Origin of the sequence: Paenibacillus sp. y28 (assembly GCF_037137075.1) — a bacterium.
In the GTDB taxonomy this organism is placed as follows: Bacteria; Bacillota; Bacilli; order Paenibacillales; family NBRC-103111; genus JBBBNV01.
This window is the reverse complement of sequence record NZ_JBBBNV010000020.1, coordinates 1-55106: the sequence shown is the minus strand read 5'-3', so window position 1 is coordinate 55106 and position 55106 is coordinate 1. Positions and strand designations below refer to the sequence as shown.

Sequence of the window (55106 nt, the reverse complement as noted above, 5' to 3'; positions counted from 1 at the left end):
CGGGAGAACCGGAAAAAGGCGGCCCATGCTGCTAATCAGCATCGAGAGTCCGCCTGCGCCTTGAAGGACAAGCCCCCATTCTCACCTGCCTCGGCAGTTGTGATAATGGGGGCTTGTCTTCATTGCGACGCCTATCTGCAGCGGCTCTGTGTCCCGGCAGCCTATAGATTAGAATAAAAACGGGTCTTATCGACCATTTCGGAGTTATATTCCGTAGGGATTTCACTCCGCAGAGAGCGTTCGATTTTTTTGACATAAGACTGCTTTTGCAGCTGCCGGATCGCTTCATCAGCACGCTCGCTATTCATGTATACAACGACATAATGCATTTTTTTGGAGACATAATGAATATTGCCGAAGCGTTCCAGATTCCTTGCAAACTTGTTATCGCTCAGCCAGACGATGAGGCCGGTCCTTTCTTGCATCATGGATAAACCCCTCACTTTCTCTTATCATTCCGAAAAAAAATGACGGCGCTTTCCGTCATGGGAAGCTTCGTGAATTTCATTTGCAGTTGTGCTAAAATGACCCTCAGGGCAAGTCAGCGCCCTCGATAAACCGGAAGGAGTGACACGACCCGATGACAACCGGCGTGATTGCTGTGAATGTAACCCGAGGACCGCTTGTCGAAAGCATTCATTACGGCCATGCAGCCGTTGTTGATACAAGCGGGCGTTTGCTGTTTGCTGCAGGAAGTCCCGCAACGGTTATATTTGCACGCTCGGCCGCCAAGCCCCTGCAGGCGTTGCCGGTCGTTGAGGCGGGCGTCGCAGAGCGCTTCGGCCTGCACCCTGAGCATGTCGCCATGCTTTGCGCATCCCACAGCGGGGAGCCGCTTCATGTCAAGCTCGTCAGCGAGATGCTGAGTCTTATCCACGCCAGCGCGGAGCAGCTGACATGCGGGGCTCATGAGCCTTACGATGCCGATGCCGCGGCCAACCTGCGTGCAGCGGGAGACAAGCCCACCCCTGTACATAACAATTGCTCCGGCAAGCACACAGGCATGCTGGCCCTGGCCGCAGCGAAGGGCTGGGACAGGGAAGGCTACGCAAAGCCGGAGCATCCTGTACAGCAGGCTATGCTTGAAGCCGTCAGTGCCATGTGCGGGCTTCGGCCTGCCGAGGTACCGCTGGGTACAGACGGCTGCGGAGTACCCGTATTTGCGGTGCCTTTGTCCCGGCTTGCTGCGGCCTACGCCCGGCTCGGGGCTCCGGAAGCAGCCGGATTACCCCCTGCGCGCATCGCAGCCTGCCGGCAAATCACAGCCGCATGGACCGCGCATCCAGAGTGCGTAGCCGGCAGCAATCGTTTTGATACCCGGCTGGCGGAGGTCACCGGAGGCCGTCTGCTCGGCAAAATGGGAGCGGAAGGCGTCTTTGCGGTAACCTATCCTAGTCAGGGCCTGGGCGCCGCTGTCAAGATGGAAGACGGCGCGATGAGGGCCCTGTACCCGGCGGTAGCCGAATTGTTAGGCCAGCTGCAGTGGCTGAGCCCCGCAGAGCTTGAAGCCCTTGAGCCGTTCCGCCGGCCGCCGGTTACGAATTGGCGCGGGGATATCGTCGGCAGCATAGAACCGGCGGTCCGTCTGGAGGCATTCTCCCCTATGTAAATGCAACAGTTCGCTTCGGCAGCCTGACCTCCGGTTATCGGGCGAGCTTCATGCATCCGTTTGCAAGCTATAGCCAAAACAGCCGGGCGGCGCGCAGTGCAGCAGCACATGCGAGCCGCCCGGCTCTTTGTTGAGCGCTTAACCGCAGCTGCAGCTGCCGCCTGAGCCGCAGCCGCTTTTCGTAGGCAGTGGATTGTTGCTCGGCACCTTGATTGTATCGGAGACCGAATACGCGACGGTCCGGGATATTTCGAGCAGCAGCTCGTCAAGCACCGTTTCCGCCTGCTTGAAGCGGCGGACCTCCTCAAGCTCCTCTAACCGGGCTTCGGCCGCTTGAGCTTCTTCGAGCGCTTTATGATAATTGGGATGATAATGCCCGAAACGCTGGCATTCATCAAACAAATCCTTTTTGCGGTTCAGTTCTGCCGCACGGCGTAAAGCTTCTTGACTGTGCTCCACCTCATGCTTCCAAAACAAATAATCCGCCACTTCCGCTGAACAATTAATCATCTCGGCAATTTCCATGCCAAGGCTAAGCAGCTGGGTCATGTCGAGCGGCGGGGATTGCTGTTGTGCAGCGATCATAACATCAGCTCCCGATTCATAATGTTGTCACATCTTATTAATATCATTTATACCCGGTAAAATCAATCGCATTTGTTCCCAGTGTTCCGGAGAGAGGCGTTTTTGCCCCCCTTGCGGCCCTAGCTCCACCCCCTCCACAAACCATCCGTCCGCTTCTCCGGGGACAAGCTCAAGGGGAATAAAACGCTTCAGACTGGAGCCGATCTGCAGCTCCACGGGTACCTGCCACTCCAAAGCCCGGTGCAGCATTTGCCTGCGGGTCGAAGCATGATAATTGCGCGGCTCCTGCAGCCATGTGGACGGGATATCGCCAAGCTCCGGATACAGAAGCGTCCGCCAGCTGCTTCTTCTCGGCTCCAGCATAAAAAGCTCTCCCCAATCCCGCCCGGGAAGCAGGCCTTCAGCCGCCAAGCTTTGTTGTACGGGGGCTTCACGGGGCTCTTGCCGTTCACTCGTCTGACGATTCAGCAGTTTACGCCCAGACATGTGATGGTGGCGGTTCATCCCGCCCGCTCGGCCGGATGGCGTCAAGGGTGCGCCAAGGCCTGCTTGGGCCAGCCAAGCCCGGCAGCTTGCTTCAGCCTCCAGGGGTATAGCAAAAATCGTATCCCCGAGCCGCTCGCAGGCTTCCTTCTCTTCGTAGCTGCCGTCGAACCAATCTGCCGTTTCGGCATCGGCAAACCGGATGAATACGGCGCGTGTTAGCCGGACCCGGCTGAATTCAGCCGTCCAGGACCGGATTGCAGCAGCTACCGGCTCCGGCACACGCTGCTGCGAATGCCGGTCCAGCATGCCGATAATATGCTCTGTATCCCGGCCAGATTCGCAGGCCTGCTGAACAGACTCCCGACTGAGCCGGTATATGCTTACGGTATCGTGGCGGATCAGCTCGGCCGCAGAGGCAAGCTTCCAGCGGATCGCCATCGGACAATCGGGCGGAACGAGGACTGTAAAATCAGGAAGCACCAGCCAGCCGGCTCCCGCTTCGGTGCTGCTGTCTGCAGCTTCCGCTTCAAGCAAAGGCAGAAGCCTCCTTAGTCTAATCGGCCCCTTACCGCCGTCGCTAAGCTCAAACCAGCCACAGGCGGCGCACGGCCTCAGCCAGCCATCGATCAGCTGTTCCACCCATCGCTGCGCCCGAATATCCTCTGCGGCAAAGCAGCCCGTCTGCTCGATGCTGTGAACGATGTCGTCCAATACCGTCCATTCCCCCAGAGCCAGGCACTCCATCCGCAGAGCAGCCTGCTGGGCGAAAGGCAATACCGGCCAATAAACCCGGCACCACAGCTCATACAGCCGCCGCTGCCGCGATAGTTCGTCTGCCGATAGCCAGACCTCCAGCAAGGCCTCCTTCACCTGATAGGCTTCCTTGCTTGAAGCCATAATGCCGAGTCTCAAGCCCATATCCAGCAGGACAGCCAGAGAAAGAGACATCTGCTGGGGTCGGAGTCCCGCCGGAACAAGCCCTTCCCATGTCGAATCCGTCCCAGGCAGCAGATGCTCCAGACGCCGGAGATGCTTTTGAACAATCGCACCGTCCTTTTTTCGTTCCAGCGGCTGAGCTGAGGCATAAAAAAACAAATCAAACAGCGCCAGACCGAGAGAAATGCCGCCGCTTACAGCAGCTTCACTTACACCAGCTTCTCTTAGACTAGCTTGGCCCTCTTCTTCGGGACTCGACCGACCGCCACGCAGTGCCGCAACGCGCGCTTGGGATTCGCAAGCTTCTCCGTTCTTCTCGCGATGCCCCCCGCCTCGTCCCGCATCCAGAGCAAGCTCCGCTCCATACTGAGCCAGCATCCGCAGCACCGGCAGCGGCAGCACACATAAACGCTCGCCCCACAGCTTGTGCCGCAGCTCGATGAGCTCCGCCCGGTATAATCCCAACAGAGCAAGCCGTACCTCTGTCCCCGTAATCTCTGTTTGGAGCCGCCCAATCAGCTCTTTCTCCGTGACGGGCGTTGCCCCAAAAAGCAGGGCAAGCCGCTGCAATACCAGCTTTTCCAGCCCGGACAGTTTCCGAAAGCTGTGCTCGAAGGAGACTGCCGCCCCCGCTTCTCCTGCCATCCCGCCCGTTTCCTGCATCATTTCAATCCGCCCCTGTCTCTTGCTTCGTTTTATTTAGTATGAGTGGACCGATCCCCTTTTAAACCATTGATCCACAATCTTCCTTTACAACTTCGGCAAGGTCTCGTATGATGAGGGGCGAGGTGGGAGAACGAAATGAAAAAACTGGTAACCTGGCTGCTTCTGATTACAATCGTGATGTTCGCCGCAGGCTGTTCCGGCAGCAGCAGCAAAGAGGAGGATTCCAACCGCGATTCCGTCGTTATCGAACGGGTTATAGACGGGGACACGGTCGAAATCAAATGGCAGGGGAAAAAGAAATCCGTGCGCCTCATCGGCATTGATACCCCGGAGACGAAAAAAGCGAATACCCCGGTCATGTTCTACGGGCCCGAGGCTTCGGAATTTACCAAGCAGCAGTTGGAGAAAAAAAAGGTGGAGCTGGAGTGGGATGTGGAGCAGTACGACAAATACGACCGTCTGCTCGCTTACGTCTGGCTCGACGGGGAGCTGTTCAACAGCACGCTGGTGAAGGAGGGCTATGCCCGGATTTCAACCTTTCCGCCCAATGTCAAATATGCCGATCGGTTCAAAAAAGACCAGGAAGAAGCCCGCAAGCAGGAGAAGGGCATCTGGAAGGATTACGCCGCCGCTTTCGGCAAAAGCAAATAAAAAGCAAAGACACCCCCAGCCGTGGCCCGAGCCGCGCTCGAAGGGTGTCTTTGCTTGCGATCTTATTTTTTGGTGCCAGCCAACTGATTTTGCTCGGAAATTTTACTGAGCGCCTCTCCGGCTTCATCCTCAAACTTTTGACGCACGGCCAAATCGCCGATGGAAACAACACCGACCAGTTCCCCGTTTTCTACAACAGGCAGTCGGCGAACCTGCTCGCCGGCCATTTTCCGGGCCGCTTCGTCCACCGTATCCTCCGGGCTAATCGTATCGATGCTTTTGGACATGACTTCCTCCACCGATGTGGAGCCGGAATGCTTCTCGGCATAGCCGCGAACAACCAAATCACGGTCGGTCACGACCCCAATCAGCTTCTTGCCTTCCACCACCGGAATGAAGCCCGTATCAAGCTGCTTCATCTTCACCGCGATTTCATAAATGTTATCCTTGCGAGTAACGGTTGTAACCTCATCCGTCATAATTTCTCTGATTTTTCTGCTGTCCATGAAATATCCCTCCTTCAGACATTAGATTGTCCTGAATCGGGAAAACCAATGCGCAGCTTCTGTATGACTTTAAAAATCATAACGAACCCACCGTGACCGCCGTAAATTGGACTACTGCCTGGATTAGCCGCTCATCCGATCGAGCGCCATGGACAGCAGCAGCTTCGCGGCCTGGAGCATCGACGCTTCGTCAATATCAAAGCGGGGATGATGATGAGGATGCACAATACCACCCTCCGCCTTACCCGCGCCCACAAACATGAAGCATCCCGGAACACGCTGCAAGTAATAGGAGAAATCCTCACCGGCCATAAGCCTCGGGGCAAGCTTGACCTGCTCCGGCTCAAACAGCTTCGCTCCTACCCGGAAAAACCGCTCCGCCTCTCCTGCATCGTTGACTACAGGCGGGTAGCCTTCCTTAAAGTCGTAATGATAGGAAGCCCCGTGCATGATACAGGCAGCCGATACGGTATCCTCAATACGCTGTTTAATGCTGTTCCGGACCATTTCGCTAAACGTACGCACCGTTCCGGTCAGATTGCACGTTTCCGCAATCACGTTAAAGCTCGTCCCGGCGTGGAAGGAACCGATTGAAAGCACACTCGGCTCAAGGGGATCAATATTCCGGCTGACAATCGTTTGAAGCTGGGTTACGACCGAAGCCCCAATCATAATACTGTCTACCGCCTGATGCGGCAGTCCGCCGTGGCCGCCCCGTCCCGTTATCTCCACAAAAAACTCATCCGCCGAGGCCATAATCGGACCGGGAGCACAGTAGACCGACCCGCTAGGAAACGGAGTCCACAAATGAACGCCATAAATGGCATCCACCCCGTCCAGCACACCCCCGGCAATCATGGCCGCGGCACCGCCCGGGCTCATCTCTTCGGCCGGCTGAAACAAGAACACAAGCGTCCCCGGCAGCGACTGCTTCTGCTCACTCATTACCCGGGCGATGCCCAGCAGCGCTGCCGTATGGGCGTCATGCCCGCAGGCGTGCATGACGCCGGGGACCGTTGAGGCGTATTCACAGGCTTTTTCATCCTGAATGGGAAGCGCGTCAATATCCGCCCGGAGTGCAACCGTTACACCGTCGCCTTCGGCCCGGCCTGCTCCGCGCAGTACGCCGACTACGCCGTGTCCGCCGACCTTCCGGCGCACCTCAAGTCCCCAGCCTTCCAGCAGGTCCGCAATAAATGCAGAGGTGTTCTCTTCCTGGAACGATAATTCCGGATGCCTGTGAAGATGTCTGCGCCATTCCACCATTTGACCGAACGCTTCCGATAATTTGGTTTGGAGCTGTTCCATTGTAGAGACCCCCTTGACATGTTGTAATTTTCGCAAGGCCGTCTTATTCATTCACGCCGCGCGCTTGCACAAGTTCAGGAAACATACTATCATAATTAAAGGCATCAATAAAGACAAAAGCATTCACTTTGGGAGGAATTCACGAATTATGATCATCGAACAATCCGAAGTAAAAGGTCTTACCACGGATTTGTACCATTTGGACAAAGCGGCGGACAGCATCGGCTTCGTACGCTGGCAATGGGAGTACAACCGTGCCACTTACGATTACAAAATCGTACATAACAGCCAGGAATTTTATCTGCGCGTCAATACCCGTGTAACAGAGGGCAAAATGGAATCGCCGGATACCCTTCTCGTGCTGGAAGATGCATATATCGGTGTAACAACCTTCCCGCATGGCCTGGATTACAATTCCCCGATCCCGGACCCTGTGCTGCAGGCATCCAAACAAAAGCTCACTGAGCTTAAAAAGAAGCTGAGCGCATAAGCGGGATATGAGCCGAGGCAGAGGAACGCCGGATTTCCTGTTGTTGTTTCTCACCTTTTTGTTGGTCGGCTTTGGCATCATTATGGTGTTCAGCGCCAGCTCCATGATGGCCGTATCCAACCCGAAATTTCTGAACGATGCGCTGTACTTTACGAAAAAGCAAGTGCTGTTTGCCGGTCTCGGCACCGTTGGGATGCTGGCGCTGATGAACATCCCTTTTCAGAGGCTGAAGCGCTTCTTTATTCCGTACTTTGCTGTGGTCGTCGTTCTGTTGTTCACTGTACTGTTCATCGCTGAAGAGACCAAAGGGGCCAAGAGCTGGCTTCCCATCTTCGGCTCGTTCCAAATCCAACCGACAGAATTCGCCAAGCTGGCGGTTATTTTATATTTGTCTTCCTTGATTCAGAAAAAGGGCGAGCGGTTTCGGGATTTTCAAAAAGGCCTGCTTCCGGTGCTTATTATTCTCGGCTTCGTATGCGGCCTCATTATGCTTCAGCCCGATTTCGGCTCCTGCATGATTCTGCTCAGCTGCGCGCTGATTGTCATTATTGCCGGCGGCGCCGATTTGAAGCAGCTGTTTGTAACCGGCGGCATTCTAGGCGGAATTTCCGGTTTATTCTCGACCCTATACCTGCTCACGAGCGAAGACGGCCCCGGCTATCGGGTAGCCCGGCTCACCTCGTACCTGAACCCGTGGGAAGATCGGTTGGGCGATGGCTATCAGCTTATCCAGTCGCTGTATGCCCTTGGACATGGCGGCTTCACAGGGACGGGCATCGGCCAAAGCATCCAGAAGCTGCACTACTTGCCCGAGCCGCACAACGATTTTATATTTGCGATTATCGGGGAAGAGCTTGGGTTTCTCGGCAGCTTTTTATTTTTAACCGTGTACCTGTTGTTTATATGGCGGGGCTTCATCGTTGCCCTGCGTAGTCCGGACATTCAGGGAACCCTGATTGGCATCGGAATTATGGGACTTGTAGCCGTGCAGGCATTGATAAACATCGGAGGCGTAACCGGAACGATTCCGATTACCGGTGTTACACTGCCGTTCATCAGTTACGGGGGCTCGTCCCTGCTGGTGATGATGGCTTCCATGGGGATTCTGCTTTCCATTTCCCGCGAAGCAACGCGAGAATCGGCAAGCGAAAAAAAGAAGAGAGCGTAATCAAGACGGTTTTCACTCCCGGGATTACGTTCTCTTTTTTCATGCGCTACCAGCACTACACCTTAGTCCAACTAAAAAAAGCATCTAATCCCCTCGGGACGGCTGTGCAGCCGTCCTTCGCGAAGGGACATCAGATGCTCCGCCAGTGACGATTCTTTGCTGGACGCTTAGAGCCATGGAATTGATTAAGCCCGCTCAAACTGCGCCCGGAGCTTATTTAATGCGCGGATACTCTTTTTCTTCGACCACTTCTTCTTCCTTAAAAGCGACGCCCTCGACCTTGACATTGACTTCAACAACTGAAAGACCGGTCATATTCTCGACGGCTTCCCGTACATTTTCCTGCAAATCGCGACAAACATCCTGAATTTGGGAGCCATAGTTGACGATGACCCGCAAATCAATCGCCGCCTCCACCTGGCCTACTTCGACGGAAACTCCCTTTTGGACATTCTTACCGCTAAGCCGTTTCGCCAATCCTTCGGAAATGCCTCCCGACATACCGGAAATGCCTGGTGTTTCAAGGGCTGCCAAGCCGGCAATGGTTGCCACTACATCATCAGAAATACGAATGTTGCCTGTTTGTTCTTGTTCCGTCATTGTACTCACCCTTTCGTCGGTTATCACTTCTATTTTAAATCAGATTGGTCCCGCAGGCAACATTTGGTGAATTTCATTTTGTTTTTCGACTATTTTCGGGTATAGTAAGGAGGTGATTTTGGAAGGCAATGATTGTCATATTTCACGGGGTGATCGTCGCAATGAAACGAAAATTGTTCTATGGGCTGCTTCTTGGTTTTTTTGTCATTAGCGGCATAGCCCATTATTCACATTGGGATGGAACAGTACAGCTGATTTTAGCGTCCCTGGCCGTCGTGTTTGCGGCGGCTTTTATGGGCAAAGCGACGGAGAGTGTCGCGCACTATGCGGGTGAACGGCTTGGCGGCTTCCTGAATGCCACCTTCGGTAACGCCGTCGAGCTCATCATCGCCATTTTCCTCATTCGGGAAGGCCCGTCAATGCACGAGCTGGTCAAAGCCAGCATCACCGGCTCGATTATCGGGAACCTGCTGCTGGTCCTCGGGCTCAGCGTCCTTCTAGGCGGCCTGAAGTACAAGGTCCAGAGCTACAATGCGATGCTAGCCGGCTCCAGCGCCTCCTTGATGCTGCTGGCCGTTATTGCTCTTTTTATTCCGGCGGTGTTCAAAAGCAGCCTTGTCCGTTGGGAAAATGAGCTTTTCAGCCTGCTGGTGGCGGGCATCCTCATTTTGGCCTATATTTTGTGGCTCATCTTCTCCATGGTAACCCATAAGGATGAGCTTGCTGATGAAGCCGTCGAGCACGCTGAACCGATGTGGTCCAAGGGCAAGTCCGTCCTGTTCCTCATCCTGGCCACTGTCATGGTCGCCTTTATCAGCGAATGGCTGGTCGGCTCCGTAGAGCCGTTTAGTCAGCGCTTCGGACTATCCGAGCTGTTCGTCGGAGCATTCCTGATTGCCATTATCGGCAACGCCGCCGAGCACAGCGCGGCCATCTTCATGGCGATGAAAAACAAAATCGGCGCCGCCGTTGAAATTGCTGTCGGCAGCAGCCTGCAGGTGGCCTTGTTTGTGGCGCCGGTGCTTATTTTTGTAAGCTGGCTGTACGGCAGCCCGATGGATATGGTGTTCTCGACCTATGAGCTTGTGGCCATCGGCACCAGCGTGTTTATCGCCGCTTCCATCTCACGTGACGGCCGGACCAACTGGTATGAAGGCGTCCTGCTGCTGGTCGTCTATGTCATTCTTGGAATCGCGTTTTTCCTCGTCTAACTTCATCGTGTGCGCATACAAAAAAGCAGCTCCGGGCGGGCTGCTTTTTGTTAGGATTGTTGTTCTTTTTTATAGTTAAGCGCTTCGTACAATTTGGCCAAATTGCGTTCCAATGCAGCCAAAATCGCTTTGCCGTCCGACTCCACGATAAGCCCGGCCCGCACCGCAAAATCAATTTCCCGTGACAAACCGTACATTTGTGTATCCAATACTTCTTCGTACAACGGACAGCGGCGATTGGTCAGTGTGTCCATTTGTACTTCAATCAGTTTGGCAATTTTATTCGCATCTTCCTGCAGAAGATTATACGCTTTGGCGGCAAGATCCACCGACAATTCCGATGATGACATCCCATTTCCCCCTGTCCTACTTGCTCTTCCGTGCTCTTATCCTAAGTTTAGACGAAAACGGGACAATACACAAGAGAATGCTGCAGTTCAAAATAAAAAGAACATTTTCCATCTATACAACGGAAAATGCTCCTGTCGCTTACATGTATGGCAATCGGATTAGTCTTCAATGACGTTAATCGCCAGGTTGTGCTTTGCAAAAACTTCGCTCATCGCGGCTTTTGCCTCATTCGCATCCGGACCATGCACGTGCAAATCGTATTTGCCCGTATCCAGCAGCGTCGTGAACAAGCCCAGGATGCTTTTGACATCAATAAATTTGTTATCGTACTGAAGCACGATCGATGAACGGAACTTATTGGCCGTTTTGGAAATTTCCACAACAGCTGCATTACTTGTATTCGTCATAAGGAAATCCTCCTGTCAATTATCAGTGTCAATTATAAAAGCCAAGCTTCTTGTTTCCTATGATACATTGGAACCGCTCACAGCGCAAGCAAATGTTTCCTTGCACCCACCTCCGCCGTCCGCCGTTTTGAGGATGCCATTTTCAGGAATAAGGGAATACAGATTCCAGGTTCAGGCATGTTCGCTTCCGCTCTTAGCGTCCCCCGTCCGGGGCGGAAAATTTCATGCTGCGTGAAGCAAAAACGATTAGGATTTGTGCGGGGAATTGTCTATAATAACCATAGCACAGGTGAATAACTAATCATAACAAAGGTGGGATTAGCGATGTTAGATCCAAGATTAGAACGCCTCGCGGATGTTCTGGTCAATTATTCAACCACAGTCCAGCCCGGGGAGAATGTGCTTGTCGAGGCTTTCGGGATTGACAACGCCCTGGTCCGGGCTCTCGTTCAAAAAATACATGCCGCCGGAGGCCATCCGTTCGTCAATGTTCGGGATCATCAAATTATCCGGGAGCTGCTGCTGGATGCGACAGAGGCGCAGATAAGAACCTGGGCTGAATTCGACGCCCGGCAGATGAGCATGATGCAGGCGTACATCGGTGTGCGCGGCGGGAATAACATCTATGAGCTATCCGATGTGCCTGATGCCAAGATGAAGCTTTACAATACCTTGTACAACCATCATGTCCACTCCAGCATCCGTGTAAAAAATACGAAATGGGTTGTCTTGCGCTACCCCTCGCCGTCCATGTCTCAGCTGGCCTCCATGAGCACCGATGCGTTCGAGAAGCTGTATTTCGATGTGTGCACCATGGATTATTCCAGAATGAACGCGAGCATGGACGCTCTCGTTCAGCTGATGAACAAGACGGATAGCGTGCGTTTGACCGGAAACGGCACCGACCTGACCTTCTCCATCAAGGACATTCCCGCCATCAAGTGCGCAGGGGAAATGAACATTCCGGACGGAGAAGTATTCTGCTCTCCCGTCAAACTATCGGTAAACGGGGTCATTGCCTATAACACTCCGAGCCCGTACAACGGCTTCGTGTTCGAAAACGTGAAGCTCCGGTTTGAAAACGGTAAAATTGTAGAGGCATCCGCCAACGATACCGAGCGGCTGAACCGCATTCTGGACACGGATGAAGGCGCACGCTATATCGGTGAATTCGCCGTCGGCGTCAATCCGTATATTCTGCATCCGATGAAGGATATCTTGTTTGATGAGAAAATTGCCGGCAGCATTCATTTCACTCCCGGCCAGGCTTACGAGCAGGCGGATAACGGCAACCGCTCCTCCATTCACTGGGATCTGGTGCTCATTCAACGGCCGGAGTACGGCGGCGGCGAGCTGTACTTTGACAACCGGCTGATCCGGAAGGACGGGCTGTTCGTCATCCCGGAGCTTGAGCCGTTAAATCCCGATCATTTAAAATCCTCCTAAGCAAAGCACCGCGCGCAGCTCTCGGCGCGCGGTGCTTTGCTGCACGACGGCGGTCAGTTGAACCACATGCGGCAATAACCTAAAAGAACCTTGTAAATTCCCTGTTGATTAGAACTGTAACAAGAACAAGGCGCGCTTCAACCGCTCCTCTTGCCGGTCACAGTCCGTACAGGGAACCTCAAGGTTCTTCGGCTTTAACGGAATTATTTCTTTACCGCCTGGCTGGACGGCAGCAAGCCGCCTGAAGCTTCCCGGAATTCATAGCTGTCTGTCGTTGTTTCTTCCCGGGGCGTGCCCGCTGTCTCATAACGGAGCGTGGATCGGGTCTCCAGCTTTTTGGGCAGGGATGTCGCGTTGTCTATCCAAATTCGGTGGAGCGTCTGTACGGATAAGGTACGCAGCATGTCCTGCAGCTCGGTCTGATAGTCCTGAGTGGCTGCCTGCAGTTCTTGCTTCATTGCATCCGCCTCCTTGTCGCTGAGACGGTGCATTTTGCGGAATGAGGCTACCCGCTCCTCCGGGGTTTGCTGCAGCGCGGCTGTCCGGCTGCTCCACTCGTTCTTGGATTCCTCCGGGGTTAGCTCCAGGTCCAGCACGGTAACACCTCCGCGGGACAGCTCTTTATTTTCGCGGACTCTGCCGGCGGATTGCTCAAACTGCTCCAGCTTTTGCATCGGGCTCCACGCTGCTCCCGGTTCAGAGGAACCGGCGGCGGCCGTCTGGGGAAGCCCGCTCGTTTGAATGAGCCGGTTATTTTGAACATAACCTTCGAATCCGACCTGATTCACATAGGTTGTGCCTTCAATTTTCAGCTCGGACTTTCCCTGAAACGCATACGCGCTCTTCCCTTTTATGCCTGAAATCGCCTGGCTCAGCGCCTGCTCGGGATTTGCTGTTCCCGTACCCGCTGTGCAAGCCGAACAAGCCGCCGCAACGCCAAGCACGGCCGACATGATTTTTACGGTTCGCCTGCCTGTTTTTTGATTGCCCATCGAAAAACAACCTCCTTCACGTTTAGCGTTTCCATGAAGAAGGTTGTTATTCTTGTTCCTCGTTTGATTATCCGAGCTGCACTTGATTGCGTCCGCCGTTTTTTGCTTCATACAGCGCCATGTCCGCTTTGTAAAACAGCGATTCCACCGTAACCCGTTCTTCTTCCCAGTTCCATTCCGAAACGCCGCAGGATACAGTTACCCTCGGACTCGTTTCTTCTTCCACCCGCGCCCGAATCCGTTCCGCAATCCGTAATGCCTGATTTTTGCTGATTTGCGGCAGGTATATCGCCAGTTCTTCTCCGCCCCACCGGGCCGCAATGTCCTGGCTTCGGATCGAGGAACGAATAATACCGCTCACTTGAATCAAGATTTTATCGCCGATTTGATGGCCATACGTATCATTCACCGTCTTGAACAGGTCAATATCGACCACGATGAGCGATCCGCAAAAATCCTTTTTCTGTAGAAGATTGATTTGCTCGTCCAAATAATGGCGGGCATGCAGCCCGGTCAAATGATCGGTAATGACCATTCTTTTCACTTCAGCGTGGAGAGAAGCATTGGAAATCGCGAGGCTGATGTGGACGCACAGCATTTGAAGCAGCTTGTAATTCTCGTAGGAAAAATAGTTCGCTGTCCGGTGGGTCACCATAATAATGCCGGCAACCTCCCCACCGACCAATATCGGAGAAGCGATAAGGGAATGTGAGCCTGTCAGCTCCATCAGCTTGGATTCTACTTTGGCGCTGGCTTTGTAGTCGGAAATAATGAGCGGCTCTTTGGTCGAGAATAAAATGCCCGAGAATCCGGAGGTAGAGGAGAATTGCTCTTCATATAATCCCGGCAGATTGCTGGCTTTCACCACAAGCTCTTCTGGACGGTTCGGATCCTGCTCCAGAATACAGCAGTATTCGGCCTCGAATATTTTGAGAAGCTCGCTGCAGGCATAGTTGAAAATTTCATTCAGCTTGAGACTCTGATTCAGGCACTTGGTAATCTCATTAATTAATCGCAATTCGTGGATGAGCAGATTCGACTGCTCGTACAGCTTGGCGTTCTCAAAGGCGCTTCCGGCGGTATCGGCCAGCATCGAAATGAATTGAATGTCCGATTGGCCCAGCTTACCGTCATGAATGTGGATATGCAGAACTCCATATACCCCTTGTTTGCCGCATAGAGGAACTGCGACGGCCCGGTACTTCCCGAGAGAGCCCTGCTCAATAATAAGCTGTCCCTCCATAAAGGCACGGGTGCAAATATCATCCTCGCTGTTATGAAAATGAAGCGGCTTGACCGGAATCGAGGTGCTCTGGTTGTCCTGAGACAAATACAGATCAACCGTTACTTGAGGAAACAGGTTCTTGATGCTGGCAACCATATCCGCCAAAACCGAATCAACATCGATATTGGAATGAAGCTTCTTCGTAATTTGATACATATAGTCACGAAACATCGCTTCTTTCTCCAACTGCTGCCTTACCAGGGTGAGACTGGTATTCGTTTCTTGTTCCTCATATAGCATGAACGATGCGGTGTAGGACAGCTCCAGGCTCCGGATAGCGTTCCTGAAGTCGATTCCCGGCTCCCAGGTATACAGCATCCCCAGCACACAGCCGCAATTTTCAACCAGGATTGGCGTTACCGCCAGCTCCAGTTCCGGCATATCCGCCAGTTGTATCGGAAAGCTTTGAATTTCAGGCTGCTTGGAGGCCAAACAGGCCATCACAGCATTATCTCCGCTATTCAGGTCAGACCAGTCCGCCCCCCTCTTCAGGCCCATTTGCGCCAGCTGCTGCGGGCTGCATTCATAAGAAGTACGAAACTCAATCAGAACTCCGTGTTCATCACACAAAAACACAGCCCCTCTTATATGGAAAAAACGGCGCTCCAGCTGCCCGAGCCACACGGGGAAGCTTTCTTTCAAGCGCAAACGGATATTCTCCCGGCTCGTTTCCTGCTTTCGAATCGGTTCCATACGCACTCCTTCTCTCTATCTCAATCAGAAAGCCTTACGTGTTTCGTGTTGTTTATAGTTTTTGTATTTTTCCACAATATAATACTTCATTTTGCACAAACTTGCACGATCTTTTCATGTTCGTGAAAATGGGGTTGGAGCGCTTGAAGCCGCGCGCTTGTTCCGTGCTGCAAAACGTCGTCAGATCCGGGCAATCTGCTGCAATTCGTTAGCTTCCTGAAAGCCCCGGCGCAGGCTGGTCCAGGTTCAAATCCGTGTGATCCGCCCTTACGACCGGCCGCATGATTTAAGATGCCCCGGCTAGTACAACAAGATAGATTGAACTCCGAATTAACTCCCCGCCTGTCTTGACAACCGCCCTCTTTATCCCATAAAATAAGAAGTCGAGTGGATAACTGTTTTGGAAGCCGTATCCTTAGATTCACGTTTGATTTCACCCTCACTGATTTTGCTGTTGACAGGACAGCGGCTGAAATCTTTCTTGTCAAGATGAAGCAAAGTCAAATCATTCGTTTAAGGGTAACGATGGATTCCCGCACTCACTAAAATTGAACTTGAAGGAGTTTGAATACATTGGCACGTTACACAGGTCCTGCATTTAAATTAAGCCGCCGTCTGGGCATCTCCCTGAGCGGTACCGGTAAAGAATTGAAACGCGCATTTCCTCCAGGACAACACGGCCCGGGACAACGCAAAAAATTGAGCGGCTACGGCGTTCAATTGCAAGAAAAACAAAAGCTTCGTCACATGTACGGTTTGGGCGAGAAGCAATTCCGCAACCTGTTTGACAAAGCAGCTAAAATGAAAGGTATCTCCGGTGAGAACTTCATGATCCTGCTGGAAAGCCGTTTGGACAACCTGGTATACCGTCTTGGCTGGGCTAACTCCCGTCCAGGCGCACGCCAACTCGTTGCTCACGGTCACGTGACCGTAAACGGTAAAAAAGTCGATATCGCTTCCTACACAGTAAGCGTAGGCGACGTAATCGGCCTTCGTGAAAGAAGCCGCGGTTTGTCTTCCATCAAAGAAGCTATCACCGGCCGTCATCACATTGCTGCTTACCTGGAATTCAACGAGTCCGCTATGGAAGGTAAATACATCCGTCTGCCAGAGCGTTCCGAGCTGTCCCAAGATATCGATGAGAAACAAATCGTCGAGTTCTACAGCCGTTAATGGAATTGTAGCGCAAGCTACTACGACAAAAAGCCCAAAAACCCTTATTTATCAAGGGTTCTGGGCTTTTTTTTAATTAATCAATACTGCAAGTTAATGCACAATAATGCACCCATATGGGGCTAAATGGGACTTGGTTTGGGGCTAAAATAAATGTGGGTAGACGCTCTTATATCCCAAGCACCTGGTAAAATGAACCCGCCATTTCGACTACACGAGTGGTATCATTAAAAACAAGACTAAGGAACAAAACAGCTCAGAGGATTAGCCCTCTGAGCTGTTTGACCGGTGCTTCCGGATTTGCTTCTAATATACCATATATTAGGATATTGTCAATAATCCGCCCATCGAGGGTCCCAACGGAGACCTTCTTTTTTTGATACCGGTCAATGGATAGAGGTAATGGATTTTACTGACGGACAAATTCCCCGATGTCGGAGAAAACTGTTCATATGTTCGCGCTCCAGTTCCATGTGAGCATCAATCGTCTTCTACTTCAAATAACTCCTCCACTCCCAAGCCAAGCGCCCGAGCGATTAAAAATAGGTGCTCATCCTTGTGCTGTCCACTCTTATCAAAACGGGATATCGCTGCCTGCGGGATGCCCGCCTTCTCTGCTAACGCCGTTTGCGTCATATCTCGCTCCTTCAATATCTCACCTAGCCGCGGCTTAACAATCATCCCTACCGCCTCCTTTTCTCTAATTATACAAAAGTGAATAATTTTAGTCAATCACTATTGACTATACACTAGTGTATAATGTATAATTAGAGTATAGAAAGGAGGTGAACAAGACCATATGAAAGATTGGGTGCTACTCTTTACGGCCATCGTTCAGCTGATTACAGCCATCATCACATTAAATGGCCGTGGCCGCAAGAAAAACAAAAAAGGAACCAAAAAACGTCGCCGCCCCGGCAAACGCAAATAGGTTCCTCGGAGGGAGTTAGCGGCTCCCTCCTCCCAATCTTAACATAATTGATTCGGAATATACAATCTGCCGACGGGCTTACGTGGGAGGTATCAGGGTGAGAATTGAAGCAGGAATGACAGTCTGGTCAAATGCGCTTAATTGTAATGTCATCGTAATGCGCGTATACAAGCGCACGGCAACAGTATGTGCTTGGAGTGACAGTTTTTTCGGTTACAAGCAGATTGTATATAGGGGAGAAAGGTTGGACTCTCTGGAACCGCGTCGGCGGCAATGCTCGGCCTAACGACTCATAATAACACAGGCCCTTCGGGGCCTATAAAGGAGAGATGTATCATGGAAACAGTCTTCTGGGTCGTGGCTGGCGCGGCTCTTATCCTTAGCGTCCTGGCTCTCATCCGGACGCTAAGGAAATGACCGCCTGATGAGTCCGCAGCGGAAGCGGACGAAACCTACCGGCGCTGTGCCGGGATGGTCGCGGATATCCGCCACGAGCTGGCCTTGCAAAGCCAGCCTTTACATATAAATTGTTCTTTTGAAAACTACACTCCAACGCCCGCCTGACGTGCCTGTACAATCATATTAAGCCAAGCCAACTCCGAGACGGTCAGCTTCCGGTTATAAGCTTTCTCCGCCCAAGTATAATCTGAAATCAGCCCCAGGCGATACAGCCCGTCCAGTGCATCCCCGAGCTGCTTCCATTGCCAATCATGTTCAACCTTCAACACGTCTGTTTCCCCCTCTTGTACCGCCGCCTGGCGGTCATAATCGCTCAAGCCATACGTCTCGATAATCCCTATCAGTTTGCTTGCATAGCTTGGGTCCGTTGCATATCCGGCCGTCTGCAGCGCCTTGGCAGCTCCGGCATAGTCCAGCTCCGCGCATCTTGAAAAAAAGCCGGCTTTAGCATACCGGGGATTGACCGCCAGAAAATCACTGTGGTCGATGCAGCTGCCCTCCCAGCTATCATAGACCCGGAATCCGTCCTTGACCGTGACAAAACTGCCGTTTATGTACTCCTGGGTGGTCAGTTCCTGACCGGTCCCCTTGATGCCGAACAAGTTGTTTCCCGGCGCACTCTGCCCCCAGCCACTTTCAAGCGCCCCCTGTGCAATTGTGATGCTTGCCAATACGCCAGTCCGCCGCTGCTCGGTGACGGCATACGGCGCAATACGTGCGATAAAATCAGTTTGTGTGCTCATTACTTATCCCCCGATTGCTTGGTTTTGGCATACTGATACGCCCCTGTAGCCGTTAACCCTACTGTGCTGATTGTAATAATCTCGGCTTGCACATCATTGGGTACAAGTACCAACACAGCAGCGAGTGCAAGGGCTAAAATGGATGAATACTTAACTGGCATACCCAGCAGCTTCGCAACACCAACAAAAGCCGCCACAAGGGCGGCAAGCGTCAGGATATCGTTGTCCATCTTATTCACGCTCCCCATCTAACCGATTAAGCCGGTGGTGTGCTTGCTTGGCCGATTCTTCGACCCTTGTCACACGTTCGGCCAGTGTGTCAAACCTTTGGCCTTGGGCCCTCTGCTCCAGCCTCACATCATCTACACCGCGCTTGATATAGTCCATGTCTGCACGTAGATAAGCCCCCTGCCCCGCCTCTGCTGCTGTATCCTGTTGGACTGTGCGCGACCTAGCGGACCACCCCAATACAATGCCGCTGATTGCCGCCACGACTGAAATAATTGCTCCAATTACTGTTACGTCCACTTCTTTTCCCCCTCGTCGTATAGGCATAAAATAAGCCCCGCAGTATGCGGAGCCCTTAGCCTTGCTCTGTATTCAACTCGCCCAGTTCCGGGCGTTTGGCGTAAATCTGCGCCAGTACCAACTCCTGATCAACAGATGCCATATTGTAACTCCCAACAATGTCCTCAATGCTCCGCTCCCCGGAGTCGTAACGAGTAATGCAGGCATTCGCAATAATCCGCACCTTTGGCATACTCATAGCCATGATTATTCACCTCCCCCCGTAAGGATTTCAGCCATGATGAGTTCTACGTCGCCAAGCCGTAACAACAGGTCGCTGTTTGCTGCCTGTAAATCGGCGTTGGCCACTTTAAACTGCTCCAGCTCGGTCCTTAAATCAGGCTCCGGTCCGGGTTCCGGCGTTGGCTCCGGCCGGTTCCATTCTCCATCCACGTAAATGTCCCCCAGTTGCACGTCCTCATCCGGATCCAGCGGAATCATGTGTTTCGCCTCAATCTCGCCCGATAAGTTCGATATGGAAAAACAAACGCCGGTTGCCATGTCAATTTGTGCGTATTTGTAACGCATAGAAACCCTCCTCAATCAATTACTTGCCAAGCAATCGCCGTGACACTGCTACTGGTAGACGCGTCCCGAGTAAATGTAACTGTCGTGGGGGATGATATAACGCCCCGCGGGATGTACTGGAAATTCTCCAAATTCGTGTTATAACTCATTTCGAGGAAAGCCTTGTCCACATCTACAGTTGCAATGCTTACCGTTACACTGGTGCTATTTGCCGGAATGGTTGTCAGGTTCCGCTGTACTCGCATCCTCACTCACCCCTCCTAGTAAAACTCCACGACTTCCCACGCCACCGAAGTCAAAACGCTCGTGTTGAGATTACGAGCCAGCTCAAGTGTCGTGCTGCTGGTCAACCGCCCATATGCCAAGGCAGTAACCAAATTGGCCGCCGTGTTGCAGCTTATGGTGACAAAGGATTTCTCCATGTCCACTGCGGTAATTGATACCGATACCGCTGCAGGCGTTGAGATGTTTGTCACCCCACGCTGCACTTTTTTGATACCTCCAACGCCTTTCCACGTGCCGCCTGTGTAGAATTCTAAAACGCCGCTATTGTCTCGGAGCACAGGCATCACATTGCCTCGATACCTAATGACTGCATCGGCAATATCAAGCGTATTGCTAGACCATTGGTAAGCCCATATGCTCCTGCCTATACCACCTCGGTCTCCGTAAACGCCAATGTACTCTAGGTCGCTATTTGAGTACATGTAAAGAGTATCACTGCCATTTCGGAAACCGAAACGCTTTTCTCCTCCTTCCAAGTTTATGGTTAGGCTTCCGGTTAACAAATCCCCGGCTTTATTAACCGGGACATATCCCCTGACCGTATATGAGTCATCTGCACTTAGTCCGCTGCCGGGGCCGTCATTGCCGGAGTGCCATATTTTTTGACCATTCGCTTTTACTGTGCCACCCAGATATGGCACTATATCTACATCCCCTGTGCCACCTTCCATTACTAGCCTTTGCTGCTCGGTAGCGTCTACAATTTTAACCAGTTCGATGGCTGCAGACTCCCATGTTGTACCATTGGTAATTCGGCGCAAGCGAGTAACCAACCGGGTCCCGTTGGAGGTTTGACCACTGAGATCTTCAAGCATTAATGTATTGCCTGCTGTAGTACCAAGTTGGCCTAGGGCAACCCCAAGTTTTCCCGACATCACCTCGCTGCCATCCTTCGGCAAGCCTGCATTCGCTCTCGTCTGGGCGTTATTAGCAGTTGTCTGCGCTGCACCGGCTGCTGCAGAGGCCGCATCCGTCTCGGCTTTACGCGCCACATCATCACTTGCCGACGGTGCTGCAGCTTTGAGCCGCCCGGACGCATCCCGCTGCGCCAGTGTGTTTGCTGTGGCTGCGGATGTTGCTGCGGATAGCTTGGTCTCCGCAGCAGATACTCGGGTTTCGTGGTCGCTGATGTTCCCCCGAAAGGCATCGTGGTCGTAAGCCGTGAAAAATCGGCCGACCTTTACGCCGCTGCCCCAAGCCTTGGCAACGCCTTGGAACCCCCGGGTGACGCCGGATAAGCTGTTGCCGGTCTTACCTGTGTAAAGAACCGTCTCTGCGTCCTCGCCGCCTCCGATGACCAGCAGATTAGGTGCGGCCGGCAGCACTGAGCCATCCAGGACGGTTATAGTGGTCTGGGTGGCGTCAATTGCTGCAGCCAGCTCCGTCTGAAGACTGTTGGCCTGAGCTGAATACATGGTCTGTTGTGCCATGGTGTGCCCTCCTTAAATAGAGATAGACCCTGAAACCTATCAGGGTCGAAACATGTAATATATGGTATAATAGACTGCAAAAAGGAGTTGTTGCGACAATGAAAAAAGTGATTGCAGCTCTCGCTCTCGGGATGCTTATCGGGTCCGCTGGCTCGGTCATAGCCGCAAATAGCGAGACAGTGCAAGCGACGTTTGCGCAATTCGTGATCAAAGTCAACGGAGCAGAGCAGACGCTTAAAACGGACCCGCTCGTTGTTGATGGCACGTCCTATCTGCCTGTGCGTGAGGTTGCCGGTCTACTGGGCTTTGAGCTGGACTACGATGCAGATACCCGGACGATTGATTTGACTAATAATGAAAAGGATGTGACCCCTGTGAACCAATCTACTGCTGCTGCTAAGGTTGAGGAGTGGGTTTCCCTTCGGGATTTAATGGCTAAACCTGGTTTATCAATCACGCTAGGACCTTCAGACCAAGGAGAAAATACCCTATCTATTGGAAAAGAGGGATCAGAGCCAACACGCATTTATGATGTAGTTGTGCCTCAACAAGATGGAACCGCCGAAAAAAGCACTTCAGATAATAAATCCGTTAAGTTAAAGTTCGAAGGCGGCTCTATATTACTTCCGCAAGACTTCCTAGACAGGATAGGCATCCAAAATCAGTAATCACCGCCACCCCGAGATTGCACAAATAATTGTGTGTTCACATTAGCCACAATGCGCCCGAGATTATCGGGCGTTATTTTTATTTCATGCCATCCCCGATTGATTTTACCGCTACTGTCCTTCGCCAGAAACGGAATAATATCCACATCGTTCTCGTTTACTCCAAGCCCGGTAACAACTGTACCATCTACCGTGACGGTTACAGCTGTGGGTGTAGGGCCCTCAAAAATTCCATACTCCATCTCATGATTATGTGCCGGAATCTCATGTGTGTGGTCCATACCGTGAGTGTGGGCAGCAATCTCATGGGTATGGTCCATGTCGTGCCTATGCGAAGCAATTTGATGAGTGTGATCCATATTGTGCGAATGTGCTGAAATTGAGAATATATGATGATGTGGAACTATACCGTGCGCATGGCTACCAGACGATGTGGTCGTGTATGTCGATCCGTCAATTTCAACGGTATGGGTATGGGTTTTTGAAAGGGACATTATCTCATTCGGACTGTAACTTCCAGTAAAATCCCAAATGTTATTGCCCGTTTGGGTATTAATCACTTGTCCTCCCGCTGCCGTCGTGCTCGTGCTGCTCGGCCCCGAAGTAGTCTGGCCCCCTGCCGCTGTTGTGCTCGTGCTACTTGGTCCGGATGTGGTTTGCCCGCCTGCTGCCGTAGTGCTGGTGCTGCTCGGCCCGGACGTGACCGCCGGAGCCGCCTGTATAGGCCGGTTGTATCCCCGAAATGCCTCGGACTTATACGACAGCCGCACCTTATTGATGCGTGCTGTTTCCTCGGGAAAGTAAATCCGCAGTATGGCCGGATGCGTTGGATCGCAGTTATCTGCAAAATCCCGGCTATCCAGATTCGTCGCCCCCTGCGCGTACACCTCATTGACTCGCTGCCGATTGGCAAGGTCCGCGATTGTCCCCGCGATGTCCTGCGGTCGGTTGGCAATTTCCAGCTCCACAGCTCCCGGCAATCCGCGCATGTCCCGCTTACGGACATTAACGATACGGGCCACAAAGTCGATGCCGAGCTGCTTGTCCTGCACCCGCACAATCCCACCACTGCGGAACCGGTAAATGTCCTGCCCCGTCTGCCGGTGGATTTCCGATGCCTGCACAGTGTACGTTACCCGTGGCTGCTTGACCTCAGCCAGCTGCGCCTGCGCGCGGGCCAGTAGCGTGTCGGCATACTCTACCCGCCTGTCCACCCATACCCGGCTAATGACACCATACTGGGCCTGTGATGCCGTGTCCTCGATGTATGGCTTGCCCCCATTTAAATCCGCAAACGTAAGCTGGTTGATTCCCTCGCCGTACCCCAAGGCATAGAGCCGATTGCAGACATTGGTCGGGTCAATGGTACGCTCGATGCCTTGCATGTTGATGCCGTATCGGATATAAGCGTTGACGGCATTGGACGGCTTAACCAGGTTGAGCCTCCATGGATAAACCGTTGTATCCCATGTCCACTGGTATTCCTCGTCAAATAGCTTCGGTACGCTTACCACACCCGCAAGCAGCGTCTCATTTTCCCAATTGTACTCGAACTGTCTGCTGAACTCGACCGTCCCGAGCTGCCAGCGCTGTACGGATTGCCTGGACAAAATGTACTGCAGCACGTCCGCCGTGTAGACGCCCAAATTGCCGACGGTATGATATTGAAACATCACATCGTCAATCAGCGTCGCCAGCACATGCTCGCATTTATATGTGACCGTCTGGCCGTCTACGCTGCGTCTTGCTGTAGTCGGCAAGATGCGGAATAACTCTACCCGCTCTCGGCCGTCATAAATCTCAACAACCCGAAGTGGCTGACATTCGGCATTCTTTGGGTCGTCAGCCGGCAGTGAAAACTGTGCTGACCAAAGCCCGTTCATCGGCGTCTCGTAACTGATAGAAAAAGCATTTTGAAGTAAAGCCACACGACGCATCTCGGAATTGTAAACCGTTATTGGTGCTGCTGGCATGGATAAAATCCCCCTTAAACAAATTTGTCTCGGTATGTAACCCGCATCAGTACAGTACGGCTGCTCGCTGTGTCTGTGTACGTGAGAGTGTTCGTGCCTAGCGCCAAATCAAAGAAGTCACCGGCCGTGCTCTGCAGCGCGTTGACGCCGTTGATGGTCACAGCTAGATTGGCCGAGTCAATCACGATACGGTCGCCCGGCCTAAACTCCCCGGTGAACTCAATGTAATCGATGTGAAACCGGGACAGGTTGGCCGCTATGGATCCGGCTGCTGACATCTTAACGTCAAAACCGCGCTCCCGCACATAAACGGCCGCCACAGAGCCAGCACCAGACATGCCGGAGTCGAAAGATATCTCCCGTGTGTATACGGCCGACATCGAGCTGGCACCGGACATGGACGAGCTCATGGTCATATCCGCGCTGGCCTGGGCTGTCATGGAGCCGGCGCCTGACATGTTGGCTGCAAATAACAGGATTGTTGCAACCCCCGGGCGGTTGAAGGGTGTCCAGTTAAAGCCGCTGCGGTTGAACATTAGCCTTCATCTACCTTAATGCTGCCAGCTAAAAAACGCGCCCGGTCATTGGCAAGAATGGTTCTCGGGGATGTGACAGCGCCATGATACAACAGATTTCCGCCTGTCGCCGCACTCCGCAGCCCGATATGGGTAATGGTGCCCCAATCGGCTGTAGCTACGGCAAAATTGACGTCTGCCGTATTGCTTGTCGAGGCCAAGTCATTAGCCGCAGTCGGCGCCGAGAATGTGACCGGCTGCCTGGCGTATGCCCCGCCGCTTACCTCTTGGCCCGTATCCGCTGCCGTCGGATTGGATGTATACAGGGCGATATAGACGGTCGATGGTGCCGTAAAGCTCTGCCCGCGCAAGGCGGCATTGAGCGTGGCCGTCTTAAAATAATTCGATTTTGAAAGCAGGACCTCTGCCATCCTCTTCCCTCCTCCTATTCAATTTGGTATTCGTTCTCGATGCGAAAATGCTGGATGGTAGTTGTGCCCTGATTAACGAGCACAACCACCGGCGACGTCCGGATATTTCCTGTCGTAAATATTTGCCGAACATGCGGGGACGTGTTTATCGTCTCCTCCAGCAGGCTTTCTGCGTCAGCGCTGGCAAAAGGGTCGAATGCCGTGAAAGGCAGCGTAAACACGCCCAGGCCGATGATACGTTCAAGGTCAAATGAGCCAGACAGCCGGACGTTGAAATGCTGCCCCTGTCGCTCTCTAAAACGCAGGACCAAGTCACGCGGCTTGCCGTAGCTGTCCACCAGGTATGCGGCCAGCCCCATCGCCTTTTGCTGCAGCTCGAAGGCATCGCGGGTGATAAAGGCGCAATGTAGCACAAACTGCCTTGCACCCATATCGGCACCGTTATCCCACAAACCGTTACGCCCCGGGATGGACAGCGTCCGATCCACAGTGCCAGGCAGTGCCGGCCGCTTGGAGGCTCCTTGCACAATAAACCCCAAATCGACATTTGACTTGTCATTAAGCCACACAAAAGCCGTCATGCTGAACCTCCTATGCCGCGCTGTAATCCCTGCGCCTGGTCAAAGATGAGCTGCGTTATCTTATATAAGTCCTCGTCACTGCGGACGTTAATGGAGGCGCCGTCAAATAGCCCCGCCATATTGATGGTGTTTCCGGCTAGGGCTGTGTTGCCAGTGCTTGATGCTGCTGAAGCTGCTGAAGCTGTAACACCTGACAGCGCACTAGTGGTAGCTGCGGCCATGTCTGAGGCCCGCTGCTGCACATTACTGATACTGTCACTCAACCCAAGTGCAAAGCCCTCGCCGGTATACTCCCCCAGTCCACGCATAACCCGGGATGGGGAATGGATATCCAGCGCTTTGCGAATACCTCCGGTGATCGCATCTGCAACACTACTCGCCGTGCTGCCTACGGCACCAATCATACTTTTAATCCCGTCTATTAGCCCTCGCATGATGTCTTTACCGATTTCCAACATGGACGCCGGCAAGTTCTTCAACCAATCAATGGATTTCTCGATACTAGATACAATAGCGTCCCAGATCGTGGTCGATACTGTCTTGATGGCGTTCCATGTTGTTGATACCTGCCCTTCGATTACGCTGAGTGCGCCCGCGAACACCTTTTTGATGCCATCCCATATTTGCCCGAATGCATCCTTCAAGTTGTTCCAAATCGCTTCGGAGTCAGACTTCAGCTTTTCGAAATCACCGGTAACGAGGTCCACAATCAGCAGTATCGAGCCGCCGAATATGTTTTTTATCAGCTCCCACACGCCGCTGAAATATGTCTTAATACCATCCCAAATTTGAACAAAGCCGTCTTTAGTGCTGTTGAACAACTCAATCGCCGTATTCTTAATCCACGTCCAGAGCACCGTCAGCCCGGTCTTAATGTCCTCCCAATGCTTGACTATCAAAAGTGGGATCGCTAAGAATGGGCCGAGCAGCGGAATCAACACCGCGCCCCATTTGGCAAAGAAATCTTTGACCCAGTCCCAGAGGGCTGATAGACCTACCTTTATTTCATCCCAATGCTTCACGATGACGAGCGGTATGCCCAAAAAAGGGAACAGAGCTGCTGTGACTTCTGCGCCCCATCCGTTGAAAAAGTCATCGATCCAGCCCCACAGGTCGGTGAAAAATGTTTTGATCTCGTCCCAATATTTGATGGTAAGATATGCTGCTGTGCCCAAAGCCGCAATAGCAGCAATGATTAAACCGATAGGGCCCGTTAGCGCGGCCAATGCGGTGCCAGCCGCCGCTGAGGCGCCGCCAGCTGCAGTTAATGCGCCCGAAACTGATGTAAATAGTGGAATTATGGTACTCACCGCAGAAATCACCTGTCCGACAATCACGAGTACCGGACCAAGGGCCGCCACAATGCCAGCAAATGCAACGATAACCGTCTGTATTTCGGGGCCCATCGATGCAAAAATCGCTGACATTTGCCCCACAACGGACATGATTGGAGGCAAAATAGTCTCAGCCAATCCGACCAGAGCCTCCCCAAGCGGGATAAGGCTGGATTGCATCGTCCGCCAAAGGCTGGATAGCCTGTCCCCTAGATTGTCCTTCAGGGCCGCGCCTGCTCTGTCAGTCGCCCCAGAAAAATCATTGAGCGACCCTATGCCGGCATCCAGCGCCAGCACGACATCTTTTTCAAGGTCCTCCCACTGTGTGCCGAACAAGGCTACACCTAGAGTATTTTGTAAAAGCGGATCCTCCAACTCACGCAGTTTTTGGATAACAGAAACAAGGGCGTCCTTACCGGATAGCGCCCCCGACGATAAGCCCTGAAATATCTCATTGCTACCGCCCAGAATGGAACTAAGCGCCGTCATCGCATCAGCAGCGTCTTTACCGCCTTTTTGCAAGTAGCCTACGAGTGTGTCGGCTGTGTCCTTGGAGACGTGTTTCAGCAGCTCCAGGTATTCCGCCGACTGTTTCGAGCCAGTCATCAGGGCCTGGGCAAACTCCTCAATGTTGTCCGGCGCAAATAGCTGCGCCATCGCTTCATATGTCGAGTCGCTACCGTCCTTAACGCGGATGTTAAATTCTTTGATGGCGTCGCCGACCTTGTCCAGATTAAAGGCCCCGTTCTCGGCCCCTTTGATCAGGATGCCAAGCGCATCCTCAGCAGATATACCCATGGCCTTAAACTGCGGCGCATACTCCCGCAAGGTGTCGAGCAGCTCGTCCGAAAAGTTTCCGCCTTTTTGAAATCCGGCAACCATCAAATCCATTGCCTCTTGCCCATCAAGACCGAAGTTCTTCATAAGAACAGATGCAGTGCGGGTTGTCTCATTGACATCAGCGTCGAATGTCTCCTGCAGGATAAGGGCGCTCTGTGTGATTTGGGACAGGGATTCGTCATCTAAATCTTGGATGTTGGATCGGGTCGTGATGAGTGCACGGTTTACCTCGTCCAGGCTCTCCCCGAAGCCCTTTTCCCAAATCGCACGGGAAGCAGCTGCCAACTCCTCGGCTTGTTCTGCCGTGACACCAAGCGCGGCTTCCATCTTGCCTGCGGCTTTATCAACATCTAAAGCCGCCTTGCCAGCCACAACACCAATCCCCACAATAGGTGCTGTCAGGCCTACAGTGAGACTCGTGCCGATGCCCTTCATCTTATCGCCGGTTTCCTTAAGGCCTTTGCCCATTCGGTCCAAATTTTCCTGTGCCGAATCCGCCGCCGGGCCGATATCCCGCAGGCCCTGTTCAAGCTTGTTCAGCTCCTGCTCAGTCTTAGCAAGCTCCCTTTGAAAGGCCCGGTATTGTCCCTCGGATATCTCCCCGCGGGCAAACTGGTCCGCCACCTGTTGCTGCGCCGTTTTGAGCCGGTCAAGCTTCTCAGTCGTATTGGCGACAGCATCGCTCAACAGTTTCTGCTTCTGCGCGATTAATTCAGTATTGGTCGGGTCAAGCTTCAGCAGTTGTTCAACTTGTTTGAGCTCGCTTTGAATATCCCGGCTCTTTTTATTTACGTCAGATAGGGCGGCGGACAGGCCCGTTGTCTCCGCCCCGATGACGACGTTAATCCCTTTGATTGTCTCTGCCATTTACCTATCCCACCTCCCTATCTGCCATAAAAGGCGTCAATATCGGCCTGCGTGGCTTCACGTGGACCCTCATCTTCTGCGCCCGTATAGCTCCTCCTGACTAAATCCAACAAGTCAATGACCCGGAGCTCGTTCATTTCCATAAAACTAAGACCTACCCGCTTACCTATAGCGAGTAGGTCAATTTCAATTTTTGTACTGGTTTTGGTATCAGTTTTCTTACCGTTTTTCCGCTCCTCGGGAACGAAAAAATCCGTTCACGGCCTCCTCCATGGCGGCGGCCATAAAACCCGGGTCGGATAGATCAAGGCCCTCAATCGTTCCCAGCCAACTCACAAACGACGGGAACGGGTTACCGCCGTACGCGTCGGCTTTCGCCATTGCCCAAATGATTTGGAGTATTGACAACGCATCGAATTTACTCGGGTCATTTTGGATATGCTCCATTTTCATCAGGTCCCCAAGCAGATCGCTTTTAAACTCCTGCTTGTAAAATAAAAGAGCCAGGGGCGTGGCCCTGACTCGTACCGTTTGTTCACCAAGTTTTAGCTCTCGCATTATGCGCCACCTCCTGCAAACACGGGAGTGTATACGGCCGCAAAGAAGCCGTTATACGCCGTAGCGTTTGTGGCGCCCAGCTCAAGGTCACCCTTAACGACCGTTTTGCCGCCAATCTCGATTGGGCTAACGGTCAGGCTGAATACATCGGTAGCAACTTCAATGGATTCCGTTTTTGTCTTACGTTCCTTCGCCGGGCGGCTGGCTTGACTGTCGTAATAGACAAAGCGGCGATTCTTTTGATCGCCTTGGACTTGCCCAAGCAGGGCAAATTTGGCCGGGATGCCATCCGACACCTCGACAAGCATGCCGTTATTGTCAATTTCCCAGCCCAGCATGCGGGCCTGGATGGCATCCGGCAGCAGCGCCATTTCCAGCTCTCCAGTGTAACCGTTATTTGCGGTCACCACGAAATAGGCCGAATTGTCAGCGTAAAAAGTTGTAGTGTCTCCCACTGTAGTAGGTGTCCACCTCACCGCACCGGGAATAGGGATCGGCGTTTCCCAGGCAGGCTGTGTTGTAGCATCTGTATCCACAAACGCAATATGGACCTTCTCAAGGCCAAATGTCACTTTGTTGTCAGCCATGATTACCCTCCTATTAATTGGATTTCAAAAATAATCTGCCAGAGCTTTTCGCTCTCCAGATATGTCCCTGTTTTGCTATATGGCAGCCGCAGCTCTTTCAGCTTGTCCTGCAGCAGCTTCTCGGCCGCCGGGTCCTTCTTTGTCGTGTAGAGTTCGACCTGGTAGTTACTAATGTCCAGGTAATTGTGGTTATCCGCCATCAAATCGCCCGAATAAGCAAACTGGTACGTAATGAACGGCGGTGCCGGAGCTGGGGAATTAAACTCCCCATATGCGACCGGCAGCCCAATTGTTTTGAGAGCGGCGTACAGATCTACCTGAGTCATGTGCCGCCCCCATTCTGGATGATCCTCTTAAGGTCAGCCGGCAGCTTGGCCCCAAATTTGTCGTAGGCTGGCCGCAAATGGGGATAAGCCCGGACACGGCCGCCGCCTCGTTTGGCGTGGCCGTACTCAAGCAGATGCACACGACGAGAGTCCTTCTTGTTCCAGATGACCCGGCGTGTGCCGTTCTTCGTCACCTTAAAGCCTTTGGCGTATTTGCCTGTGTGCTTCGGAGCCAAACGGTTTGCTTCGTCTTGGATTTCCTTAGCTGTAGCATCAACTTTTCGCTCAATCGCTTCGGATACGTCCTCGGTGTAATCCCGGACCGCGCCAGCAATCGCTGCGGCCAACTGGTCAATCCGTATGTCAGCCATCGGCAGCCACCCTTTCACAGACCAGCTCCAGCTCCTCAATGCCTGTGGCATAGGTCCGGATTACCCGATAGCGCTGGCCCTCAAAGAGCAGTACCTGCTCCCCGCTGTACTCATAGCTGTGGATGATGAATGTTAGCTCCGGACGTAGGCCCGCAACGGCTGCATTGTAAAACTCATTGCGGCCGATGGAGCGCAAGCTACAGAGGAGTGCCGTTTGGGTTTCGGTCGGAATCTGATTTCCAATCTCATCCTCCTCGTAGGCGCCCTGGCCGATTAACGTCAGCTCATGGTCATAGGTCATGTTGCAGCACCGCCCGCCGATATGATGAGGTTGTGTAGCCGGTACTGCAGATGTCTCGGCATGGCTCCGATGCTGTCTCGGGACTGGTAACGCCACGTCGCCAAGTCTACGCAAAATATCAGATGGCTTGCGTCGTCGGGGTCAAGCTTGATGCCTTTCTCGACCGTCAGCTCCTGTACCACACCCGCGACGATGGCCGCCAGGTATGTATCCCTGATGGCCGTGCGGATACCGAGCCGGTCCTTGGTCAGCGACAAAATCAAATCTACGTCCATCCCATCGCCCCCTTGATGGCCGCAATAATATCAGCTTTCAGCATGGTAGACATCAGCCCGTTGACCCCATGATCCGCAGCATATTGCAGAAGCTCAGCCTTGGTCATGGCGTCGGGGTCAGGCACCTCGGGGCTGCTGAAAGCTGTTATTCCCCCGCTGCCGGGGTATAGGTCAGGTAGTAACCGGCGTTGGTGTCCCCAGCCTTTACGTCGAAACGGACAAACGCCGCAAGCAATTGACCATAAACGTTGTTATCGACCCACTTGACAGACACTTGCTTGCGGTTGAAGAATTTGCAGAATGCCTTGGCATCACCAATGAAGCCGACGAGATTACCTGCCGCCGTGCCGATCATATCATCGTCCAACACAACAATTTCCTTCCCCTTCAACCGCTTGCCAGACGCGACCGTGACGTCATCCTGCAGCAGATAGCGACCGTTCTCATCCTTGAGCAAGTCCAACTCGTTGAACAGCGATTGGGAGACGTACAGTTTGACTTGATAAGCAGTTTTGAAGCCGGTGTTGAGCAATGTGATGATATCGTCCAGTTTGGTTGCCGCTTTTGCTGGTGCCGTTTTGAGCACAGTAGCAATCGCATAGTTGCACGTGTTCAACTCCTGGTCTTGGATCTCCTCGTCGATAAGACCAACAATGTCATAGTCCGCATCATCGATCACCTCTTGGGAGATCGGGATGTAGCCACGGTACGTTTCGATGCTGTAGATTACCTCGGTGATTGTCGGTTTCGCCAGTTCCGGGTTTGCCTCCAATTCAGCAACGGTGTTCATTTTAGTACCAGACTTTTTGATTACCGGGTATTTGCCGGAAGACCGGCGAGCTGGAACGTTTTTCACATATTGCCGCAGATCGACACTATCTTCCACAGCCTTTTCCGGCGTAAGCAGTTCTTCCGGCACAAGTGCACCGCCATCGACGAGTTTGAAACCGTCAACCGCGCGAACCTCTGCGCCCTTCGAACGGATGTATGCATTTACCGCCGAGCGTAGTTCCTTGATTTGTTCTTTATCCATCTTCTTCTCATCTCCCGTTTTTCCGCGATTCAACGGCTTTTTGTTGTTGGAGCGCTCAAGCTCCGTTTCCAGATCCTTGATTTCCTGCTCCAGCGTCGCCTTTTCTTGCTCAGCATCTGTGATGGCCGTTTGGTTCTCTTGGATGTTTTGCTCCAACGCAGCAAGTTCTTCCTCGGTCTTGGCCTCGTCGACGGTCTTTTCCAAGTCGCTGCGCTTGTTGAGCAGTTCATGAAGCTTGTCGGTTATCGGTTTCAGCGCCGACCGCTTGAGGTTCAGTTTTGCGCCAATCAAAATCGGGTTACCCATTCTTCAACATCTCCTTCAATCTCTGTTTGGTTTTAGCGACCTTCTCGCTCTTAATCGACTCCGCATCTCGCTGTCGGGCAGAAATATCCGTTTGCATATACGCTGGAAAGGCGGTGGTAGACACCTCAAGTAATTCAGCTTCAAGGACTCTCCATTTCACAGCCCCGTCACCCCGGTCAATGCGTTCCTCGTGTGTTGGGTAAAAACCAAATGAGCAGCCTCTGACCTTGCCTGTCTGTACCTTGCGGTAGGCTGACTTGGCGTTAGGGTCTTCGAGATCAATGGTTACCTTCCCCCAAAGGCCTTTGTCGTCGGAACGCAGTTCTAGCGTATTGCTACCTGTAGATCCAAGCACGATGCGAGTATCGTGATTGTCCAATGCAACGATGTCCTTATTTCTCAGACTCTCCGCAAAAGCCCCCGGCGCAATTTCTTCAAACCAGCCTGGCCATAGTTCCGTCTCAGAGTTGTAGACAACAAAGTATCCTTCGAGGATCGCTTCGTTTTCGTTTTCCGACGCCCGAAGCTGTAGGTCAGAAATTACAGGCATGTACCGTTTATTCATTTGTCTCACCACCTTTCAGCTTCGACTGCTGTCCGAGCATGCTGGACGGGATATAGTTTTCCAGGATGATCAATTCCACCATCTCCTGATCAGGGTCCATGCCGATCCAGTCGCGCAACTCATTACGCCGCATGGCGTTCCGGTCCACCATCGCCGTGCCAGCCATGACCATCTCGCTTAGGTCATAAGCATATAAGCTGCGAGGATTGAGTCGGAAATACCATTCAGGATTAATCAGAAGGTCCCGGGTGAGTGGCTGCGCTATGCGCTGCCCGATGGACATGATGCGAGAGTTAACGAAGTTGTTGTATTCCTCTTTTTTGAACTCTCCAACACCCAAGAAAAAAGCCGGTACTCCAATGAGCCCAGCGATTGTTTTCTTATCGATTTCCATGCCCTCAATGATTGCTATATCCTTCAACGATAGCGGCTTTACCTGATGGACGTTCAGCAAATCAGCAGGGATGACCCAAGGTTTCCCTCCCTCCGTCTCATCAACATACTTCTGCAGTATCTTGTCCCGGCCTTCCTTCGTCCCCATTTCTTCCGTTATGGCATCAACAGCCAGAATCAATGTCGGCATATATTTGCCTGACATAAAATTCTGTTTGGTCTTCTGCGCCTGCGACAGCCCTTTGACAATATCCCGAAGCGCCACTCTATAACCGGTCCCGCGATAGGGATAATACGGATGCGGATTCAACACGAAATGTACAACCTCGTCCGGATGGTAAGTCACTCCGTTGTAGCTGATCGTATAATCCATGCCTTTATCGCCATCATTATAAATAACAGAAGGCATCTGGAACGGTGTCAGACTGTCAATAAGCCCCGTCTCGCGGTTGACTTCAATGTGCAGCAGTGAATTGCCATCTCCATCAAGCAGCAGGTCTCTAACGATCTTATAGAGCCATGTCTTACGGGTCATGAACTTGCAGGGCTCGATATCGATCTTTCGAGATAATTCGTTGCGAATTCTCCTGTCGCCCGTATCACTGTTCTCGACCAAGTGAATTGTCATGCTCGATACTAAGTCGGCAATTTTGTCCACCGCAATATGCACGTCCGGGTGATCAGATAGCCTCGTATACCCCGGAGTACCTGCATCCCCTAAGGCAATTTGTATTGACGTGGCAGATCTCGTTTTTGGTTTGCGTCTCCAAAACGGCATTTTGCACCTCCTCCCTTAGTTGTTAAGCCAACTGTTCGCCTCCGATGCCTTCGTCATGTTTTCCAGCATTTGCACTGCTGCGAAAACGGAAGCATCGAAAATATCAATCCGCATCTCAGGCATGATTTTTTCGAACTGCACCATGTCGTCCGTTTTTTCAATTGCATGCACATTTTGCAGGCAATATTCAAACGCCTGTGAATGCATGTAGTACAAATTACCATCCTTCGCAGATTTCTCAATACGCCGAAAGCCTTCTGACTTTTTATAAAAATACTGTGGCTGATCCACAACACTGAATCCTTTGCGCTTCATGCCTAAATAAAACTCTCGTCCGAATTTACGGTCGAAACCAATCTGTTTGATTTTAAATCCCATCGTTTTGAGTTCCACAAACCATTTGATTACATCGTCATAGTTGACCGTAGGTGTGTTACACATAGACAGCAGCCCATCATCTCGCCAGCCAAACAGCGGTATGTTATCTTCGTCCGCTTTTTGAGCAGCCGCCACAATTGGGAACCATGCGTGAGATATGATGATGTCCACACCGTTGTAGTGACCATACAGCGCCGCAGCCGTTAAGTCGTGCATGCGGGATAGGTCGGCCCCACCAAACCAATCGATGGGCAGCTTGAGCAGATCCTTGAGCGTCCATGTATACTTACTGTCACTTGTCCGGAACTCGTCGATGCTGAAATATGCTTTCATCGCTGACGTGTAGATATTCAGCGACTTGGCAAGGAACGATTTGCGTTGCTGGGGGTCATTTTGCGCCTGCATTGCATCGTTGAGCAGTTCTTGGCCGGACACTGATACGTTATAATTCGGGTTGGCCTTTTCATGTTCAATCGGGTTCGTGTAATCCACGTCCCCCGTTTCCGGGTTAACATCGGCTTTAGCGATAAACACGAACAGTTGATCATCCGTGACAGTACCATCCAGTACTTTGCGAGCGTAGACCTTGCGGTTATAGCAAAAGCTCGCCATGTTATCGCCAGCGGTTGTGATGCCTATGCAAAGGCTGTTGCGGTATGCTTTGCCGGATTCTTTGATCGTATTGTATTGGCTTGCACTCCGATAAAGGTGTAGCTCGTCCAGTATCTGAATGAGCGTATTTAGCGAGTCCATCCTGTCGCTGTTGCCAGCAATCGTCTCGATGCGCATATACCCACCTGGCAGCTCCCCGCTGATGCTGTGCTCCTGATTGTTATCCAAGATGCGAAAGCTTTTTTCCTCACCCATGTTACGGATGTTGTAAAGCAAAAAGTTAAAGCTTTGTAGCGCTTGTTTGAGCTGCGCACCAACAATGACAATTTCCGCGCCTGAGCGTCGCTCCAGTAAACCAAGCCCCCATGACAAGGCAGACATAAACGGCGTCTTGCCTTGCTTTCGTGGCAGCATAATAAACGCTTCCTTGAAGCGGCGCAGCTTGGTGCCTTTCTGGAAAAAGCCGAGCAGATTGTAAACCACAAATTTTTGCCACGGCTGCAACAAAAAAGGCCGTCCTCGTAACGGATGGCCCTCCATGTCCTCGCCCTTTTGGTGGACGAATGTCTTCTCAATGATTCCTATGACAAATTCAGCGTCTTTCGGATTGAAGTCCCACTTTTCGTTCTCTATGTCCCGCAAAAATCTGCGACACATCTGGATCGTCTCACGGTTGGCGACTTTTCTACCCTCCACGACGCTGTTGGCATACTCCATTACGGTGTCATAGTGTTTTGGCTTAGTCGCCATCCATCGCACTCAGCGCCGCAGCCAATGTGGATTGTTGCTGCTTTTCCACAGTCACGGTTTCAAGCGCCTTGGGGTTGAGGCACAGCCGATCGGAGTATGCCAATATATCCTTGCGCAACGACTCCAGAGTTGCAACAATCGGCGCTTTTTTTGCACCGCCAGCGGCGGTATAGGTTTCGTACTCGTAGCCCTCGTCCTCGAACTTTTTGTTGAGCACTAAATACTGATACACCAGCTCAGAATACATGTCGATTATGCGATTGTACTGGGTTTTATGGACTCCTAGCTTTTTCATATCCTCGATTGTCCGGCGTTTAATTGTTTCCTTTGTCGGTACGCTTGCCATGCCTCTCACCTCCCAAAAAAAATTTCCTGTGGCCGCACTATTGGAAAAGGCTCCCCAGCCCGGTCCCTTAAACGTTGTATCCCTTAGCTTGGAGGAGGGGGGATACCCTTGCCTTCCATCGCTCCCCTGCTTCCGTCAATTCGTCCGTTGTTCGGTTATGCATCGTATCGTGACACGCGCCACAAAAGCTGACCAGATTTTCACTGACCAGCTTAAACTCCGGATACTGCTCCAGCGGGTGCGCGTGGTGTACAGTCGTCGCCGATGTGCTGCGTCCATATCGCTTGCACTCCTGACACAAATATTCGTCACGCCGAAGCACCGTTTCACGCTTGCGAAGCCATTTGGTCGATTTATAAAACATGGTCTCCCTCCTCCTCCGAGAATGACAAAGGACGCCTTAAAATGGGCACCCTCATGTCGTTTTGCCTACTTTACAATTATTCCATACTAGCATTATAGCACGGAATTTCGAACAAATGTTCCTGAATTTTTACTGATTTTTTACTGGATTTTTACTGAATTATTTCTGATTTTGCGTCAGCTCCGCGAATTCCTGTAGCGCTCTCTTGCGAAGTGAATAATAAACTGTCTGTGATAAGCCCATCGTTCGGATAATCTCTTGAGAGGACAGGCCGTCCACATACTGTAGCCGAAGCGCCTGGGCGTACTGCTGATTGTACTCGCCCAGCACCTCGAAGACTTGCTCGTAGTATGCTGCCTGCACCTTCAGGTCCTGCAGCTCGGACATCCGTTCAATCACAGCTTCGAATCCCTCAGCTGTCCCGGTGCGGGCTTCCAGCACTCGCTGGATTTTCTGCTGCAGCTCCCTCAGCGTCTTCTCGTCCTCATCATCAAGCCCTTTCAGCCCGGTAACCTCGTGCAGCTGACTCCTCGTACCCAATGGATACCGCTCCAGGTAAGCATGCGCCGTGGTCTCAAGCTGCTGCTCACGCTTAGACAAGTACATGTATGACGGCATATCGCGCAGTTGGCGATGCAGCGCCTGCAGCTTATCATCCCCGTATACCGCGGACAGGTACATGCCGTTGCCGATTGGCTGCCGCTCCAATATCCGGATCCGGCCAAGGATGCGTTTGTACTCTTTCAGGTGTTCAATCACGCTGTGCTCTTGTGACTTTTGTGCTCCCATTCGGCTCACCGTCCTTTGATTTTATCAATTCGGGCCTTCACGGCCTGCATCAGTTCTTCCTGTCCCGCAGCTTTTTGCTCCAATGCAGCTACCGCCTCCTCGTCCATGGTGCCCTCAGCAACTAATCGCATGATAACGATGCTTCTGGTCTGGCCCTGCCGATGTACCCGGGCATTCGCCTGCTGGTCCTCCTCCAGACTCCAAATCTGGTCGAACCATACAACCGTCTGGCAGCTTGATTCCTGCAGATTAAGTCCGTGGCCGGCCGACTTCGGATGAAGCAACAGAAGCGGGATCTCGTCATTGTTCCAAGCTCTTATATCCTCGTTCCCGTCCTTACCTTTCCGCAAGATGCGGGCTTGCGGGAATCGTTGTTGGATCCGGCTCAAGCTGTGCTGGAAATTGTAAAACACCATGACCGGCTTACCCTGTGCTGCCTCAACGATGTCCTCCAGCGCATCCAGTTTGGCCTCGTGTATCAGTTTAACGCCGCGTTCTTCGTCATAGACGGCGCCAGAGGCCATTTGCAGCAGTTTATTGCTCAAGACAGCTGCCGTGTTTGCTACGACATCTGCATCTGCAAACGGCAGAAGCAAATCCTCTTCCAGTTTTTCGTACAGGTCCCGGGCTTTCCCTGTCATTCTGACCGGGACGATGCGGTCAATCCGTTCAGGCAAATCCAGCCAATCCTCAGCCTTCATGCTGACTGCGATATCACCTATCGCCTCGTAAATCCGCTCTTCGGACTCTTTTTTCTGTTTCCAGTCATACACGACATGTCCGCTGCGGGCACCGGGAGTGAAATATCGATCGCGGAAGCCTGTTATCGTCTTGCCCAGCCGCTCCCCTTGGTCCAGCAAGTAAATTTGCGGCCATAGGTCCATCAAGCTATTGGGTGCCGGTGTACCGGTTAATCCGATAACTCGTTTCATCATCGGCCGGACCCGGCGCAACGCTTTGAAGCGCTTGGATTGCTGATTCTTAAAGCTGCTCAACTCATCGATAACGACAGTGTCAAACGGCCATTTGCTACCGTACTCACCTACCAGCCATTCAACATTCTCCCGGTTAATCACCCAAATGTCTGCATCAGCTTTCAGTGCCCGGCGGCGCTGCTCTGCGCTGCCCAGTACTTTGCTGATTTTCAAGTGCTTCAGATGGTCCCACTTCTCAACCTCGCGGGCCCAGGTATCATCAGCAACCCGCAACGGGGCGATGACAAGCACGCGGCCGGCATCATAGTAGTCATTCAACAACATGTCTATGGCGGTCAGCGTAGATACAGTCTTGCTAACCCAAGCCCATCTCCAGCAACAATGCAATAAATCGCGTGTCCAAAATACGCTGTGTTGCGTATTCCTGATACTCATGTGGGATGAACTTCATTTTGGCATCACCTCCGCTATGAACCGGTCAATATCTTCGTTCGAATCGATTTTGTAGTGTTGATGTCCAAGCCCCAATAACTTTTTTGCCCACCGTACCTGCAGCGGGTCAAGTTGCTTTCCTGGTGCCTTCATCTCGACATATACAGTCCGGCCATTTGGCAAAATGACCAAACGGTCCGGTACTCCTCGGTTTCCTGGCGACACCCACTTAGGCGCCAACCCTCCCACTCGTTTCACTTCTCGGACCAGTCTTCGTTCCAAGATTGATTCACGCACCGATATCATCCTCCGGATCTGGTACCTCCCAAAGCCATGTGCTCCCAGTATTGATTGTCTTCACGTTCAAGACCTTCCGTGCTGCCTTAAGCTCTGTTCGAGTAATGCCTAATTTTGAACAATGGGCCTTGACCACATCGTATGGTTTCGGACCATCGGCCAAAAATAAGGCCACGATATCTGCAACAGAATCTATGTCATTTCTAGGCATCTATTAACCCTCCTATCGTTTGCCGTTTTGCCTTCTACACACACGTACTGTTAGAATCCCTATTTAACCATAGTCGCTATATAGTTAATTACTACATCTACTATTACTATTAAATTTACGGCAACTTCGGCAACCGTAACCGCCAATCCTTGGTGCGTATGGGGTTTCGCGATTGCCGTAAAATCATTTTTCGGGCAACCTTACGGCAACTATGGCAACCGCTTAACCCTACTTACGGCAACCTTGGCAACCTCTCGGCAACCATTTACGGCAACCGCTCAAAAACTCTTTGAACGCCATATCCAGATACTTTTGCTTTCCCGGTCCGCTCCGCCCAACCTGGTATGCGGCGTAAAATATCCATGATATCTTTTCCATCCCAAGGCTTCATGTCCCCACGCTTTTTCCCAAGACATTCGGCCCATATTTGGGCTGCACACACGCGCCGACGTGTCTGGCCTGTCGGGCGGTCCAGCTCATCCAGCTCCTCGGACTCCAGCCATTCCTGAATAAGCCCCTCCCGCGGGTCACTCTCCATATGTGCTGCCTGCTGCCGCTCCGCCTCCATACGGGCCTCGCTGTCAAGCTCCAAGGATTCCCCCGCCTTGAACCAGCTCAATACCTCCGCCCAGATTTGGCAGACCTCATCGTCGCTTAAATGGTCCCAATGACTGAGCTCCGCGCGCTCCGGCAGAACCTCAACCGGCCAAAAACGGCGGTTTCCGGTTGCATCTCTTAGAAACTCCCGTGTGTTCGTGGTCCCGAAGAAGACGCACTTCCGCGGAAACTCACTCACCTGACGGTCATAGGCCACCCGATAACGGTCCTCGGTCTTGGACAAGAATGCCTTCACCTCTTCGACTTCTGTCCTCTTCATGGCCGATAACTCGCCTATTTCAAATATCCAACCGCTCTGCAGATGCTCCCCCGCCTCTTTGTTCTCGAACGTCCGCAGGCTATCCGAGAACCATTCCCTGCCCAGCTTTGCCAGCAATGAGCTTTTCCCGGCCCCCTGTGGACCCACAAGGACAAGCATCTGATCAAACTTACATCCAGGACGATAGAGCCGTGACACAGCCGCAAGCAGCATTTTCCGCGTTATTTGCCGGACATAATGCGTGTCAGCCGCACCCAGGTAGACAGTGAATAGCCGCTCTGCCCGTTCCACACCGTCCCATTCTGCACTCTCGATATACGCTTTAATTGGATGAAACGTGTTCCGGTGGACAATCTCCGTAAAGGCGTTCTGGATGGTCTTCCCGCTGTTGATTCCGTGTATTTTGGAAAACCAGTGCTGTAGACGCTTATCATCGGCCCCCAGCCAAGGTTCATAAGAACGACCAACGCGTTCCAGATCACGCCACGGTAGCGGGCGCCGAACAACCTCCGTATTGCCGAAAGCGTCATAGGCCAGGACACCACGCCAAGGCCCATGTTCCAGCAACAGTTCCACATTGCCGGCCGTCGGCAAAGGCAGACTGGTCTTGTTGTGGATCTCCAGCTCTGTCTCCCAGTCGTCGTCCTCTAGGTCATCGTCTTCTAAGCTGCCTGCCATAGCATCAGCCTCTACCATATCTCCAAAGTCCGCGAAATCCGCCTGTCGTTCAGCAAGAGCAAGCTTTTTCACTTCTGGCAGCTTGATTATCCAATGCTCCATAGCCATGTGACTCGGCTTTTTAGCATCTGGCGTATGCTCCTTGACCCGTTCGTCCAGATGCCCAAACTTATGCACCCGAACAAGGTCGAATAGGTTATAGGTCCGGCCGTCAGCAACCGGATCGCTGTCCTGATGCGAATAGGCCAAGTCCTGTTCCGGATATATCTCCAGCCCGTTGGCGGATGTGCCGTGAGCGTAGGTGTAACGGTTTGGCATCGTCCCCGTGTGGTATACATCGGAGAGGAAAGTGTCAATGCCCTCCTCAATGGTGAACGCTCGGCAGAATAACCCTATCGTGCCAAATTTCTCACGTGGATCCTGTGCACGGGTAGCTGATACCCGAAGCGCCTTGACCTCATCCGGATGACGCGGCCACGCCGCTACGTCTGACCAGTCATCGTACTCTGCTAGCACGCTGTCAACGCTGACCGGATCTCCTTCATAGACCTCCAGCACCGGCTCCGCGTCCTTGCTGCAGCTCGGAAGGTACATCAGCCGGTGAATGTGGAACGTCGTCTTGTCAAAATACCGCATGCCGATTTGCTCGGCCAGCTTCCGGCTGACGGCCGTGTATTCGTCCGGCGTCATGGCGCGGTCAACCGGAATGATGAGCCGGTACTTCGGTTTCGCTGGACGGTGGCTATGTGTGGAATAGATAACATAAGCTGTACCACCCAGAACGAGCTCGCAGGTGAACAGGAAACTGTCGTCAGCAAAATCCGCGTCGAGTGTAATCAGGCTGCGGGTATCTACATTCTCTTTTTTGCGCCGACCGCCTCGGACAAGCCCGCCAACGAAAGCGGACCCGTCCTTCACTTTGCCTTTGTCTGCGACGTTCATCGTGTCATACTGCGCCATCGTCTCTGCTGTCCGCCGCACCTTCCGGAGACGATCGACAAACTCTTCCCATGTCAGATACTCCGGCTTCCAATTTGTGTCGGCGTGGTGCTTTCCGAAACTAATATCCAGTTCCATGCTCGTCACTTCCTTAAGTAAATCTCTTACGGGGTTACTTAATATTCAACTTGTTCGTCGTATTCTGGATGTTTGACTACTCTCATGGCCGTACATTCTTCATCGTCCATCATGTTAAGAATGAACGACGGGCATCCGTTTTCCCTTAGAATCTCCCTATCCGTTTTGCGCTGTTGCTCTTCCATTGTCCCATGTCCTTCCGTATTCATGATGTTGCATCGTCATCCGAAACAAGGAACAACCATTTTTCAAAACTTAACGGACTCATTCTGTTCTGACAGCAAGCAATGCAGTACATTTCGTAAGCCTTCCAGTTCACTTCATCGTTCATGCTCAATTCCTCCTAGTACGCTAGATATTCATTTTGTTACGAGTCGATTTTTAACATAATCGCCATCTGACAAATGTCCGTCCGGCTGCAGCCAAGTATCCGGGCGGCCTCTGACCGATTGCGGCGATAGCGCTTGTAATTGTCCAGCATCCAATCTCGCTGGAAGTCGGATATGATAAATTCCGGTTCTTTTGGCTTACACTCCGGCGCCATCATTTCATACACTCTTTGCTTTGCTACCTGCCGGACCACTCTCCGCCGTACCATGGCTGTCAAAGACTGCCGTACCGACCGGGGCGGTACCCCCAATACTTCCGCCGTCTTGACCGAGCTTCTATCGCAGTTGAAATAGGCGGTTAGCAGTTTCGCCTGATTCGCGGAAAGGCTCCCGTTTTCAAGATGACTGGCAATCATCTCAGCTTCGTTCATGCGAGCATCTCCTCCCAAGAGAATCGATCGGTATATTTAGGGATGCAGTGTTCTGGGAGATTCGCTCTGACAAGGGCTGCCGGAATGACCGGAGCTACTGAATTACCGCATTTTGCGACTTGCTCAGCCTGCGTAAAAGGCTTTCCGTTAAATACGAGATTAATAATGTACGATTCTGGAAATCCCTGCGCTCTGTAAAGCTCCCTCGGCGTCAACATACGCATACCAATATCGACTATTACGTAATCTACGCCCCGGATACGGACGAGCACCAAACCGAACCGGTCATGAGTCGTTACTGTGCCGAGTGGTTCTTGCAACTCCTGCCCGATACTGCTGCCATAGTAAGCGACCATGAAGGCGTAGACAGCACCGATGTGCATACCTCCGGCCGTGATAGTTGGGACTGGGTCAGTCATGGCGCTACCGATATTTTCACCACGGAATTTGATTAGATGACTCAACACAAGACCATAACGGTTTGATGTATCTAGTGTCATAATTGGCTGGTCAAGTGTCTGGCCTCGAACCTCATGTCGCTGCGTCTCGCTATGGTATTGGATCAGGTTTGCACATGCGAGCATATGCTCCCCCTTTGTCGTGATAGTTGTAAGGGGCTGGTTAAGCCCATACTGAAGCCGGTCACTTCCGTAGTTGGTCTGTCCGATTCGAACAATATATGGAGTAGCCAGCCCTATCCCATTCTTCCCGGTAATTGTTTGAAGTGGCTTGTCGAGTCCTTGCCCGCGAAAGTCCTCTCCACCATGATTCACGTTAACCAGGTACGGGGCCATGAAAGGCGCCCCACCAGCTGCAGCCACCTGCAAGATGAACTTGTCGATTCCGCGGGCAATCCGGCGCTTTGTGTTATCAGCCAGTTCACGCTTCCGCCCGAATATGGAGGGAACCGGAATCGACCAATCGATGATATCAGCTGCTCGTCTGTACGGTAGCAGGCCACCGGTCGTGATTTTGAAGGGCTTCGTGACAGGCACATGTGTAGGCTCCGGCCAGACAATCGGGCGCCCGTCTCTCCGAGCTATCATGAACAATCGTTTGCGAATCGTCGGCGCACCATAATCGCAAGCTTTCAAGATGCGCCATTCTACTTCATAGCCTTGCCGCTTCAGAGCGTTAACGAATGAGCGGAATGTCCGACCTTTCTGCGACTTGATCGGCTTACCGTATTCATCTAGAGGCCCCCAATCCTGAAATTCTTCAACATTTTCGAGCATAATCACCCGAGGACGTGCTGTTGCTGCCCAGCGAACCGCTACCCAGGCAAGCCCCCTGATGCCTTTCTTTCGCGGCTTTCCACCTCGGGCTTTACTGTGATGGGTGCAATCCGGTGAGAGCCAGCAAAGCGCCACCGGCCGTCCTCTGGTGACCTCCAAGGGATGGACGTCCCAGACCGACTCGCAATAATGCTTTGTGTCAGGGTGATTCGCTTCGTGCATAGCGATTGCCGCTGGGTCATGATTTATCGCAGCATCCACGCTACGGCCAATCGCCAGTTCAATCCCGGTTGATGCCCCGCCCCCACCGGCGAAGTTATCTATGAAAATTTCTGAAAAACACGAGTTCAATTAGAACGTCTCCCTTCTGTAAAGTATTTACAATGGACTTCTTGTCCTTTAAAATTGATCTATTCTAAGAAAAGGGAGAAGTCTCCATGAATGGATCATCTGAGAAACAGACGATACAGGTTGGTTTGGTAATGCCTATTGCACTGATTGATAATTGCGGGCCCGATCATTGGATTGAAGTAAAATCCATTATTATCGAGGCTCTTACAAACCACGAAAAATACCATTTTGAAACTCGCATCGTTAGCGAATCTGATAGTAGCGGACTTATTCACAAAAGAATAGTTCAGGGGCTCTACACTTCTGATATTGTGATATGTGATGTAAGCTGCAAGAACCCAAATGTGATGTTTGAATTAGGTATGCGACTGGCGTTCGATAAACCCACTATCATAATTAAGGATGACAAGACCAATTACTCATTTGATACAGGCGGTATTGAGCACATTGAATATCCAAGGGATTTAAGATTTGCAAAAATTAAAGATTTTAAGATCACTCTTCTTAAGAAAGTAGTAGCAACATATGAAGACTCAATAACGGATACGACACATTCCCCGTTTCTTAAAAATTTTGGTCAGTTCAAAGTGGCAAAGCTGGAAGAAACAGAAGTTACTCCTACCGACCTTATTTTTGAAAGACTTACGGAAATTCAAACTGATATTGCAACTTTAAAGCGGCAAATTGAACCAAAATCTTATGGTGGCAAGGTATCCGACAGTTCAAGATATCGACTAAAGCCCGCGATTGAACTTGCCATTAAAGATTCCGTAAATCAGTATATAAATAATTCGGATTCTGCAACTGTAAATGAGCTAGATGCTATAAGACACGTTACGAATAGTGGAATAATACCAGAAATTCCAGGTGCCTTACTTAAAGGTTATATAAGAGATTATCTTGATGAAATTGGATATTAGCTATTTAATCCTTCATATAAAAATCACATTCGAACCCGGCTGCTGCCAGCGGCAGCCCGGGTGCCCAATCAATCGGCTTACTCATCACGGCAACTACATGCTCTACAGAACCGGTCCCCAACGGCACCTCCAGCACTACCTCGTCATGTACATGCATCGCAGTCGCATATCCTTCAGCATCCAGGCGCATCAAGCTCTCGGCCAGACAATCCCGGGCAATGGCCTGCACCAAATTCTCCACCAACCGGCCGCCGTACGTCCGGTGCGACATCCATTTCTTTTTCACCTGATCCATTCCATCAAAGACAAGGCCCTCTTTATCGAAATTCGGGTCCGGCTTAATCCGCGGATTGACGTATGCAAGACTCCGTCCACTCGGCAAATCGGCGAATAACATCCCCGCTTCATACCGATAACGGACACCATGTGCCAGCTTGACAGTCGTTCTTTCCCGCACAGCTGTAACAGCAGCATCCTCAGCGGCATACCACAGCTTGACGATGTTCGGGTTGGCTGCACGCCACTGTTTAACTAGCGCCGGCAGCTCGTCCTCAGCTATACCGCCCTTAAGCGCCCCCATAGCAATCAGCGCATTCGGCCCACCTTGATAACCACACGCTAAAGTTGCTACCTTCCCCTTTGCCCGCAGCTCGTAATTGGCATTACCTTTCACAATCGTCTCAAAAGGCACTTTAAACATGTTGGCAGCTGTGGCTTCATAAATCTTGCCGTGTCCGCGAAATACGTCAAGCACCCAATGCTCGTCCGCCAGCCACGCAATAACGCGCGCTTCGATGGCGGAGAAGTCGGAAACGATAAACCGGCTATTATCTGAAGGAATGAACGCTGTCCGGATTAATTGGCTGAGAACAAACGGCGGCGCGCCGAATAACATTTCCAGCAGCTCGAAGTCTCCGCTGCGCAGAATTTCCCTCGCCAGTGCCAAATCCTCAATTTTGTTCTGCGGCAGATTCTGCACTTGAATCAGCCGACCTGCCCACCGCCACGTTCGGCCTGCGCCGCAAAACTGTAGCAAGCCCCGGGCCCGGTCATCTGCACAACTGGACCGTTGCATGGCATTGAATTTGTCCACACTGGTCTTGCCCATCTCCTGACGGATTTCCAGTACCCGTCGTGTTTCCTCATCCGGCGCCGCCTCAAGCAGAGCTGACATAAACTCCTTGCTAAGGCCGTCCGGTGTCTCCAGCCCGCGTTCAGCAAGCCAAGCTTTGAGTTGCTGCAGGCTATTTGGGTTATCAAGCCCTGTTATCTCTTTAGCCTCCTGCAGAAGCCGGACCTCATACTGCTCGTCGCATGCGATTGCAGCATTGTATAATGCCGGATCCAGACGAACGCCGCGGTCGTTAATGGTCTGGTCAAGCGCCCACAAACGCCATTCGTGTGCCGGTAGCGGGAAGCGTTCCAGATGACGCCGCACCTCGCGCTCCACGACAACATCCTGCCGGTTGTATTCGATATACTGCTGCCACTTCTCGGGGTCATGGTGCGGATAATTTCGTGTCCGGCCGCCGTTGACCTTCGTCGGCTTGCATGGCACGCTGAAATATTTGATAAGAGCCTTACCTTTGTTATCCTTCTGGGCGTCCAGCTTCAGCACTTCCGCAACACCCTCCAAGTAACCAGGCAAACCGAGTGCCAAAGCATGCACAGCAGTACAACACCACTCCAAAGGGTTACAATAGATGCCGAAATGCTTGGCAATAGCCGTCCTCTCAAAATTTGCGTTGAAAGCTGTCTTAAGAACGTGCGGATCCGTCAGGTCATTCCGTACTCTCTCCGGCAAATCTTCAAAAGCGGTCAAATCGACAACCTGAACTGGTTCATCCCCGTATGCGTATGCGAATAGAAGGATTTCAAAGTCTGGGGATTCGACGTAGCGATACACACCGCACTTCGTCAGGTCAACAGATGAGTAGGTTTCAAGGTCAATTTGCAAGACGGTCATAATACTTTCCCACCATGGCGAACAGGCCGCGTCGCGTTGAATACCATCTTCTGGCGAATAGCTTGTTCCAAATCGATTCCAAGGTAACCGCACATGTCGAAGATGCGGATAACAACGTCGGCCAACTCTGTTGGGATGCCGCAAGGCTTGTCTCCCTCGTAATAAACCTCCGTGAAGCCCCTACCGTTTCGGTAGTCTTCCAATGCCTCAGACAGCTCCGAGTGCATAAGGGCAATCATCTCACCAAATGTACGCGGCTCCTCGTACCATCCCTTATCAATAGCGTTTTGATGTGCTTCATGGGCAAGGCTGTTAATGCTGCTTACCTCATCCAAGCCGCGGACATATTTTTTTGTTGTGGAATATGCTTGGATCTCTTTGCCATGCTGCGAGCTGAGAATTTGAGTGTCGAGCCAGTTCAACAAATCTTTTTTCATACTGCCAACCTCCTGAAATTGGATAGGAAAGGGGACCCGTTGCCGAATCCCCTATGAAGGTATTAGTTCAGAAAATCTTCGTCGTCGCCGTCATTGTCAAACTCTTCGTCGGCAAATTCATCGCTTACGCTGCTTCGGCCGCCCAAGAAGTCTCCATCCTGTATTTTAACGATGTTATTCAAGCCGGCTGCAATGCCACGGTTCCCTTTCGCATCGAACGGGAAGAAGTTCAGGCTTACCTTGGCATAACATCCAGAATAGACCTCAGTGGTGTCGGTGATTTCCTGAAATTTAGTCTTACCGTTAGCATCTTTGCCAATGGGCTTTGCAATACCAGGCTTGTTTTTGCTGGAAGCATTCAGGAAGTAGTGGCCGGCATATGCTTCGTCGTCCGGACGCTCTTCGTCGCCGTCCCGCAGCGGCGTTTTGCAGTTTGCTGGAATTTTCCCGCCCCACTTGCTCTTGCCGAGCTCCTTCGCCGCATCAACAGCAGCTTTGATTTTGCGCAGTGTTTCCTTGTCCGATTTCGGAATGAGAATCGCAGTACTGTATTTTGCATCGCCCCCGTCGATTGACTGAGGTTCGAAAACGTGAGTATAAGAGAGACGTACCTTTCCTGTGATTACCTTAGTTGTTTGGTTGTCGATTGCCATTTGAACATGTCTCCTTTTGGTTGGTTTATTCGGTATCTTCTTGTATTCAAAACGCCATTTACGAGCATCATTGCCGATTTTCTCGAAAAGCTGCTTGCGAGCAACGCTTTTACTTGGGGCAACGATTCCGAAACACCATTTCTTTGACCAGTTACTCCAGACGCCCCATTGCTCGGTCATCCGAAATCCTCTCCCGCGAAATCAGCACTCACGCTGTTCAGCTCCGGCCGCCTGTCCGTCTCCGGCACAAGCACCGGTTTCCCTAGCGGTTTCACAATCAGACCATCCAGCAGTGCAGCAAGCTCCTTCTTGCCTATCCGCTTCTCCAGCTCACCAATGCCGAGCAACTCACGGGGCTTCAGATATTTATTTGCTTCCAGCTTGGCCTCTTCCAACACTTTCCAAGCAGTATCCTTGTCCGTAATGGCCCGGTTGCTCCGGCCTTCGACCAGCTTCCAGGACGGGATACGTTGTCCGGCTTTGGCCTGTTCAAAGGCGTAATCTTCGACATCAGCTGCCCAAGCTTTGAGCTGCTGCGCTATGTGCAAAATGGAGCCAATCTCATCAAGGCTCAGCAATGCAGGATCCTGAAACTCATAAGCAAGGGCCTTCAAGTTTTCATCAGCGCGGGTCCTGCAGGTTGCCTTGACCTTGCACCAGCGACAATGCTCTCCGGCTTTGTGTTCTCCTTCACCTGCGTCAGCCAAAGCTGCAGCAGGCCTGACCACTGTCTCCGCCCATTCCAGTAGCTCATCAATTTGCATGGTGTCCGTGCTGACACTGTCCAATCGGGGCTGTACGATGGTCATGGCAACCTCACGAATGTCGTAAAGGTAGCTGTAGGCCGACCACGCGCCGAGAGCATAAAGCCGCATCTGTGGGTTACCTGTCGCGCTGACTGGGACACCCTTCCCGTATTTCAGGTCAATCACTTCAAGAACCCCATCAGCAATCAGGACAACATCCCCGGTCCCTTTCCCATCCGGCACCCATTCCGAATAATCCAGACGCTCCTCCAGTAGCAGCACGGCATCAGAACTCCGAGCTTTCGCTGCCATGAAACGTTCCTCTACCAGCTCTACGTAATCCTGTACAGCGTTCTCCATTTCGGGTCCATAGTACGGACTGACCTCTTTGAAGTGAGCCATCTTGTCATCCAATTCTTTACGCTGACTTGAATTGCAGATGGTCAGGCGCCGACGCAGCCGGAGCTCGGCCAGTTCGTGCGCAGCTTCTCCTTCATTGGCGTACTCGCTCCTCGTATCTGGAATGGATTCCTGCATCCGGGCACTGGGCGGGCAGTTAATCCACTGCGCCGCCTTGGATGCGCCGAGTAAAGCATGTGTTCGTTGGGCATGCGCCACCATTACAGCAACGCCTCCAACTCCTCCATAAATGCGACCCGCTGCCCATCGGGAATATCCGAAATGGACTTGCTGCTAAATTGCTCAAGTAGCGCTTTAACCGCTGCGCGGCCGCCATCTTTCGCACCTACCTCCTGCGCTTTTGCCCGGAGATCCACAACAGTCGGCACAGGACCGCCAGCGGCGTTTTCATCTTGGGACTCCTCCTGCACCGCCTGCTTGACAGTCGGCTCTTCTTTTACCGTTTCCGACTTGGAACGCTCCTGACGGGGTTTGCTTGCCTTGGATACTTCTTGTGCGGCTGGAGCTGCTACGTTGGCTGAGCCAGTAAACAGTGCATGCAGACCAACAAATTCCTGATGAGCTTGAGCGGCATTATCGCCTTTGATGATAATTTCGATTGACATATGAGTCCTCCTATATTGAATGAATTGAAAAATATGATATACTGGCCTTAATTGATTTGTTTTTTCTGATTAGCTGCCCTGGTCGGCAGCTTTTCGCATTTCATAGCCATACAGAGCATCTTCGATGGTAAATAGCTTGCGGGCATAGCTGTGCATCCCGCCTGTGCTGCAGGCGTCAGCGTCACACACTTGCTGAATCCAAAAAAATGTACCGTCCAACCTTGTAGCCCCTCCTCTCATGCCGCCAGATAAGCCTCCCATGTACCGAGCTGCACCCGGGCAACGAACTCTTCAAATGTCAGGCCATACCGTGCATTTACACTGTGATAGACAAAATAATCACCGAGCTTGTCCAGCCTCTCGTCCGACATCGCACTTCTTCTCTCCTTTCTTTGGCACGTAAGGAATGAAATCCACGCCTTCCGGCAGGTTCTCTCTGACTTCAACCAGGACACCGTGGGCGTTAATTTTTGCGTATACGATAATTTGCTGCCATTTCATTTGGGTGTTCACTTCCTTTCATGCTGCTTAATCCCACTCTCCTCCTTGAAGGCGGAGAGTCGTTCTCCCGTAAGAACCGCGTTGCTACGCCAATGAATTAGCCGTGTTCCTGTCAAAGCGTCTACCCACGCGTTGATTTTTTTATTACCAGCTATTCACGATTTCTTCGATTGCCTTCAAAGTGGGCTGAGCCAACCACCAACGCTTGCGATTCTTCTTGCGCTCATGCATCCTGACTCTTGGGTCAGGCAAAATATCGTCTTCCAAATACCTCACTGACATCGACGTCAGCTCGCTGAGTTTGTTGATGTCGACCAGCAGTAACTGCTGGTTGATTTGTCTCTGCAATTCACGCTCAATGAAACTTGCTACTGCCTTTTCATCGATTTCAATGTTGATTTTTGCTGTTTGTAGCAATCTTCTTCACCGCCTTCCGCCCGATAATCAGGCTACCGGTTTAAGCTTCATCCTTTATTTCAATTCTGTGCAAAATTGCGTTGCCAATTTGTCCTCGTTTTCAGCATCCATATAAGTAACAACTTCAAAATTGAGGGCGTTAAAATCGGAACTACTATCTAATCCTTCAATATCACGAAGCACATTGTACTGTTAAGTTTTGCTCACAAGGCTGCTATCTCTTTAACACACGACTTGTATCTATTAATGAAGTATATTTGCCCTTTACCAGTGACTTTCGGTGTTTTGCTGATGGTGACGTGACCATCAGAATGCGTAATACTGGTTGCTTTTATTTCGAACAATCCCATCTCCATTGAGCGCTGTGTGGGCATATTGTAATCAGAGCCTTTCCGGCGAATCAGATACCCTTCCTCCCTAAGTTTTTCAAACAAACGCTTCTCGCCGGTATCCACTCCGTTTTGCTTTAGGATTTTCGCCAAATCCCTAACAAGTATGCTTGTCTTACTCACCGCGACAGAATCAGCAAATATCACCTTCGGCTTGTCCGTTTCAACCTTTGCAGCTAATTTCGCCTTCTCCTCGTTCGCCTGCTTCAGACGTTTCGCCAAATCTATGATCGTATCGGGGTTGAGCAGCACCTCCTCGATTTTGGCCGGAGTAAGGTATCCGCCGTGTTGACGGATAGCTGGAAGGATTTCGTCAGCCACCTTAGCCTGAAATACTTCAGCCACTTCGTTTTTGGCTTTCATGGCAAGGCGGTAAAAGATATTTTCTGGGATGAATCCGTCTTTCCCAACTTGTTGGGAAAATCCGATTTCTGACAAGTAGCCATACACTGTTTCCCAACGAACATACTCATTGCCGTTTTTGGACTGAATAAAACCAAGTCCTCGTGCGACATCTTCAAGATTCAACTGTGCAGTTCCGACAACGTCCACGTATCCGCGAACGCCTTGAATAATTAATGGAGCAGCCATTCCGCTTACCTCGCTTCCATTTCGAGTATTTGAGCAATGACCGGCTTTTGCTTTACTCCTTCACGTGTGCCTTTAAAAATCTCAGATACATAAGTTACTGACACGCCAAGCTCAGCAGCCAATTCCTTCATCTTAATGTTCTTTTGAAGCATGATCGTCCTTGCTTTCAATCCAAATTCAGTGTAGTGAGTCACTTACATCCCCCTCCTTCCTCCCAATCTTTGTAAAAACACAGCTTAATTGTTGACATTCGACCGAAAATATTCTATTATCGGAAAGAAGGCATAACCAAATAAAATTCGTTGGGGAACGATTTTTAAACGTGGGTCATTTGACCTCTGGTTTTTTATTGCCTTTTTTGCTGCCAATTAAGCTGTTGACCTCATAATAACCGAAAATATAGATTCGGTCAACACCTATAATCGAAAATTTAGATTTTTTTCTTTTGGAAGGATGCGTGTTGATTATGAGTATAGTAGAAAATATAAAGCGCTTGTCCAAAGAGAAAGGCACAACTATCCCTAAATTAGGGATGGAGCTTGGTTTTGGGAATGGGGCAATCTATAACTGGGATAAAAGTTCACCATCGATAGATAAAATACAAAAAGTAGCTGAGTACTTCAAAGAATCCGTAGACGTAGTATTATATGGTTTTGAGCTCACTAGATTTGAGGAGCTATTTAGGATCATCATGAATAAAAGAACCTGCGAACAATTCGCCAATGATTCAAGCATAGATTTAGATATAGTAGAAAATTACGCTTTTGGCATTACTACTGAAAAGCCGCCTTTAGATTTAGTTAAGAAACTAGCAAGTAGCAATCCATATAAGTTAATTGTTGATGACGAGAGTCTATTTGCAGCAGCTGGATACAAATTGGAGGAAATCGGCAGCAATCCGCTAGATGACATCCCCCTGGAACTGCTACACCACTACCAAGAACAAGGGATGAGTGAATCTGAAATGGCCGTAGCTTATGCAAAATTTAGGGAAGCCGAACTTCAAGATGTCATGAATGAACCTGACACTATAGCGGCACACCATGACGGTGAAATTCAGATAAATACAATCCCTGATTGGGCAACATCTAAAGACAAACTAGATTTCAAAAAATTCCTTGAACAGGATGCCGAGCTTATGTTCGATGGAAAACCTATGAGCGAAGAGTCCAGACAGCGTATCCTGGGTTATGTTGAAGGTCTATTCTGGGAAGCTAAAGAATTGAATAAAAAAGCTCGCAGCAAAAAGCAGTCAGATAATACCTAAGCCATATAAACAATTTAAGGGTCCTATACCTTGGGGTCTCCCGCCGTAAGGCGGTTTCCTACACACTCAAAACCAAACATATGTTCCGATTTCAGAGAATCTGAAAGGAGGTGATGCCCTAACTATTCCGTCCCCAAGAGCGTCTACCCACGCAAAAGGATGGATACGTATGGAACTCCACAAAACGAAACATGATGAAGTGTACTATTATTTTCTGAAAAATGGCGATAAGCGTTATTTGTACCGACACAAGTATTACGATAATCTTGGGAAGCGGAAAGAGAAGAAGGAGAGCGGGCTTGTAACGGAGAAGGAAGCGTTGCAGGCGCTGATTGAAGTAAAGGCCGCGCTGCTGAACGGGCAAGTAAAGCAAGTCGAGCACAATCAGATGACCGTAGCCCAATGGCTGGACATCTGGTATGAGACGTACAACAGCAGCTGGGAAGTCACGTCGAGAAAACAGCGGGAAAACGCGATCAAGTACCAAATGAAGCCGCTTCTCGGCAAGTACAAGCTCAACTCTCTGGACAAGACAACGTATGTCCGGGCGTACATCAATGTCCTTAAACAGAAATATAGCGACCGGACGGTGGCGCTATTCCATCGCTTGTTTAAAATCGCCATTAACGCAGCCGTAGAGGATGAGATCATCCCACGGAATCGATTCCAAAAAGTAACCGTCGAGGTCAACGACGGGCTGGAGAACGTCCTAACGGCGGCGGAACTGGATTTATTTCTGCAAACAGCCAAGCAATACGAGAACATCACGAACTACACACTCATTCTATTACTCGCCTTTACTGGACTCCGCAAAGGCGAAGCGCTTGGTTTGCGATGGAAGCATATCGACTTTAACGAGAATACACTGACGGTTGAATGTACCCGCGACCGATATGGATGTAGAACGCCTAAAACGAAAAACAGCTATCGCACGATCCCAATTGATCAGGTGCTGGTTAATCAACTTCTTACTTATCAACGGTGGTGTGTAGAGACAAAGTTCTCATACGGCATGAAGCTGGATAAGGAGGACGACTTCATCTTCATCTCATTCCAGGACGGAATGCCGATCGCGGAGAACATGGCCTTCTACTCGTTCAAGCGTATAATTAAGAAACTTCAAAAAGAAAAAACACCGATTAGAGAAATCAGCCCGCATGGCCTCCGCCATACGCACGCAACCATTCTGATCAATCAGGGGATACCGGTCAAAACAATCGCTGATCGGTTAGGCAATACGCCGGACATGATCCACAATGTGTACGCCCACTCGTTCAAGGAATATGAACTGAAGGCGGTATCTGCTTTCAGCGGCAGTCTGACTTTTGGGGCGAGTGGGGCTAAAAGTGGGGCTACTTGAACGGACAACGCCCGCAAGCCCTTATATATCAAGGCTTTTTGTCATCGTCGAGTTCTACAGCCGTTAATTGTAGTCAACAGAGCACTATCCTCCGGGATAGTGCTTTTTTTTCATTTCGATTCTTTGTGCTCTATCAGCATTCAAGCCCCGGAATGGCAGAGCCGGGACCATTTGTACATTGTCCCTTGTACATTGTCCCTGGCTCCGGGCTGTTGCTCCATGGCGCAGCCAACCGCCTACCATACAGCGAAACCGGCGTGCTGGATCGGCTGGCGATAGCGGCGCGAGACGCTCTATTTTTTCCCAGCTCAGTCGTTGCCCCTTGTGGATAGCCCGACAGAGAACAGCCCCTCGGTTACTGCGGGATATGCCTGCGCATAACTCACATTCCGCACCCCTACGACTCTGAAAATGGCCAATTTTGGTGTATGCTAGAGTTATAGAATCGAGAGTCGGGTCAGGAGTGGATACAACGATGCAAATGGAAAATTTCTATGAAGTCGGTTATCTGCCGTTACTCAGCGGCATCATGAA

At 51.5% G+C, this 55106-nt stretch carries 65 protein-coding genes and 1 pseudogene; 12 read left to right on the top strand and 54 right to left on the bottom strand.

The features are described 5' to 3' along the window. Window positions 1-161 precede the first annotated feature (161 nt). On the bottom strand, window positions 162-428 hold the full coding sequence (locus tag WBG83_RS15825) for a YlbG family protein (RefSeq protein ID WP_336746150.1): 267 nt from the start codon (window positions 426-428) through the stop codon (window positions 162-164). A 152-nt stretch (window positions 429-580) separates the two neighbouring features. Between WBG83_RS15825 and WBG83_RS15820 the strand changes: the two genes are divergently transcribed. Then, window positions 581-1609 carry an asparaginase gene (locus WBG83_RS15820; RefSeq protein ID WP_336746149.1) on the top strand — a complete coding sequence of 343 codons (1029 nt, stop codon included), beginning with the start codon at window positions 581-583 and terminating at the stop codon, window positions 1607-1609. Between the two features lie 138 nt (window positions 1610-1747). Here the strand turns inward: WBG83_RS15820 and WBG83_RS15815 are convergent, their stop codons facing one another. Together WBG83_RS15815 and WBG83_RS15810 are read right to left on the bottom strand one after the other, a co-directional pair. Then, window positions 1748-2194, bottom strand: a complete 447-nt coding sequence (locus tag WBG83_RS15815) for a YlbF family regulator (protein WP_336746148.1) — start codon at window positions 2192-2194, stop codon at window positions 1748-1750. Between the two features lie 27 nt (window positions 2195-2221). Continuing rightward, a complete protein-coding gene (locus WBG83_RS15810; protein WP_336746147.1) occupies window positions 2222-4282 on the bottom strand; it encodes a helicase-associated domain-containing protein in 2061 nt (686 codons plus the stop codon). A 135-nt stretch (window positions 4283-4417) separates the two neighbouring features. Between WBG83_RS15810 and WBG83_RS15805 the strand changes: the two genes are divergently transcribed. After that, window positions 4418-4933 (top strand): thermonuclease family protein, encoded by a 516-nt coding sequence (locus WBG83_RS15805; protein WP_336746145.1) that lies wholly within the window; start codon window positions 4418-4420, stop codon window positions 4931-4933. 62 nt (window positions 4934-4995) lie between these two features. On the opposite strand, the gene WBG83_RS15800 is transcribed toward WBG83_RS15805, so the two are convergent. Both WBG83_RS15800 and WBG83_RS15795 read right to left on the bottom strand, forming a co-directional pair. After that, window positions 4996-5439: a CBS domain-containing protein gene (locus WBG83_RS15800; RefSeq protein ID WP_336746144.1), complete on the bottom strand. Its 444-nt coding sequence runs from the start codon at window positions 5437-5439 to the stop codon at window positions 4996-4998. Between the two features lie 123 nt (window positions 5440-5562). Beyond that, entirely contained in the window at window positions 5563-6747 is a 1185-nt protein-coding gene (locus tag WBG83_RS15795; protein WP_336746142.1) for an amidohydrolase, read from the bottom strand. A gap of 148 nt (window positions 6748-6895) precedes the next feature. Between WBG83_RS15795 and WBG83_RS15790 the strand changes: the two genes are divergently transcribed. Next, entirely contained in the window at window positions 6896-7237 is a 342-nt protein-coding gene (locus WBG83_RS15790; protein ID WP_336746141.1) for a YugN family protein, read from the top strand. Between the two features lie 7 nt (window positions 7238-7244). Then, on the top strand, window positions 7245-8405 hold the full coding sequence (gene ftsW, locus WBG83_RS15785) for a putative lipid II flippase FtsW (protein ID WP_336746140.1): 1161 nt from the start codon (window positions 7245-7247) through the stop codon (window positions 8403-8405). 213 nt (window positions 8406-8618) lie between these two features. On the opposite strand, the gene WBG83_RS15780 is transcribed toward ftsW, so the two are convergent. Continuing rightward, a complete protein-coding gene (locus WBG83_RS15780; protein WP_336746139.1) occupies window positions 8619-9005 on the bottom strand; it encodes an Asp23/Gls24 family envelope stress response protein in 387 nt (128 codons plus the stop codon). Window positions 9006-9166: 161 nt separating this feature from the next. On the opposite strand from WBG83_RS15780, the gene cax reads away from it, so the two are divergent. Then, the gene (gene cax, locus WBG83_RS15775; protein WP_336746138.1) at window positions 9167-10216 is read left to right on the top strand and encodes a calcium/proton exchanger; all 1050 of its coding nucleotides are present in this window, start codon (window positions 9167-9169) and stop codon (window positions 10214-10216) included. 50 nt (window positions 10217-10266) lie between these two features. On the opposite strand, the gene WBG83_RS15770 is transcribed toward cax, so the two are convergent. After that, on the bottom strand, window positions 10267-10566 hold the full coding sequence (locus WBG83_RS15770; protein ID WP_336746137.1) for a YlaN family protein: 300 nt from the start codon (window positions 10564-10566) through the stop codon (window positions 10267-10269). A 159-nt stretch (window positions 10567-10725) separates the two neighbouring features. After that, entirely contained in the window at window positions 10726-10974 is a 249-nt protein-coding gene (locus WBG83_RS15765) for an HPr family phosphocarrier protein (RefSeq protein WP_336746136.1), read from the bottom strand. A gap of 324 nt (window positions 10975-11298) precedes the next feature. Here WBG83_RS15765 and WBG83_RS15760 point away from each other — a divergent pair, with 324 nt between their 5' ends. Continuing rightward, window positions 11299-12420 carry an aminopeptidase gene (locus WBG83_RS15760; RefSeq protein WP_336746135.1) on the top strand — a complete coding sequence of 374 codons (1122 nt, stop codon included), beginning with the start codon at window positions 11299-11301 and terminating at the stop codon, window positions 12418-12420. Between the two features lie 203 nt (window positions 12421-12623). On the opposite strand, the gene WBG83_RS15755 is transcribed toward WBG83_RS15760, so the two are convergent. Then, a complete protein-coding gene (locus WBG83_RS15755) occupies window positions 12624-13412 on the bottom strand; it encodes a hypothetical protein (RefSeq protein WP_336746134.1) in 789 nt (262 codons plus the stop codon). A gap of 67 nt (window positions 13413-13479) precedes the next feature. Further along, window positions 13480-15390 carry a diguanylate cyclase gene (locus WBG83_RS15750; RefSeq protein ID WP_336746132.1) on the bottom strand — a complete coding sequence of 637 codons (1911 nt, stop codon included), beginning with the start codon at window positions 15388-15390 and terminating at the stop codon, window positions 13480-13482. A 573-nt stretch (window positions 15391-15963) separates the two neighbouring features. Here WBG83_RS15750 and rpsD point away from each other — a divergent pair. Then, window positions 15964-16563: a 30S ribosomal protein S4 gene (rpsD, locus tag WBG83_RS15745; RefSeq protein WP_336746130.1), complete on the top strand. Its 600-nt coding sequence runs from the start codon at window positions 15964-15966 to the stop codon at window positions 16561-16563. A gap of 480 nt (window positions 16564-17043) precedes the next feature. Here rpsD and WBG83_RS15740 read toward each other — a convergent pair whose 3' ends face one another. Continuing rightward, on the bottom strand, window positions 17044-17244 hold the full coding sequence (locus WBG83_RS15740; RefSeq protein ID WP_336746128.1) for a helix-turn-helix domain-containing protein: 201 nt from the start codon (window positions 17242-17244) through the stop codon (window positions 17044-17046). Window positions 17245-17362: 118 nt separating this feature from the next. Between WBG83_RS15740 and WBG83_RS15735 the strand changes: the two genes are divergently transcribed. After that, window positions 17363-17494 (top strand): hypothetical protein, encoded by a 132-nt coding sequence (locus tag WBG83_RS15735; protein WP_336746127.1) that lies wholly within the window; start codon window positions 17363-17365, stop codon window positions 17492-17494. Between the two features lie 542 nt (window positions 17495-18036). On the opposite strand, the gene WBG83_RS15730 is transcribed toward WBG83_RS15735, so the two are convergent. From WBG83_RS15730 to WBG83_RS15700, 7 genes are read right to left on the bottom strand one after another with little or no spacing between them, the layout of a single operon-like run. Then, window positions 18037-18696: a glycoside hydrolase family 73 protein gene (locus WBG83_RS15730; RefSeq protein WP_336746126.1), complete on the bottom strand. Its 660-nt coding sequence runs from the start codon at window positions 18694-18696 to the stop codon at window positions 18037-18039. Next, window positions 18696-18926, bottom strand: coding sequence for a hypothetical protein (locus WBG83_RS15725; RefSeq protein WP_336746125.1), 231 nt, complete (start codon window positions 18924-18926; stop codon window positions 18696-18698). Before WBG83_RS15725 ends, WBG83_RS15730 begins: the two co-directional genes overlap by 1 nt. A 1-nt stretch (window position 18927) precedes the next feature. Then, the gene (locus WBG83_RS15720) at window positions 18928-19224 is read right to left on the bottom strand and encodes a hypothetical protein (RefSeq protein WP_336746124.1); all 297 of its coding nucleotides are present in this window, start codon (window positions 19222-19224) and stop codon (window positions 18928-18930) included. Window positions 19225-19279: 55 nt separating this feature from the next. Then, the gene (locus WBG83_RS15715; protein ID WP_336746122.1) at window positions 19280-19468 is read right to left on the bottom strand and encodes a hypothetical protein; all 189 of its coding nucleotides are present in this window, start codon (window positions 19466-19468) and stop codon (window positions 19280-19282) included. A gap of 2 nt (window positions 19469-19470) precedes the next feature. Next, a complete protein-coding gene (locus WBG83_RS15710) occupies window positions 19471-19791 on the bottom strand; it encodes a hypothetical protein (protein ID WP_336746120.1) in 321 nt (106 codons plus the stop codon). An 11-nt stretch (window positions 19792-19802) separates the two neighbouring features. Continuing rightward, on the bottom strand, window positions 19803-20036 hold the full coding sequence (locus WBG83_RS15705) for a hypothetical protein (protein ID WP_336746119.1): 234 nt from the start codon (window positions 20034-20036) through the stop codon (window positions 19803-19805). 15 nt (window positions 20037-20051) lie between these two features. Beyond that, window positions 20052-21506: a hypothetical protein gene (locus WBG83_RS15700; protein WP_336746117.1), complete on the bottom strand. Its 1455-nt coding sequence runs from the start codon at window positions 21504-21506 to the stop codon at window positions 20052-20054. A gap of 98 nt (window positions 21507-21604) precedes the next feature. On the opposite strand from WBG83_RS15700, the gene WBG83_RS15695 reads away from it, so the two are divergent. After that, entirely contained in the window at window positions 21605-22174 is a 570-nt protein-coding gene (locus tag WBG83_RS15695; protein ID WP_336746116.1) for a stalk domain-containing protein, read from the top strand. Here the strand turns inward: WBG83_RS15695 and WBG83_RS15690 are convergent. The 26 genes and pseudogenes from WBG83_RS15690 to WBG83_RS15565 all read right to left on the bottom strand — a co-directional run bounded on the left by WBG83_RS15690 (window position 22168) and on the right by WBG83_RS15565 (window position 44300). Then, window positions 22168-24147 (bottom strand): phage tail protein, encoded by a 1980-nt coding sequence (locus tag WBG83_RS15690; RefSeq protein ID WP_336746115.1) that lies wholly within the window; start codon window positions 24145-24147, stop codon window positions 22168-22170. The two genes, WBG83_RS15695 and WBG83_RS15690, sit on opposite strands and share 7 nt — an antisense overlap. A 14-nt stretch (window positions 24148-24161) precedes the next feature. Further along, window positions 24162-24683 (bottom strand): phage distal tail protein, encoded by a 522-nt coding sequence (locus WBG83_RS15685; RefSeq protein WP_336746114.1) that lies wholly within the window; start codon window positions 24681-24683, stop codon window positions 24162-24164. Continuing rightward, window positions 24683-25093 (bottom strand): phage tail fiber protein, encoded by a 411-nt coding sequence (locus WBG83_RS15680; RefSeq protein ID WP_336746113.1) that lies wholly within the window; start codon window positions 25091-25093, stop codon window positions 24683-24685. Before WBG83_RS15680 ends, WBG83_RS15685 begins: the two co-directional genes overlap by 1 nt. Window positions 25094-25107: 14 nt before the next feature. Then, window positions 25108-25674, bottom strand: coding sequence for a phage tail domain-containing protein (locus tag WBG83_RS15675; RefSeq protein WP_336746112.1), 567 nt, complete (start codon window positions 25672-25674; stop codon window positions 25108-25110). Beyond that, window positions 25671-28715, bottom strand: a complete 3045-nt coding sequence (locus WBG83_RS15670; RefSeq protein ID WP_336746111.1) for a phage tail tape measure protein — start codon at window positions 28713-28715, stop codon at window positions 25671-25673. The genes WBG83_RS15675 and WBG83_RS15670 overlap by 4 nt, the downstream gene beginning before the upstream one ends. Before the next feature lie 219 nt (window positions 28716-28934). After that, window positions 28935-29273: a hypothetical protein gene (locus WBG83_RS15665; RefSeq protein WP_336746110.1), complete on the bottom strand. Its 339-nt coding sequence runs from the start codon at window positions 29271-29273 to the stop codon at window positions 28935-28937. Further along, window positions 29273-29860 (bottom strand): major tail protein, encoded by a 588-nt coding sequence (locus tag WBG83_RS15660; protein WP_336746109.1) that lies wholly within the window; start codon window positions 29858-29860, stop codon window positions 29273-29275. The genes WBG83_RS15665 and WBG83_RS15660 overlap by 1 nt, the downstream gene beginning before the upstream one ends. 2 nt (window positions 29861-29862) lie before the next feature. Then, entirely contained in the window at window positions 29863-30186 is a 324-nt protein-coding gene (locus WBG83_RS15655) for a hypothetical protein (RefSeq protein WP_336746108.1), read from the bottom strand. Then, window positions 30183-30557, bottom strand: a complete 375-nt coding sequence (locus tag WBG83_RS15650; protein WP_336746107.1) for an HK97 gp10 family phage protein — start codon at window positions 30555-30557, stop codon at window positions 30183-30185. Before WBG83_RS15650 ends, WBG83_RS15655 begins: the two co-directional genes overlap by 4 nt. Then, a complete protein-coding gene (locus WBG83_RS15645) occupies window positions 30550-30858 on the bottom strand; it encodes a phage head closure protein (protein WP_336746106.1) in 309 nt (102 codons plus the stop codon). The genes WBG83_RS15650 and WBG83_RS15645 overlap by 8 nt, the downstream gene beginning before the upstream one ends. After that, a complete protein-coding gene (locus tag WBG83_RS15640) occupies window positions 30855-31133 on the bottom strand; it encodes a hypothetical protein (protein WP_336746105.1) in 279 nt (92 codons plus the stop codon). The genes WBG83_RS15645 and WBG83_RS15640 overlap by 4 nt, the downstream gene beginning before the upstream one ends. After that, entirely contained in the window at window positions 31124-31258 is a 135-nt protein-coding gene (locus tag WBG83_RS15635) for a Rho termination factor N-terminal domain-containing protein (RefSeq protein ID WP_336746104.1), read from the bottom strand. Before WBG83_RS15635 ends, WBG83_RS15640 begins: the two co-directional genes overlap by 10 nt. A 20-nt stretch (window positions 31259-31278) precedes the next feature. Then, window positions 31279-32472: a phage major capsid protein gene (locus WBG83_RS15630; protein ID WP_336746102.1), complete on the bottom strand. Its 1194-nt coding sequence runs from the start codon at window positions 32470-32472 to the stop codon at window positions 31279-31281. After that, a complete protein-coding gene (locus WBG83_RS15625) occupies window positions 32465-33037 on the bottom strand; it encodes an HK97 family phage prohead protease (protein WP_336746101.1) in 573 nt (190 codons plus the stop codon). The genes WBG83_RS15630 and WBG83_RS15625 overlap by 8 nt, the downstream gene beginning before the upstream one ends. Further along, on the bottom strand, window positions 33030-34208 hold the full coding sequence (locus tag WBG83_RS15620) for a phage portal protein (protein WP_336746100.1): 1179 nt from the start codon (window positions 34206-34208) through the stop codon (window positions 33030-33032). The genes WBG83_RS15625 and WBG83_RS15620 overlap by 8 nt, the downstream gene beginning before the upstream one ends. 15 nt (window positions 34209-34223) lie before the next feature. Beyond that, a complete protein-coding gene (locus WBG83_RS15615) occupies window positions 34224-35948 on the bottom strand; it encodes a terminase large subunit (protein WP_336746098.1) in 1725 nt (574 codons plus the stop codon). After that, entirely contained in the window at window positions 35938-36294 is a 357-nt protein-coding gene (locus WBG83_RS15610; RefSeq protein WP_336746097.1) for a P27 family phage terminase small subunit, read from the bottom strand. The genes WBG83_RS15615 and WBG83_RS15610 overlap by 11 nt, the downstream gene beginning before the upstream one ends. Before the next feature lie 67 nt (window positions 36295-36361). Beyond that, window positions 36362-36658 carry an HNH endonuclease gene (locus WBG83_RS15605; RefSeq protein WP_336746096.1) on the bottom strand — a complete coding sequence of 99 codons (297 nt, stop codon included), beginning with the start codon at window positions 36656-36658 and terminating at the stop codon, window positions 36362-36364. 159 nt (window positions 36659-36817) lie between these two features. Further along, window positions 36818-37447, bottom strand: a complete 630-nt coding sequence (locus WBG83_RS15600) for an RNA polymerase subunit sigma-24 (RefSeq protein WP_336746095.1) — start codon at window positions 37445-37447, stop codon at window positions 36818-36820. Between the two features lie 5 nt (window positions 37448-37452). Continuing rightward, window positions 37453-38833, bottom strand: a pseudogene (locus WBG83_RS15595) (DEAD/DEAH box helicase). Beyond that, entirely contained in the window at window positions 38830-39111 is a 282-nt protein-coding gene (locus WBG83_RS15590) for a VRR-NUC domain-containing protein (protein WP_336746094.1), read from the bottom strand. Before WBG83_RS15590 ends, WBG83_RS15595 begins: the two are co-directional and overlap by 4 nt. Continuing rightward, entirely contained in the window at window positions 39104-39322 is a 219-nt protein-coding gene (locus WBG83_RS15585) for a hypothetical protein (protein ID WP_336746093.1), read from the bottom strand. Before WBG83_RS15585 ends, WBG83_RS15590 begins: the two co-directional genes overlap by 8 nt. A 265-nt stretch (window positions 39323-39587) precedes the next feature. Beyond that, complete coding sequence (locus WBG83_RS15580; RefSeq protein ID WP_336746091.1) at window positions 39588-41954, bottom strand: virulence-associated E family protein; 2367 nt, start codon at window positions 41952-41954, stop codon at window positions 39588-39590. Window positions 41955-42159: 205 nt separating this feature from the next. Next, a complete protein-coding gene (locus WBG83_RS15575; RefSeq protein ID WP_336746090.1) occupies window positions 42160-42285 on the bottom strand; it encodes a hypothetical protein in 126 nt (41 codons plus the stop codon). A 36-nt stretch (window positions 42286-42321) separates the two neighbouring features. Continuing rightward, a complete protein-coding gene (locus WBG83_RS15570) occupies window positions 42322-42714 on the bottom strand; it encodes a hypothetical protein (RefSeq protein ID WP_336746089.1) in 393 nt (130 codons plus the stop codon). Next, window positions 42711-44300 (bottom strand): DNA cytosine methyltransferase, encoded by a 1590-nt coding sequence (locus tag WBG83_RS15565; RefSeq protein WP_336746088.1) that lies wholly within the window; start codon window positions 44298-44300, stop codon window positions 42711-42713. Before WBG83_RS15565 ends, WBG83_RS15570 begins: the two co-directional genes overlap by 4 nt. An 86-nt stretch (window positions 44301-44386) precedes the next feature. On the opposite strand from WBG83_RS15565, the gene WBG83_RS15560 reads away from it, so the two are divergent. Continuing rightward, the gene (locus WBG83_RS15560; RefSeq protein WP_336746087.1) at window positions 44387-45220 is read left to right on the top strand and encodes a hypothetical protein; all 834 of its coding nucleotides are present in this window, start codon (window positions 44387-44389) and stop codon (window positions 45218-45220) included. Window positions 45221-45224: 4 nt separating this feature from the next. On the opposite strand, the gene WBG83_RS15555 is transcribed toward WBG83_RS15560, so the two are convergent. The 10 genes from WBG83_RS15555 to WBG83_RS15510 all read right to left on the bottom strand — a co-directional run bounded on the left by WBG83_RS15555 (window position 45225) and on the right by WBG83_RS15510 (window position 52139). Further along, on the bottom strand, window positions 45225-47186 hold the full coding sequence (locus tag WBG83_RS15555) for a DNA polymerase (protein ID WP_336746086.1): 1962 nt from the start codon (window positions 47184-47186) through the stop codon (window positions 45225-45227). After that, window positions 47183-47623, bottom strand: a complete 441-nt coding sequence (locus WBG83_RS15550) for a hypothetical protein (RefSeq protein ID WP_336746085.1) — start codon at window positions 47621-47623, stop codon at window positions 47183-47185. Before WBG83_RS15550 ends, WBG83_RS15555 begins: the two co-directional genes overlap by 4 nt. 62 nt (window positions 47624-47685) lie before the next feature. Then, entirely contained in the window at window positions 47686-48276 is a 591-nt protein-coding gene (locus WBG83_RS15545) for a DUF2815 family protein (RefSeq protein ID WP_336746186.1), read from the bottom strand. Window positions 48277-48452: 176 nt separating this feature from the next. Continuing rightward, window positions 48453-49643: a DUF2800 domain-containing protein gene (locus tag WBG83_RS15540; RefSeq protein WP_336746084.1), complete on the bottom strand. Its 1191-nt coding sequence runs from the start codon at window positions 49641-49643 to the stop codon at window positions 48453-48455. Then, on the bottom strand, window positions 49643-50047 hold the full coding sequence (locus WBG83_RS15535; RefSeq protein ID WP_336746083.1) for a hypothetical protein: 405 nt from the start codon (window positions 50045-50047) through the stop codon (window positions 49643-49645). The genes WBG83_RS15540 and WBG83_RS15535 overlap by 1 nt, the downstream gene beginning before the upstream one ends. A gap of 69 nt (window positions 50048-50116) precedes the next feature. Continuing rightward, on the bottom strand, window positions 50117-50266 hold the full coding sequence (locus WBG83_RS15530; protein WP_336746082.1) for a hypothetical protein: 150 nt from the start codon (window positions 50264-50266) through the stop codon (window positions 50117-50119). Between the two features lie 17 nt (window positions 50267-50283). Further along, on the bottom strand, window positions 50284-50418 hold the full coding sequence (locus tag WBG83_RS15525; protein ID WP_336746081.1) for a hypothetical protein: 135 nt from the start codon (window positions 50416-50418) through the stop codon (window positions 50284-50286). Window positions 50419-50692: 274 nt separating this feature from the next. Further along, on the bottom strand, window positions 50693-50965 hold the full coding sequence (locus WBG83_RS15520) for a hypothetical protein (protein WP_336746080.1): 273 nt from the start codon (window positions 50963-50965) through the stop codon (window positions 50693-50695). A gap of 203 nt (window positions 50966-51168) precedes the next feature. Then, window positions 51169-51945 carry a phage antirepressor KilAC domain-containing protein gene (locus WBG83_RS15515; protein WP_336746079.1) on the bottom strand — a complete coding sequence of 259 codons (777 nt, stop codon included), beginning with the start codon at window positions 51943-51945 and terminating at the stop codon, window positions 51169-51171. A 5-nt stretch (window positions 51946-51950) separates the two neighbouring features. Next, the gene (locus WBG83_RS15510; protein WP_336746078.1) at window positions 51951-52139 is read right to left on the bottom strand and encodes a helix-turn-helix domain-containing protein; all 189 of its coding nucleotides are present in this window, start codon (window positions 52137-52139) and stop codon (window positions 51951-51953) included. A 272-nt stretch (window positions 52140-52411) separates the two neighbouring features. Between WBG83_RS15510 and WBG83_RS15505 the strand changes: the two genes are divergently transcribed. Further along, window positions 52412-53212, top strand: coding sequence for a helix-turn-helix domain-containing protein (locus tag WBG83_RS15505; RefSeq protein ID WP_336746077.1), 801 nt, complete (start codon window positions 52412-52414; stop codon window positions 53210-53212). A 169-nt stretch (window positions 53213-53381) separates the two neighbouring features. Then, complete coding sequence (locus tag WBG83_RS15500; RefSeq protein WP_336746076.1) at window positions 53382-54572, top strand: tyrosine-type recombinase/integrase; 1191 nt, start codon at window positions 53382-53384, stop codon at window positions 54570-54572. Window positions 54573-55106: the final 534 nt, after the last annotated feature.

Excerpts from the sequence above, each read along its gene's own strand:
- WBG83_RS15825 (WP_336746150.1), bottom strand. The coding sequence starts at position 428 with ATGATGCAAGAAAGGACCGGCCTCATCGTCTGGCTGAGCGATAACAAG.
- WBG83_RS15820 (WP_336746149.1), top strand. The coding sequence starts at position 581 with ATGACAACCGGCGTGATTGCTGTGAATGTAACCCGAGGACCGCTTGTC.
- WBG83_RS15815 (WP_336746148.1), bottom strand. The coding sequence starts at position 2,194 with ATGATCGCTGCACAACAGCAATCCCCGCCGCTCGACATGACCCAGCTG.
- WBG83_RS15810 (WP_336746147.1), bottom strand. The coding sequence starts at position 4,282 with ATGATGCAGGAAACGGGCGGGATGGCAGGAGAAGCGGGGGCGGCAGTC.
- WBG83_RS15805 (WP_336746145.1), top strand. The coding sequence starts at position 4,418 with ATGAAAAAACTGGTAACCTGGCTGCTTCTGATTACAATCGTGATGTTC.
- WBG83_RS15800 (WP_336746144.1), bottom strand. The coding sequence starts at position 5,439 with ATGGACAGCAGAAAAATCAGAGAAATTATGACGGATGAGGTTACAACC.
- WBG83_RS15795 (WP_336746142.1), bottom strand. The coding sequence starts at position 6,747 with ATGGAACAGCTCCAAACCAAATTATCGGAAGCGTTCGGTCAAATGGTG.
- WBG83_RS15790 (WP_336746141.1), top strand. The coding sequence starts at position 6,896 with ATGATCATCGAACAATCCGAAGTAAAAGGTCTTACCACGGATTTGTAC.
- ftsW (WP_336746140.1), top strand. The coding sequence starts at position 7,245 with ATGAGCCGAGGCAGAGGAACGCCGGATTTCCTGTTGTTGTTTCTCACC.
- WBG83_RS15780 (WP_336746139.1), bottom strand. The coding sequence starts at position 9,005 with ATGACGGAACAAGAACAAACAGGCAACATTCGTATTTCTGATGATGTA.
- cax (WP_336746138.1), top strand. The coding sequence starts at position 9,167 with ATGAAACGAAAATTGTTCTATGGGCTGCTTCTTGGTTTTTTTGTCATT.
- WBG83_RS15770 (WP_336746137.1), bottom strand. The coding sequence starts at position 10,566 with ATGTCATCATCGGAATTGTCGGTGGATCTTGCCGCCAAAGCGTATAAT.
- WBG83_RS15765 (WP_336746136.1), bottom strand. The coding sequence starts at position 10,974 with ATGACGAATACAAGTAATGCAGCTGTTGTGGAAATTTCCAAAACGGCC.
- WBG83_RS15760 (WP_336746135.1), top strand. The coding sequence starts at position 11,299 with ATGTTAGATCCAAGATTAGAACGCCTCGCGGATGTTCTGGTCAATTAT.
- WBG83_RS15755 (WP_336746134.1), bottom strand. The coding sequence starts at position 13,412 with ATGGGCAATCAAAAAACAGGCAGGCGAACCGTAAAAATCATGTCGGCC.
- WBG83_RS15750 (WP_336746132.1), bottom strand. The coding sequence starts at position 15,390 with ATGGAACCGATTCGAAAGCAGGAAACGAGCCGGGAGAATATCCGTTTG.
- WBG83_RS15740 (WP_336746128.1), bottom strand. The coding sequence starts at position 17,244 with ATGATTGTTAAGCCGCGGCTAGGTGAGATATTGAAGGAGCGAGATATG.
- WBG83_RS15735 (WP_336746127.1), top strand. The coding sequence starts at position 17,363 with ATGAAAGATTGGGTGCTACTCTTTACGGCCATCGTTCAGCTGATTACA.
- WBG83_RS15730 (WP_336746126.1), bottom strand. The coding sequence starts at position 18,696 with ATGAGCACACAAACTGATTTTATCGCACGTATTGCGCCGTATGCCGTC.
- WBG83_RS15725 (WP_336746125.1), bottom strand. The coding sequence starts at position 18,926 with ATGGACAACGATATCCTGACGCTTGCCGCCCTTGTGGCGGCTTTTGTT.
- WBG83_RS15715 (WP_336746122.1), bottom strand. The coding sequence starts at position 19,468 with ATGGCTATGAGTATGCCAAAGGTGCGGATTATTGCGAATGCCTGCATT.
- WBG83_RS15710 (WP_336746120.1), bottom strand. The coding sequence starts at position 19,791 with ATGCGTTACAAATACGCACAAATTGACATGGCAACCGGCGTTTGTTTT.
- WBG83_RS15705 (WP_336746119.1), bottom strand. The coding sequence starts at position 20,036 with ATGCGAGTACAGCGGAACCTGACAACCATTCCGGCAAATAGCACCAGT.
- WBG83_RS15700 (WP_336746117.1), bottom strand. The coding sequence starts at position 21,506 with ATGGCACAACAGACCATGTATTCAGCTCAGGCCAACAGTCTTCAGACG.
- WBG83_RS15695 (WP_336746116.1), top strand. The coding sequence starts at position 21,605 with ATGAAAAAAGTGATTGCAGCTCTCGCTCTCGGGATGCTTATCGGGTCC.
- WBG83_RS15690 (WP_336746115.1), bottom strand. The coding sequence starts at position 24,147 with ATGCCAGCAGCACCAATAACGGTTTACAATTCCGAGATGCGTCGTGTG.
- WBG83_RS15685 (WP_336746114.1), bottom strand. The coding sequence starts at position 24,683 with ATGTTCAACCGCAGCGGCTTTAACTGGACACCCTTCAACCGCCCGGGG.
- WBG83_RS15680 (WP_336746113.1), bottom strand. The coding sequence starts at position 25,093 with ATGGCAGAGGTCCTGCTTTCAAAATCGAATTATTTTAAGACGGCCACG.
- WBG83_RS15675 (WP_336746112.1), bottom strand. The coding sequence starts at position 25,674 with ATGACGGCTTTTGTGTGGCTTAATGACAAGTCAAATGTCGATTTGGGG.
- WBG83_RS15670 (WP_336746111.1), bottom strand. The coding sequence starts at position 28,715 with ATGGCAGAGACAATCAAAGGGATTAACGTCGTCATCGGGGCGGAGACA.
- WBG83_RS15665 (WP_336746110.1), bottom strand. The coding sequence starts at position 29,273 with ATGCGAGAGCTAAAACTTGGTGAACAAACGGTACGAGTCAGGGCCACG.
- WBG83_RS15660 (WP_336746109.1), bottom strand. The coding sequence starts at position 29,860 with ATGGCTGACAACAAAGTGACATTTGGCCTTGAGAAGGTCCATATTGCG.
- WBG83_RS15655 (WP_336746108.1), bottom strand. The coding sequence starts at position 30,186 with ATGACTCAGGTAGATCTGTACGCCGCTCTCAAAACAATTGGGCTGCCG.
- WBG83_RS15650 (WP_336746107.1), bottom strand. The coding sequence starts at position 30,557 with ATGGCTGACATACGGATTGACCAGTTGGCCGCAGCGATTGCTGGCGCG.
- WBG83_RS15645 (WP_336746106.1), bottom strand. The coding sequence starts at position 30,858 with ATGACCTATGACCATGAGCTGACGTTAATCGGCCAGGGCGCCTACGAG.
- WBG83_RS15640 (WP_336746105.1), bottom strand. The coding sequence starts at position 31,133 with ATGGACGTAGATTTGATTTTGTCGCTGACCAAGGACCGGCTCGGTATC.
- WBG83_RS15630 (WP_336746102.1), bottom strand. The coding sequence starts at position 32,472 with ATGGGTAACCCGATTTTGATTGGCGCAAAACTGAACCTCAAGCGGTCG.
- WBG83_RS15625 (WP_336746101.1), bottom strand. The coding sequence starts at position 33,037 with ATGAATAAACGGTACATGCCTGTAATTTCTGACCTACAGCTTCGGGCG.
- WBG83_RS15620 (WP_336746100.1), bottom strand. The coding sequence starts at position 34,208 with ATGCCGTTTTGGAGACGCAAACCAAAAACGAGATCTGCCACGTCAATA.
- WBG83_RS15615 (WP_336746098.1), bottom strand. The coding sequence starts at position 35,948 with ATGGCGACTAAGCCAAAACACTATGACACCGTAATGGAGTATGCCAAC.
- WBG83_RS15610 (WP_336746097.1), bottom strand. The coding sequence starts at position 36,294 with ATGGCAAGCGTACCGACAAAGGAAACAATTAAACGCCGGACAATCGAG.
- WBG83_RS15605 (WP_336746096.1), bottom strand. The coding sequence starts at position 36,658 with ATGTTTTATAAATCGACCAAATGGCTTCGCAAGCGTGAAACGGTGCTT.
- WBG83_RS15600 (WP_336746095.1), bottom strand. The coding sequence starts at position 37,447 with ATGGGAGCACAAAAGTCACAAGAGCACAGCGTGATTGAACACCTGAAA.
- WBG83_RS15585 (WP_336746093.1), bottom strand. The coding sequence starts at position 39,322 with ATGCCTAGAAATGACATAGATTCTGTTGCAGATATCGTGGCCTTATTT.
- WBG83_RS15580 (WP_336746091.1), bottom strand. The coding sequence starts at position 41,954 with ATGGAACTGGATATTAGTTTCGGAAAGCACCACGCCGACACAAATTGG.
- WBG83_RS15575 (WP_336746090.1), bottom strand. The coding sequence starts at position 42,285 with ATGAACGATGAAGTGAACTGGAAGGCTTACGAAATGTACTGCATTGCT.
- WBG83_RS15570 (WP_336746089.1), bottom strand. The coding sequence starts at position 42,714 with ATGAACGAAGCTGAGATGATTGCCAGTCATCTTGAAAACGGGAGCCTT.
- WBG83_RS15560 (WP_336746087.1), top strand. The coding sequence starts at position 44,387 with ATGAATGGATCATCTGAGAAACAGACGATACAGGTTGGTTTGGTAATG.
- WBG83_RS15555 (WP_336746086.1), bottom strand. The coding sequence starts at position 47,186 with ATGACCGTCTTGCAAATTGACCTTGAAACCTACTCATCTGTTGACCTG.
- WBG83_RS15550 (WP_336746085.1), bottom strand. The coding sequence starts at position 47,623 with ATGAAAAAAGATTTGTTGAACTGGCTCGACACTCAAATTCTCAGCTCG.
- WBG83_RS15545 (WP_336746186.1), bottom strand. The coding sequence starts at position 48,276 with ATGGCAATCGACAACCAAACAACTAAGGTAATCACAGGAAAGGTACGT.
- WBG83_RS15540 (WP_336746084.1), bottom strand. The coding sequence starts at position 49,643 with ATGGTGGCGCATGCCCAACGAACACATGCTTTACTCGGCGCATCCAAG.
- WBG83_RS15535 (WP_336746083.1), bottom strand. The coding sequence starts at position 50,047 with ATGTCAATCGAAATTATCATCAAAGGCGATAATGCCGCTCAAGCTCAT.
- WBG83_RS15525 (WP_336746081.1), bottom strand. The coding sequence starts at position 50,418 with ATGTCGGACGAGAGGCTGGACAAGCTCGGTGATTATTTTGTCTATCAC.
- WBG83_RS15515 (WP_336746079.1), bottom strand. The coding sequence starts at position 51,945 with ATGGCTGCTCCATTAATTATTCAAGGCGTTCGCGGATACGTGGACGTT.
- WBG83_RS15505 (WP_336746077.1), top strand. The coding sequence starts at position 52,412 with ATGAGTATAGTAGAAAATATAAAGCGCTTGTCCAAAGAGAAAGGCACA.
- WBG83_RS15500 (WP_336746076.1), top strand. The coding sequence starts at position 53,382 with ATGGAACTCCACAAAACGAAACATGATGAAGTGTACTATTATTTTCTG.